This is a genomic window from Beijerinckia mobilis (assembly GCF_000745425.1).
Classification (GTDB): domain Bacteria; phylum Pseudomonadota; class Alphaproteobacteria; order Rhizobiales; family Beijerinckiaceae; genus Beijerinckia; species Beijerinckia mobilis.
This window is the reverse complement of record NZ_JQJH01000002.1, coordinates 346,029-403,699: the sequence shown is the minus strand read 5'-3', so window position 1 is coordinate 403,699 and position 57,671 is coordinate 346,029. Positions and strand designations below refer to the sequence as shown.

Annotated in this window: 44 protein-coding genes and 1 tRNA gene (2 of these 45 cut by a window edge); 13 read left to right on the top strand and 32 right to left on the bottom strand. The window is 58.8% G+C overall.

Annotated features, from left to right (window positions below):
* On the bottom strand, positions 1-773 hold the 5' portion of the coding sequence (gene dnaJ / locus DL88_RS04000) for a molecular chaperone DnaJ (RefSeq protein ID WP_034991893.1). Its footprint begins 346 nt before the window's first position; only the first 773 of its 1,119 coding nucleotides appear in the window; the start codon lies at positions 771-773; its stop codon lies off the left edge, out of view.
* A 486-nt stretch (positions 774-1,259) separates the two neighbouring features.
* Entirely contained in the window at positions 1,260-3,158 is a 1,899-nt protein-coding gene (gene dnaK, locus DL88_RS03995; RefSeq protein WP_034992361.1) for a molecular chaperone DnaK, read from the bottom strand.
* Between the two features lie 403 nt (positions 3,159-3,561).
* Between dnaK and DL88_RS19200 the strand changes: the two genes are divergently transcribed.
* Together DL88_RS19200 and DL88_RS03985 are read left to right on the top strand one after the other, a co-directional pair.
* Entirely contained in the window at positions 3,562-4,842 is a 1,281-nt protein-coding gene (locus tag DL88_RS19200) for a hypothetical protein (RefSeq protein WP_156970919.1), read from the top strand.
* 301 nt (positions 4,843-5,143) lie between these two features.
* On the top strand, positions 5,144-5,854 hold the full coding sequence (locus tag DL88_RS03985) for a DUF4142 domain-containing protein (RefSeq protein ID WP_034991891.1): 711 nt from the start codon (positions 5,144-5,146) through the stop codon (positions 5,852-5,854).
* A 132-nt stretch (positions 5,855-5,986) separates the two neighbouring features.
* Here DL88_RS03985 and thiD read toward each other — a convergent pair whose 3' ends face one another.
* The 8 genes from thiD to DL88_RS03945 all read right to left on the bottom strand — a co-directional run bounded on the left by thiD (position 5,987) and on the right by DL88_RS03945 (position 17,571).
* On the bottom strand, positions 5,987-6,835 hold the full coding sequence (thiD, locus tag DL88_RS03980; protein ID WP_051955553.1) for a bifunctional hydroxymethylpyrimidine kinase/phosphomethylpyrimidine kinase: 849 nt from the start codon (positions 6,833-6,835) through the stop codon (positions 5,987-5,989).
* On the bottom strand, positions 6,832-7,212 hold the full coding sequence (locus DL88_RS03975; RefSeq protein WP_034991889.1) for a hypothetical protein: 381 nt from the start codon (positions 7,210-7,212) through the stop codon (positions 6,832-6,834). The genes thiD and DL88_RS03975 overlap by 4 nt, the downstream gene beginning before the upstream one ends.
* Positions 7,213-8,362: 1,150 nt before the next feature.
* Positions 8,363-9,922 (bottom strand): efflux transporter outer membrane subunit, encoded by a 1,560-nt coding sequence (locus DL88_RS03970; RefSeq protein WP_034991888.1) that lies wholly within the window; start codon positions 9,920-9,922, stop codon positions 8,363-8,365.
* Positions 9,919-11,172 (bottom strand): efflux RND transporter periplasmic adaptor subunit, encoded by a 1,254-nt coding sequence (locus tag DL88_RS03965; RefSeq protein ID WP_034991887.1) that lies wholly within the window; start codon positions 11,170-11,172, stop codon positions 9,919-9,921. Before DL88_RS03965 ends, DL88_RS03970 begins: the two co-directional genes overlap by 4 nt.
* Positions 11,172-14,648 (bottom strand): efflux RND transporter permease subunit, encoded by a 3,477-nt coding sequence (locus DL88_RS03960; protein WP_034991886.1) that lies wholly within the window; start codon positions 14,646-14,648, stop codon positions 11,172-11,174. Before DL88_RS03960 ends, DL88_RS03965 begins: the two co-directional genes overlap by 1 nt.
* A 732-nt stretch (positions 14,649-15,380) precedes the next feature.
* Positions 15,381-15,854 carry a DsrE family protein gene (locus DL88_RS03955; RefSeq protein WP_034991883.1) on the bottom strand — a complete coding sequence of 158 codons (474 nt, stop codon included), beginning with the start codon at positions 15,852-15,854 and terminating at the stop codon, positions 15,381-15,383.
* A 186-nt stretch (positions 15,855-16,040) separates the two neighbouring features.
* Entirely contained in the window at positions 16,041-16,670 is a 630-nt protein-coding gene (locus tag DL88_RS03950; RefSeq protein ID WP_034991880.1) for a DsbA family protein, read from the bottom strand.
* Positions 16,671-16,989: 319 nt separating this feature from the next.
* The gene (locus tag DL88_RS03945) at positions 16,990-17,571 is read right to left on the bottom strand and encodes a hypothetical protein (protein WP_034991877.1); all 582 of its coding nucleotides are present in this window, start codon (positions 17,569-17,571) and stop codon (positions 16,990-16,992) included.
* 610 nt (positions 17,572-18,181) lie between these two features.
* On the opposite strand from DL88_RS03945, the gene DL88_RS03940 reads away from it, so the two are divergent.
* From DL88_RS03940 to DL88_RS03915, 6 genes are all read left to right on the top strand, one after another.
* Positions 18,182-19,147, top strand: coding sequence for a thiamine pyrophosphate-dependent dehydrogenase E1 component subunit alpha (locus tag DL88_RS03940; protein WP_034991873.1), 966 nt, complete (start codon positions 18,182-18,184; stop codon positions 19,145-19,147).
* Between the two features lie 11 nt (positions 19,148-19,158).
* On the top strand, positions 19,159-20,184 hold the full coding sequence (locus tag DL88_RS03935; RefSeq protein ID WP_034991870.1) for an alpha-ketoacid dehydrogenase subunit beta: 1,026 nt from the start codon (positions 19,159-19,161) through the stop codon (positions 20,182-20,184).
* Positions 20,181-21,314 (top strand): acetoin dehydrogenase dihydrolipoyllysine-residue acetyltransferase subunit, encoded by a 1,134-nt coding sequence (locus DL88_RS03930; RefSeq protein ID WP_156970918.1) that lies wholly within the window; start codon positions 20,181-20,183, stop codon positions 21,312-21,314. Before DL88_RS03935 ends, DL88_RS03930 begins: the two co-directional genes overlap by 4 nt.
* 338 nt (positions 21,315-21,652) lie before the next feature.
* Positions 21,653-23,158, top strand: a complete 1,506-nt coding sequence (locus DL88_RS03925) for a hypothetical protein (protein WP_034991867.1) — start codon at positions 21,653-21,655, stop codon at positions 23,156-23,158.
* Between the two features lie 130 nt (positions 23,159-23,288).
* The gene (locus DL88_RS03920) at positions 23,289-24,068 is read left to right on the top strand and encodes an acetoin reductase (RefSeq protein ID WP_034991864.1); all 780 of its coding nucleotides are present in this window, start codon (positions 23,289-23,291) and stop codon (positions 24,066-24,068) included.
* Positions 24,069-24,198: 130 nt separating this feature from the next.
* Entirely contained in the window at positions 24,199-25,269 is a 1,071-nt protein-coding gene (locus DL88_RS03915; protein WP_034991862.1) for a 2,3-butanediol dehydrogenase, read from the top strand.
* Positions 25,270-25,456: 187 nt separating this feature from the next.
* Here DL88_RS03915 and DL88_RS03910 read toward each other — a convergent pair whose 3' ends face one another.
* Entirely contained in the window at positions 25,457-26,899 is a 1,443-nt protein-coding gene (locus DL88_RS03910) for an aspartate aminotransferase family protein (RefSeq protein ID WP_051955552.1), read from the bottom strand.
* 608 nt (positions 26,900-27,507) lie between these two features.
* Here DL88_RS03910 and DL88_RS03900 point away from each other — a divergent pair.
* Positions 27,508-28,551 carry an acyltransferase family protein gene (locus tag DL88_RS03900; protein ID WP_034991857.1) on the top strand — a complete coding sequence of 348 codons (1,044 nt, stop codon included), beginning with the start codon at positions 27,508-27,510 and terminating at the stop codon, positions 28,549-28,551.
* A gap of 142 nt (positions 28,552-28,693) precedes the next feature.
* Here DL88_RS03900 and DL88_RS03895 read toward each other — a convergent pair.
* The 10 genes from DL88_RS03895 to DL88_RS03850 form a co-directional block, all read right to left on the bottom strand.
* A tRNA-Val gene (locus DL88_RS03895) sits at positions 28,694-28,768 on the bottom strand.
* Between the two features lie 302 nt (positions 28,769-29,070).
* The gene (locus tag DL88_RS03890; protein ID WP_034992346.1) at positions 29,071-29,862 is read right to left on the bottom strand and encodes an inositol monophosphatase family protein; all 792 of its coding nucleotides are present in this window, start codon (positions 29,860-29,862) and stop codon (positions 29,071-29,073) included.
* Positions 29,863-30,113: 251 nt separating this feature from the next.
* Positions 30,114-31,223, bottom strand: coding sequence for a hypothetical protein (locus tag DL88_RS03885; RefSeq protein ID WP_034991853.1), 1,110 nt, complete (start codon positions 31,221-31,223; stop codon positions 30,114-30,116).
* Between the two features lie 94 nt (positions 31,224-31,317).
* Positions 31,318-31,887, bottom strand: a complete 570-nt coding sequence (gene efp, locus DL88_RS03880) for an elongation factor P (protein ID WP_034991849.1) — start codon at positions 31,885-31,887, stop codon at positions 31,318-31,320.
* Between the two features lie 206 nt (positions 31,888-32,093).
* Positions 32,094-32,528, bottom strand: coding sequence for an EVE domain-containing protein (locus tag DL88_RS03875; RefSeq protein ID WP_034991846.1), 435 nt, complete (start codon positions 32,526-32,528; stop codon positions 32,094-32,096).
* Between the two features lie 146 nt (positions 32,529-32,674).
* Positions 32,675-33,676, bottom strand: coding sequence for an NAD(P)H-dependent glycerol-3-phosphate dehydrogenase (locus tag DL88_RS03870; protein ID WP_034991844.1), 1,002 nt, complete (start codon positions 33,674-33,676; stop codon positions 32,675-32,677).
* Positions 33,677-33,966: 290 nt separating this feature from the next.
* Positions 33,967-34,692 carry a glutamine amidotransferase gene (locus tag DL88_RS03865; RefSeq protein WP_034991841.1) on the bottom strand — a complete coding sequence of 242 codons (726 nt, stop codon included), beginning with the start codon at positions 34,690-34,692 and terminating at the stop codon, positions 33,967-33,969.
* A 239-nt stretch (positions 34,693-34,931) separates the two neighbouring features.
* Positions 34,932-35,720: an SDR family NAD(P)-dependent oxidoreductase gene (locus DL88_RS03860; RefSeq protein WP_034991838.1), complete on the bottom strand. Its 789-nt coding sequence runs from the start codon at positions 35,718-35,720 to the stop codon at positions 34,932-34,934.
* A 77-nt stretch (positions 35,721-35,797) separates the two neighbouring features.
* Positions 35,798-36,268, bottom strand: coding sequence for a tellurite resistance TerB family protein (locus tag DL88_RS03855; RefSeq protein ID WP_034991832.1), 471 nt, complete (start codon positions 36,266-36,268; stop codon positions 35,798-35,800).
* Positions 36,269-36,637: 369 nt separating this feature from the next.
* Positions 36,638-37,045, bottom strand: coding sequence for a hypothetical protein (locus DL88_RS03850; RefSeq protein ID WP_034991827.1), 408 nt, complete (start codon positions 37,043-37,045; stop codon positions 36,638-36,640).
* 352 nt (positions 37,046-37,397) lie between these two features.
* On the opposite strand from DL88_RS03850, the gene pheT reads away from it, so the two are divergent.
* Positions 37,398-39,848, top strand: coding sequence for a phenylalanine--tRNA ligase subunit beta (gene pheT / locus DL88_RS03845; RefSeq protein WP_034991824.1), 2,451 nt, complete (start codon positions 37,398-37,400; stop codon positions 39,846-39,848).
* A gap of 229 nt (positions 39,849-40,077) precedes the next feature.
* Here the strand turns inward: pheT and DL88_RS03840 are convergent, their stop codons facing one another.
* From DL88_RS03840 to DL88_RS03815, 6 genes are all read right to left on the bottom strand, one after another.
* Entirely contained in the window at positions 40,078-41,115 is a 1,038-nt protein-coding gene (locus DL88_RS03840) for a zinc-dependent alcohol dehydrogenase family protein (protein WP_034991822.1), read from the bottom strand.
* A 287-nt stretch (positions 41,116-41,402) separates the two neighbouring features.
* Positions 41,403-42,419, bottom strand: coding sequence for an AraC family transcriptional regulator (locus DL88_RS03835; RefSeq protein WP_034991819.1), 1,017 nt, complete (start codon positions 42,417-42,419; stop codon positions 41,403-41,405).
* A gap of 379 nt (positions 42,420-42,798) precedes the next feature.
* Positions 42,799-43,140, bottom strand: a complete 342-nt coding sequence (locus tag DL88_RS03830; RefSeq protein ID WP_034991815.1) for an HdeA/HdeB family chaperone — start codon at positions 43,138-43,140, stop codon at positions 42,799-42,801.
* Positions 43,141-43,806: 666 nt separating this feature from the next.
* Positions 43,807-45,084, bottom strand: coding sequence for a BaiN/RdsA family NAD(P)/FAD-dependent oxidoreductase (locus DL88_RS03825; protein WP_245270606.1), 1,278 nt, complete (start codon positions 45,082-45,084; stop codon positions 43,807-43,809).
* Positions 45,081-45,632: a protease adaptor protein RcdA gene (gene rcdA, locus DL88_RS03820; protein WP_034991812.1), complete on the bottom strand. Its 552-nt coding sequence runs from the start codon at positions 45,630-45,632 to the stop codon at positions 45,081-45,083. Before rcdA ends, DL88_RS03825 begins: the two co-directional genes overlap by 4 nt.
* A gap of 221 nt (positions 45,633-45,853) precedes the next feature.
* Entirely contained in the window at positions 45,854-46,873 is a 1,020-nt protein-coding gene (locus DL88_RS03815; RefSeq protein WP_084704885.1) for a YihY/virulence factor BrkB family protein, read from the bottom strand.
* Positions 46,874-47,331: 458 nt separating this feature from the next.
* Between DL88_RS03815 and DL88_RS03805 the strand changes: the two genes are divergently transcribed.
* Positions 47,332-48,570, top strand: coding sequence for a DNA recombination protein RmuC (locus DL88_RS03805; protein ID WP_084704883.1), 1,239 nt, complete (start codon positions 47,332-47,334; stop codon positions 48,568-48,570).
* A 43-nt stretch (positions 48,571-48,613) separates the two neighbouring features.
* On the opposite strand, the gene secA is transcribed toward DL88_RS03805, so the two are convergent.
* Positions 48,614-51,520: a preprotein translocase subunit SecA gene (gene secA / locus DL88_RS03800; RefSeq protein WP_034991805.1), complete on the bottom strand. Its 2,907-nt coding sequence runs from the start codon at positions 51,518-51,520 to the stop codon at positions 48,614-48,616.
* Positions 51,521-52,185: 665 nt separating this feature from the next.
* On the opposite strand from secA, the gene DL88_RS03790 reads away from it, so the two are divergent.
* Complete coding sequence (locus tag DL88_RS03790) at positions 52,186-53,157, top strand: peptidylprolyl isomerase (RefSeq protein WP_084704881.1); 972 nt, start codon at positions 52,186-52,188, stop codon at positions 53,155-53,157.
* A gap of 97 nt (positions 53,158-53,254) precedes the next feature.
* Here DL88_RS03790 and fumC read toward each other — a convergent pair whose 3' ends face one another.
* The 3 genes from fumC to DL88_RS03775 all read right to left on the bottom strand — a co-directional run bounded on the left by fumC (position 53,255) and on the right by DL88_RS03775 (position 55,894).
* Complete coding sequence (gene fumC, locus DL88_RS03785) at positions 53,255-54,652, bottom strand: class II fumarate hydratase (RefSeq protein ID WP_034991797.1); 1,398 nt, start codon at positions 54,650-54,652, stop codon at positions 53,255-53,257.
* Between the two features lie 226 nt (positions 54,653-54,878).
* Positions 54,879-55,436, bottom strand: a complete 558-nt coding sequence (locus DL88_RS03780) for a sigma-70 family RNA polymerase sigma factor (protein ID WP_034992320.1) — start codon at positions 55,434-55,436, stop codon at positions 54,879-54,881.
* A gap of 122 nt (positions 55,437-55,558) precedes the next feature.
* Positions 55,559-55,894: a NepR family anti-sigma factor gene (locus DL88_RS03775; RefSeq protein WP_034991794.1), complete on the bottom strand. Its 336-nt coding sequence runs from the start codon at positions 55,892-55,894 to the stop codon at positions 55,559-55,561.
* Between the two features lie 515 nt (positions 55,895-56,409).
* Between DL88_RS03775 and DL88_RS03770 the strand changes: the two genes are divergently transcribed.
* Positions 56,410-57,261: a response regulator gene (locus DL88_RS03770; RefSeq protein ID WP_034991791.1), complete on the top strand. Its 852-nt coding sequence runs from the start codon at positions 56,410-56,412 to the stop codon at positions 57,259-57,261.
* 179 nt (positions 57,262-57,440) lie between these two features.
* Here the strand turns inward: DL88_RS03770 and DL88_RS03765 are convergent, their stop codons facing one another.
* Positions 57,441-57,671 carry the 3' portion of a hypothetical protein gene (locus DL88_RS03765; protein WP_034991787.1) on the bottom strand. The gene runs 324 nt beyond the window's last position, so only the last 231 of its 555 coding nucleotides appear in the window; its start codon lies beyond the right edge, outside the window; it ends in the stop codon at positions 57,441-57,443.

Sequence of the window (57,671 nt, the reverse complement as noted above, 5' to 3'; positions counted from 1 at the left end):
CCATCCCGCTGGAAGAAGGGATGCGGTTTCGTCGAGACGAAAATATAGAGATCGCCTGCGGGACCACCACGGCTGCCCGCCTCGCCCTCGCCGGAAAGCCGGATGCGGGTTCCATCCTCGACACCGGCCGGAATATTGACGGAAAGCGTCCGCTCCTTCGTGACGCGGCCGCTGCCTCCGCAGGCCTGGCAGGGATCATCGATCATCTCGCCGCGCCCGTGACATTGCGGGCAGGTCCGCTCGATGGCGAAAAAGCCCTGCTGCGCGCGGACCCGTCCATGACCGCCACAGGTCGGGCAGACGCGCGGCTTGGCCCCCGATTTGGCACCCGTGCCGTCGCAGGCCTCGCAGGTCACAGACGCCGGCAGCGTCAGGCTGGCGAGCTTGCCCGTAAAGGCTTCCTCGAGCGAAATTTCCATATTGTAGCGGAGATCCGAGCCCCGCGCCGGCCCATTGCGATTGCCACGGCGGCCCATCACGTCGCCGAACAGATCGTCGAATATATCCGCCATGGAGGAAGCGAAACCATCGTTGCCACCGCCGCCCTGTTCGAAGGCGGCATGGCCATAACGGTCATAGGCCGCGCGTTTCTGGCCGTCGGACAATGTCTGATAGGCTTCGTTGATTTCCTTGAACTGGACTTCCGCTTCCATATTGCCAGGATTGCGGTCCGGATGCCATTGCATCGCGGCTTTACGGAACGCCACCTTCATTTCGGCTTCCGTACAGGTTTTGGAAACGCCCAGCACTTCGTAAAAATCGCGTTTCGCCATGTCGTTCGCGTTCCAAATCCTCAAGCCCCGTACGGGCTCGTTCAATACATCGAAAATCAGGGTTTACAAAATCGGCGCCCGTGAAACCTCCCCGCGGCAGGGAGAATGAACAGGGCGTCCGGAAACCGGAGCCTGGAGCATTTCGGATAGAGCCAGAAACTCTCTACTAATAAATTGGAGCATTTTCAAAACGATGGCATCGCGAAGCGATTCAACATTCTTGAAAATGGCTCCAAAGCCAAGGTCATGGCCGGCATAAAGAGCGCAAGACGAACCTGAAATCGAAGCTCCAGCTCTCTTTTCGCACGCGCATCGCCAAGCCAGAAGCAAGCAAGAAATAAACCGCGCCTGCCGACTTCCTGCAGGAACCGGGGAGACCCGCTCGCGCAAAGCCCGGCTGTTCCGAAGAACCGCCGGGCCTAGCTCATTCAGGACGTACCATCCATCGCCGCCCCACCGCCACCATGGGATCCGACGCGGGAAGGATCAGGCCGATTTCTTGTGATCGTCAGGGCCGACTTCCTTGAAATCGGCGTCGATCACGTCATCCTTCGGCGCCTCGCCACTCTCACCACCCTCGGCACCCGCCTTATACATGGCTTCGCCGAGCTTCATCGACGCCTGGACGAGGGCATCGGTCTTGGTCTTGATGGCATCGAGATCCTCGCCACCGAGCTCGGTGCGCAGTTCGGCGATCGCCGTCTCGATCGTGCTCTTGTCGGAATCCGCGACCTTGGCCCCGAATTCGGCGAGGGATTTTTCGGTCGAATGGATGATCGCCTCGCCATGGTTCTTGGCATCGACGAGTTCACGCCGTTTCTTGTCCTCGGCAGCATGCTGCTCGGCGTCCTTGACCATCTTGTCAATATCGGCCTCGCTCAGGCCGCCGGAGGCCTGAATGCGGATCTGCTGTTCCTTGTTGGTCGCCTTATCCTTGGCGGTCACGTTGACGATGCCGTTGGCGTCGATGTCGAAAGTGACTTCGATCTGCGGCACGCCGCGCGGCGCGCTGGGAATACCCACAAGGTCGAATTGACCGAGCAGCTTGTTATCCGCCGCCATCTCGCGTTCGCCCTGGAAGACGCGGATGGTAACCGCCGTCTGGCTATCCTCGGCCGTCGAGAAGACCTGGCTCTTCTTGGTCGGGATCGTCGTGTTGCGGTCGATGAGGCGGGTGAAGACGCCGCCGAGCGTCTCGATGCCGAGCGACAGCGGGGTGACGTCGAGCAGCAGCACGTCCTTGACGTCGCCCTGGAGCACGCCAGCCTGGACCGCCGCGCCAATCGCCACCACTTCATCCGGGTTGACGCCCTTATGCGGCTCCTTGCCGAAGAACTGCTTGACGATTTCCTGGACCTTCGGCATGCGGGTCATGCCGCCGACGAGCACGACTTCATCGACCTCGCCCGCCGAGAGACCGGCATCCTTAAGCGCCTTGCGGCAAGGCTCGACGGTCTTCTGGATCAGATCATCGACCAGCGCCTCGAATTTCGCGCGCGTCAGCTTCAGGGCAAGATGTTTCGGGCCCGTCGCATCGGCGGTGATATAGGGCAGATTGATTTCCGTCTGAGTGGCGGAAGACAGTTCGATCTTGGCCTTTTCGGCGGCCTCCTTCAGACGCTGGAGAGCCAGCTTGTCTTTCTTGAGATCGATGCCGTTTTCCTTCTTGAACTCATCGGCGAGATATTCGACGAGACGGGTGTCGAAATCCTCACCGCCGAGGAAGGTGTCGCCATTGGTCGATTTCACCTCGAAGACGCCATCGCCGATCTCGAGGATCGAGACGTCGAACGTGCCACCGCCGAGGTCATAAACGGCGATCGTGCCGGACCCCTTCTTGTCGAGACCATAGGCAAGAGCCGCCGCCGTCGGCTCGTTGATGATGCGCAGGACTTCGAGACCGGCAATCTTGCCGGCATCCTTGGTGGCCTGGCGCTGGGCATCATTGAAATAGGCGGGAACGGTAATGACCGCCTGGCTGACCGGCTGGCCGAGATAGGATTCAGCGGTTTCCTTCATCTTCTGCAGGATGAAGGCGGAAATCTGCGAAGGGGAATATTGCTTGCCGTCGGCCTCGACCCAGGCGTCGCCATTGGCCGCCTTGACGATCTTATAAGGCACAAGGCCGATATCCTTCTTGGTCATCGGATCGTCGTAGGTCCGGCCAATCAGGCGCTTGATGGCAAAGAAGGTGCGTTCCGGATTGGTGACGCCCTGACGCTTGGCCGGCTGGCCGACGAGACGCTCGCCATCATCCGTAAAAGCGACGATGGAAGGCGTGGTGCGCGCGCCTTCAGCGTTTTCGATGACTTTCGGCGTCGTCCCTTCCATCACAGCCACGCAGGAATTGGTGGTGCCGAGGTCGATTCCGATTACCTTACCCATGAGTGTGCTTCCTTTCGATTCGCAAGACCACCAGACCCCGAAGCGATCCGGTTTCTGGGCGGACGGAGGAGCCGCCCGGTCCCCGATGGTGCTGAAAATATTATCGCCGCGCAGCAACGCAAGATGAGCCGTATATAATCCGACCTTCGGACCGTGCAAGACGCCGGGGACCGCCAAGCGCTGCCATTCACGCGCAAAATGGCAAAATCTTTCGGCGGGTGCCAGCCAGCCGCAATCGCCGCCTCCGCGAACAACCAAAGCGCGACAATTTTAGCGGAACAATCTACTTAAGCGCGTATAAATCAACCAAAAGAAGCACTCATCAAGTGCCACGGGCTTGGCGCCGCTTTTACTTTCTTTCCGGCTGCGGCATGAATATGCTTACGCGGTCGGCGATCATTGTTTGACGGAATTTCCCGGGAAGATTTTGCCGTTCAACAAGCTCTTCCAACAGAGCATTGCGACCCTGATCGTGAAACGCGAGCGCATCGATTTCAAAGTGGCATTCATGTCCGGACTAAAAGAGCCTGCAAAGCGGAGCCCCATCGCCTCTTCCCCCGGCAGGCCGGACCGGAATCAAGGGGGTACCGCCGCTGGGCGCGGAATTCCGGCGCTCTCCGGCAAGAATGCTGGCTTCAGTATTATGGGCTTCAAGAATGAGGGTAAGGGCGCCGCCGCCATCATTCGGTGCCTTTCCGCCCTATTGGCATTGGCTTCATCACCCACGGCTTTTGTGTCGCCAGCCAGCGCGCAGCTCATGCTGCCCGGAGCCTTGCATGCCGCGCCGCCTGCGGAAAGTAAAAAGAGCGCCTCGGTCAATCCCTCGGCCAACCCCATGCCAGGGCGCACGAAATTCAAGCCGCGCCCGCTTGGTCTCAAGGCTCCTTCCGACGAAAGCCTCCTCGACCGCGATCTCACCCGCTATGGCGGCAGCGGCCATCTCTCCTTCAAGCTCGGACCCGACAAGACGCTCGAAATCACGACGCTCATTCTCGAAGGGGAACAGATTTCCGAAACCCGCGAGCCCTGCCGCGTTTCGGTAATCGCCAATGAACCGATGCTTCTCCACACCGACGGTCGGCCACTGGGACTCACACGCTATCAAGCGGATATTGCCGCCTGCCCGTTTCATTTCGACGTTCTGAACGGCGCGGTTCTCATCTCGCGCGAGCCAGCCACTTGCGATTTTGCCGCGGCGGATTGTCGAATCGACCCCACTGGCCTCTGGGGCCCGGCAGCAAGCACGATCAGTGAAAAAGAGGCCCGTTCCTGGGAACATATCCGCGGACGGACCGAATCCAATATGCGCGCCAATTTCCGCGCCCTGCTTTCAACTGCCGGCAAGAATAAAACCGCCATCAAGGACATTGCCGGTGATCAGGCGGGATTCTCCTCCCGCCGTGAAATGGTCTGCCGGAACTATGCCCAGGAAGAGGTACATGGTTTCTGCGCACTGCGGATGACCGAGGCGCGCGCCATGCTGCTCCAGACGCAATGGGCCGAAAGAGTCGAATCAGACCCCGAATTGAAAAAGCAGATCGAAAAGGAAGACGCCGAGCGACGCCGAGCCGCCGCCGCACAGGCGGCTGCCAAAGCCGCCAAGGCCGCCGCCATGCCTGGCGCTTCCATTCCCGGCGCTCCTGAATCCGGCGCCGCCGTGCCATCGCCGAGTGCCGCAAACTGAAGACTCTGCCGGTTCCCGCACACATGTCGTGAAATACGCTCCCGCCGTATGGCCCTCCTAACGGAGGAGGAACCAAAGCGGCACTCTTCCGTTCGCCGTCAGTCTTCTGGCGTGGCCTGGAAAAACACCTGAAATTTCCATCTGTTGCTTCCCGTCACGAAAGCGAGGGAGTGAGCGGGCAGTGAGGCCGGCCCCGGTGGCCCGCGTATTTTTCCGAAGAGAAAAACGCGCGAACCTGCCGCGATCGGCGGCAGGATATGATCCATAAAGTGGATAAAGCAAAAGCACAGGGGAGGTCATCATGCGGAATCCTTCGACCCGGCATGCAACTCTTGCCGCCAGCATCACCGCAAGTCTTCTGCTCGTCGGACTTCCGGCTGCAGCACAGACAATCGCCATGCCCGCATCCGCCTATTACGACCTGGGCAATCTATCTCCTCAGACCGCGCAATTCATCAATACGGCTTTGCCGACCGCGCAATTCCTCGATGAGGCCAGCCGAATGGCCTTGCGGAAATCGCACAATCGCAATCTGCGGCAGGCAGCACATACGATAGCCATGCGGCAGATGATAGCCGCCAATTCAATGACGGCCTTCCTCAATGCAGGTACGCCGACCGCAGGGCTGATGACTGGACGTTCGGTGGCCGCGCCACAGCCGGCCAATCCGCTCGCCCCTGTCGGCAATATGGTCATGGTGCCGATCGATGCCGCAGGCAATATCGTCGGCAATGTGTTGACCGGCGGCGCACCCGGCGCCCAACCCATGGCCCGATATCCGACCGCTATAGCGCTGCTGCCGAATCAGATCGAAGATCTCAAACGCCTCGCGGCCCGGCGCGGGACAGCCTTTGACCGTCTCTATGTGGCGACCCAACTCGACGCCATGGCACAGCTTCTCACCATCTATCGCGATTATGAACAGAATGGCGACAACGACGCCTTACGCCGCGTCACCCAGCATGAAATTCCCCTGTTAGAACAGGACATAGGGCGCTTGAGGCGCCTCTGACTTGTCGCCTGGCAAGAACGGGACGAGCCGCAATGAGCAGTTCACTTCGGGTCGACCGGACGGTCCGGATTCGTCGCCTCGCCCCGGTCTGACCAGCCAAGCAAGACCTTGGTGGGGACGAAATGCCCCTCTTCATGGTCGTCGCGGCCAGAAAGCTTGAAAATGATGGAGGGGGCCATGACCATGACCGACGTCAAGATGGTCCGCCGCCATCAACGCATTTGTCAAATAGGCTTTTGCGCTGGCGATCGCCTCCCTCAGCGTAAGACCATGCGCCAGATAAGCGGCGATCGCCGAGGCAAGGGTGCATCCCGTTCCATGAGTGTTGCGCGTGGCGATTCTCGGGGCAGAGAAAATCTCTTTCCCTGTCGGGGTGCAAAGCAGATCCTGCGCGACAGGTCCCTCGCAATGTCCTCCCTTGATCAGAACCGCACGGGCCCCTTCTGCCAGAAGCGCTTCACCTAATGCCTGCATCTCCTGCTGATTCGTAGCGACCGGCCGCCCCGTGAGATGAGCCGCCTCAGCGAGGTTGGGTGTGACCAAGGTGGCAATCGGCAGGAGATCAGCCTTGATCGCCGCGATCAGATCGGGCGTCGACAGCGAATCCCCGCTCGTCGCCGCCAGAACCGGATCGAGAATGATGAAGGGTGGCGCATGCCGGGCGAGACAATCGGCGACGGTGCGCGCGATCTCGGCCGTCGCCAGCATGCCGATTTTGACCGCTGCGACGCGGCTATCATCGAAGATTGCCTCGATCTGCGCGGCTACGAAATCAGGCGGCGGCACATGAAAACCGCGCACACCTTGCGTATTCTGGACGGTGAGGGCGGTCAGGACCGCCATCCCATGGCATCCAAGCGCCCCAAAGGTTTTGAGATCGGCCTGGATTCCAGCGCCTCCGCTCGGGTCCGAACCCGCTATGCTTAGAACATTGGGGATGGCGCCGCTTCGCAACGACTCGAAAGGGGAAGAAATACTCATATCCCGCGCCGCAGCATCGCCATCAAGAATCCACCACCCATTTGCTGCACCGCAATCAGCGCATGCCCCCCACGGACCTGCCTCTCCAAAATAGGCAGAAACCACCGTCTTCCAACCGGCTTGAGCGCTTGCTTACCGAGAAAAATGCGTCCGAATGAGCGTGAAATGCCAAACACACCCGTAACGCCTCCATATAACCCGGATCCCTTCCTGCCTGCCGCAGGACTCCAAGGAGGAGCCATTTTCAAAAGCTTGGCGCACCGTACCCCAAATGGGATATGCACAAATTCCGAATATAGGCTAATATTGGGAAAATCGCGCAATGCATAAATGACTGACATGAAAATGAAAACATTTTCTATTTCAGTAAAGTTCAAAAGAGCCTTTCAAGGCGAGGATCTACACTGTCGATTTTGAAGCTAAATCACATTCTCTAAATTTAATTCTGTTGGTGAAAGTTTTTTTCGTAAGAGGGGGATCTTTTCGGGAAAGGGGAACCAATTGTTGAGCTTCCGGTTGCAGCTCTATTGGCAATTACGCCAGCGAATATAGAGAGGGACCGTCGCCACACATTTTTGCGGCACAACGGAACCTGCAGCATATCGAAGCGTTTGGTTCAATATTACGTGAGATGCTGCGATGCGAAAGCGGACGGTAGCTCCCGTGCCAACCGCATCCTTGGGGAGAGGAATGGTTTTCAGGTTCCGGTCGCCTCAAGGGTGGAGAAAGATATTGCTACTGGGAACTCAACGATGAGGTCTAACGACCTTTCCGGAGATACGGTCTTTTTGAACGCACGCATGATCCTAGTGTTTCTGTAAGGTCTTCCTGCCCGCGAACAATGGTGGAAAGGTCCTGAAAATATTATGGTTTCATTGTTCCAGCGACGATCGCCCGTTTTCGGCGAGAGGCAAGGCTGGGACAAGCAAGAGATTATAAAAAGGGATTGTCCGGAGAGCTTGCGCCCCAAACTCGCTGGACTCAGGATTTCATGACGTAGCCCTTTTTAGACGGTAGGAGTCGGACTCGTTCGAACCCTGTCCTTTTGATGAAACCTCGTGTTTCATCCATTCATTGCTGGCTATGCAGGGTGCATGGCAAACTTCTAGCGGCCCCGAAAGGGGCCGCTTTTTTATTTCATGCGGTGATAGAACCAGACCCGCCAAGGCAACAACGCCGATGTCTGACGCCATACCAAACGGACGATATCACCTGACCTCCAAGACCCGGGGATAGGATTCGGCTGATCGTCCTTCATGAGACGAAATGTATCGGAGCCCTTTGTTCGATCTGGCAGCAGCTTCGACGAAGGCCATTATCTGTTCGATGGGAGCCTTTCAACGGCAGCACGTCGCGCTCGATGAATGGCCGCCCATGCTCCCTGTTTTGGAGCGCCCCTCTCAGAAATGTTTCGGATCTATCCGGAAACGCCTCACTCAGAAAAAATCAAACTCTTTTCACAGCAATCGAATCGCAATGCGTCGACCTGAAAAGGGCAACCCTTTTCAGTTCGACGTTCTTGTCTCTCTATTGCTTGATTGGATGTGTCAGATCGCTATTGGCCTGGACATCCGTTTTGACGTCTATGCCTCCGGCTGGCGGTGGCTTGTCGAGATTTTCGACCTGAAACAGACCGAAGGCCTGCATTTCCCGCTCGGTGGGCATGCTCTTGCGGTCCCAGCCGCCACCGAGAGCGCGGATCAGTTCCGTCGACGCTTGCACCAACCGCATCTGGATCTGGACTTCCCGAATACGGGCCGTCAGCGTATTCACCTGCGCAGTAATGACATCAAGGCTGGTGTTCAGACCGCCCTTGTAAAGATCCATCGTCATGGTCTGGGTTTGCGCCGCGGCGCCGACGGCGGCGTGCTGGCGCTTCACCTCCGCGCTCATGCGATTGGTCCGGCTCAATCCGTCTTCAACTTCACGGAAGGCATTGAGCACCGTCGAGCGATAAGTATCGGTGGTCTCGCGATAGGTCGACAGCGCCTGCTGCAGATCGGCACGGCGCAGGCCACCGTCAAAGATCGGCAGGGTCACATCCGCGCCATAAGCCCAGAGGCTGTTGGCAACCTTGAAGAGATTAAGTCCATTATCCGTGAAGCCACCATCGACTCGGATGGAAACATTCGGATAAAAGGCGGCTCGCGCCACGCCGATGATGCGGTTAGCCCGTGCCATCTTACGTTCCGCGGCTGCAATATCGGGCCGGCGTTGCAACAATTCGGAGGGAACGCTCGTCGGAATTTTGGGGATTGACGAACTCAAAGAATTGGCCGGCGCGATATGGAATGCAGAGGGCGCCGTATTGGCGAGAATGGCAATGGCATGTTCCATCACCTGCCGTTGCGCCTGAATGTCGAGTTCCTCGGCCTGGGTAGCGTAGAGCAGATTCTCGGCACGCGCGACATCGAGCTTCGGCGAAACGAGACCTTCGAGCCGTTCCTTGATGATCTTGAGTGATTGCTCATAATAGGCGATCGATTGCTTATAGATCGCATCCTGTGCGTCGAGGCCGCGCAGGGCGAAATAATCCCAGGCGATCTGTGCCTGGAGGCTCAGCTGCGCCGAAGCATATTCAGCCGCCCGCTGTTCGGCGAAATTGAGTTCCGCCCGCGTCGTATTGCGGATGGCCGACCAGATGTCCGGCTCCCAGGACACAAGACCGGCGAAGGTCTGGTCGGAATCGTGCACCGGGTCTGTCGGCGCATTGAACAGGCGATGGATTGACCTTTTGTTATTGGAAGCGCCGAAACCGAGCCCGACTTGCGGGAACAATTGCGATTGCGCCCCCATCATCATGGCGCGCGCCTGAACGAAGCGTTCCGCAGCTGCCTGAAGATCGGCATTGCTGGCGGTCGCCTGCTCTTCGATCTGGTTGAGAACCGGATCGTGATAAAGTTTCCACCAGCCCGGACGCAAAGCCGTATCGGACGGTCGGGCCTCCTTGAAGGGGCCCTTGCCTTCCCATTTTTCGGGTAATGTCAGGTCTGGGGGCTGATAGGCGGGTGCGAGATCGCAGGCGGAGAGGGAGAGAAGAAGCAGAAGACCGCCAGAGCGGGCGCCTGCAGAAAGAAGACAGTTCATTTCTTCGTCTCGTGTCCCGCAGCATGTTCCTCCGCCATTCCAACCTTCTCCTGAGGTGCTTCGGACTGCGCCGTCTCACCGTTCGGCACAGGCGTATTATAGCCAGGGGTTGCCGGAACGATCTTGATCTCCTGCCCTTCCATGAGGGCGGCGGGCGGATTATCCACGATCCGATCTTCCTTCGTAAGGCCGAGTGTGATCTGAACCTGTTCACCCAGGATCTTGCCGGATGTCACCGGCTTGAAATGGATGTGATTGTCAGACGTTACGGTGGCAACCTGCAAGCCTTCCTCCTCGAACACGAGAGAGCTCGTCGGCACGGTCAGGATATGAGGATCCGCCGGAGCCGTCAACTTGACTGTTGCATAAGAACCTGGCCAGAGAGCCGCATCGTCATTGTCAATGATGAATTCCGTGACGACCGTACGCGTATTCGTGTCGAACCCTTTGGCGGTCGTGAGATATTTAGCAGTAAAATGGCGTTCGGGATATTGCGGCACCACGACATCCGCGACCAATTCCGGTTTGAGGATGCTGGCGAATACTTCTGGGACGGAAACGAAAAGACGCATGGCATGTGTATCGGCAACGGAGAACAATTCCGTCGCATTGCCGGACGCTCCCATATTGCCGTGTCCCTGATCCACATAATCGCCGACATTGATCGAACGCGCGGTAATCACTCCATCGAAGGGAGCGACGATTTTCTTGAATTTCTGCAGCGCCTCGAAACGCGCGACATTCTGTTTCGCGGCATCGACCAGAGCAGCTTCGGATTTTTCATTGGCCTCCTGCACCGAAATCGACTGTTCCGAAACGGCTTGCGACTTGCGCAAAGCGCGCCAGCGGTCGGCGGTGACGACTGCGAGATTATATTTCGCCTCGGCCGAACGCAGATTGGCCTGCGCCTCGGAATATTGCGCATCGAGCGTCGGCGTGTTGATTTCCGCGAGGAGGTCACCCTCCTTCACACGGGCGCCATAATCCTTGTACCACATTTTGACGTAGCCGGAGACCTGCGCATAGATCGGTGCCTGATACCAGGCATCGGCCGTACCTGGCAGGGTCAACGTCTCTTCCTTCGGCCCCGGCTGCGGATTGACCACTGAAACGCGCATGATCGCGCCTTCGGCGGTCTCCTCGGCCACTTCCTTCGCCGTATTGATGCGGGTGTAAACCTGGTAGCCGACAAATCCACCGAGGATGAGAATGACAATGAATGCGCGTCCCGCGCCTTTACCCTTGCGCATCACGCGCCCTCCTTCTTGCGGCTGGCCCGGCCGTAAATCAAAGCATAGACACAGGGAACGAAGAGCAGCGTCGCGAAAGTCGCCACCGTCAGACCGCCAATCACCGCGCGGCCGAGAGGAGCGTTCTGCGAATTGCTCATGGACATGGGTAACATGCCGATAATCATGGCGGAAGCCGTCATGATAACAGGGCGGATACGGCCATAGCCTGCCTCGATCGCGGCCCTGATGCCATCGCCATGCACTTCATAGCGTTCGCGCGCGAAGGAGACGACCAGGATCGAATTGGCCGTCGCCGTGCCCATGCACATGATGGCGCCCGTCAAAGCAGGAATGGACAGATTGGTCCCCGTGAGGAACAGGCCCCAGGCAATGCCGGCCAAGGCGCCGGGAAGCGCCGTAATGATGATGAACGGATCAACCCAGGACTGGAAGTTCACCACGATCAGCAGATAGACGAGCGCGACGGAAAGGACGAGGCCGCCGACGAGCTGCACATAAGAGCTATGCATCGTCTCAGCCTGGCCACGCACGTCGACGGCGGCGCCACGCGGCAACTCATCTTCCATGGAAGCGATGACCTTGTTGACATCCTCAAGAACACCACCAAGATCACGCCCCTCGTTGGCGACATAGACATCGAAGAGCGGGATGAGATTATAGTGTGCGACCTGTCCCGGCGTTCCCTTCGGCTCCAGCGAACTCATGCTGCCCAGAAACTGCGGTGGCTTTCCATCCGGATTGCCATCCCCCTTGCCGACGGGAATGGTCAGGAGATCGTTGACGCTCGTCATCTGCTCCTGTGGCGTATAGATGTTGATCGGATAGGAAAGACCGTTTTCCGGGTTGAGCCAATAGGCCTGGTGAACCTGCTGGCTGCCGGAGAGGGTGATCAACTCGTTATTGGCCAGATCCTCCTCGGTCATACCGGTGCCGAGACCGAAGGTGCGGTTGCCGCTGACGAGAATGGTCGGCGTCCGCATCGTCTGCTGGATCGTGACATCGGCGGCGCCGGGAATGGTGCGCAGCCGGTCGGCGAGCTTGCGGGCGAATTCATAATTCTTCGTCGCCTCAAGACCGGAGATCTGGACATCGATCGGCGAGGGCGAGCCGAAGTTCAGGATCTTGGCCGTCAGATCGGCCGGCTGGAAGGTGAAGATCGTACCGGGGAAACGCTCCGACAGACCCTTGCGCAGAGTGCGCCGGTAATCCCAGACGGGAGATTCTTCGTTCTTCAGCGAGATCGTCAGGTCGCAATCCTGCGTGCCGATCGTCGGCGTCGGAATGAAGGCGAGATTATGCGGTCCGACCGGCAGGCCGCAATTGTTCACGATATTCTCGACCTGCCCCGGCAGCAGCCGTTCGATCTCCTCATTGACGAGCGAGACGATGCGGCCGGTGACCTCGATACGCGTGCCGAGCGGGGCGCGCATATGCATTTGCAAAGTGCCTGATTTGATCTCGGGGAAGAAGTCGCGTCCGCTGAAGTAGAACAGGCTCAGCGAAGCAAGTGCCACGATGAGAAAGACCGTGATGAAACTGCCACGATGCGCGACCGACCTTTCCAGCAGGCTCCGGTAGTTTTCCCGGAAGCTCGAAAAGCCTTTTTCGAACCCTTTCTGGAAACGGCTGAAAAAGCCCGGCTGCTTGCCTTCGTGGGCGGCAGCGGCATGAGCGCCGGGCATACCCGCCGCCGCATCGTGCTGCGCCTGCCGGTGCACGGCCTCGTCATAGGCTATTTCCTGCTGCGCGTCCCTGAGCGCCATGGCATGGGCATGTTCCTCGACTGCCTCTTCTTCCCGCGCAACGGCAGGGCTCTGGTCCAAAGGCTCGCCATAGACCCGCTCGCGATTTACCAGAGCCTGAGCCTGAGCCACCGGGTCCTCATCGGCCGATGCACCGAGCCCGGACGCCACGGCATGATGAGCGTCGTCCTCGTGATGAGCGCCGTCATGAGAATCTCCATGAGACTCCCCGTGAGCCCCTCCATGGGCATGACCGGCGAGCAGATATTTCGCCATGGTCGGCACCAGGGTACGCGACAGGATGAAAGAAGCGATCATGGCGAAAGTGATGGCTTCGGCCATGGGCATGAACAGCCAGCCGGAAACACCCGACAGGGTGAACAAGGGGAACCAGACGATACAGATACACAAAGTCGCGACGAAGGTCGGCACCACGATCTGGTTGGCGGCATCGATAATCGCCGTCTCGATATCCTTGCCCATTTCGAGATGGGTATCGATATTCTCGATCATCACCGTCGCGTCATCGACGAGAATACCGACGGCGAGCGCGAGACCGCCGAGCGTCATGACGTTGATGGTCTGCCCCGCCCAGCCGAGCCCGATGATCGCGCAGAGAATGGCGAGCGGGATCGAGGTCGCGATAATGACCGTAGCGCGCCAGGAACCGAGGAACAGCAGAACGACAATGCCGGTGAGCGCCGCGGCGGTCGCCATTTCGCGGACCACGTCCTTGATCGAATCCTTCACGAAGATAGACGCATCGTTCAGAAGCCGGACATGCACATCCGGTGGCAGCAATTTCTGCAGGCGCGGCATCAGATCCTTGACACCCTGCACCACGTCGAGCGTCGAAGCCTCGCCGCTCTTCATCACGACGACGAGAACCGCCTGATTGCCCTTCACGAGAACCGAATTGGTCTGCGGCGGTCCGGACAGGGAGACATCAGCAATGTCGCGCAGATGAATGTAGGCATTACCCACTTTCTTGATCGGCAGATCCTCGAACCGTTCGACCGACATGGGAATGGCGTTGGTCTGCACCATCCAGTCCTTGCGGCCGATCTTCTGGTCGCCCGCGGGCAGGACGATACTCTGTTTCTCGAAAGCCTTTTCGACATCCATGCTGGAGAGATTATGCGCCAGCAATTGGTCCTGCTTGAGATTGACGAGCAGGAACGGCGGCTTGCCGCCATAGGGATGCGGAATGATCGCCCCCGGCACCGTAACGACGAAGGGACGGATACGGGCAAAGGCGAGATTGTAGAGATCGGCCGGCGTCCTTTTGTCGGAAGTGACCTGCATGGTGACGACCGGCACCGAGGACGCCTCGAGGCGCATGATCATCGGCGGCGAAATGCCTGGCGGCAATTGCGGGATGACCGTCTGCGAAATGGCGACCACGTCGGCTTCCGCCGGGCCGAGATCCGTGCCTGGCTGGAAATAGATATTAACGATGGCGCTGCCGTAATAAGAAATACTTTCGATGTGCTCGATGCCTTCGACGGTCGAAGTCACCGCCTGTTCATAATAGCGCGTGATACGGCCGCCGACATCTTCCGGCATGAGACCAGCATAGGTCCAAACGACGGAGACGACGGGAATCTTGATGTTGGGAAAGACGTCGGTCGGCGTCTTGAAGACCGACATGACGCCGAACATGAGAATGAGCAGGGACAGAACAACGAATGTATAGGGCCGCCGCAACGCGGTAACGACGATGGCATTCATGAGCGGGCCCCTTCAGACATCGGGCAAAACATCGGAGAAGTGACAGGAAAAGATCTTGTGAAATCAGACCATATAAAAGCGTGACGGCGACGGTTCCGTCTGCGCAGGCCAGAATTGGGTAATGCCGAGTATATGGTCAATGATCGGTCTCTTCCCTTACGAACAAGCAGCACCCTCCGACAAGTCTCATCGATCACGACCGACGTGGTCAATAAGATTTGGCGGAAAGCCATTGCCCCTCCCCGCGCGGCCAGATTCTCTAAGAGAAAGAATTCTCTTAGAGAGATCATCCCACTGCCTCATGCGCATCAGGATTTGCAATTTGAGGGGCAGCGCGGAACCTACAGGCATTCGCCGCAGGATACGAAGTAAAAACCAATTTAAGATCAGTATCATAGAACATAAATATATGAAATTATTTTTTATATTCCCATTTCACATGACTAATTTTTAAAAATCCGTCTCAATAAATTAAATTCTTTCCATTCTACCATAATGCGGCAGAAATCCTCATGCACGGAAGGTTGAAAGCGCTCGAAATTGGCAGGCGGGTGGATGAATTGCCTTCGGCGGCTGCCAGATCACCAGAACCGGCTCAATCGCTCCGCTTTGGGCGGGCGGCGGCGAGAACGCTTCTCAAAGTGCTGATTCCACGATTGATCATGGAATTGAGTCAGCGTTTTCTCAACCTATCGGGATCAGTGAAGCCCGGAGGGAAAGCCGCCGCAATGCTCATAAATGGATATAAGCAAAGCCCATACCCTGAAGGCGGGCAAGTTCCGCGACGCCACTCGGCACGATATCGTCCTCCTGCACGCCGTAAAGGGTCTTCCAATCGATGTTCCGTTCCCGCAACGTGTTGCCACAGATCAGAAACCGCACTTTTTTCGCGCGCAGCCCGTCGAGAAATGTCGCCAGTTCCTTGTTAGTATTTGCGAATTGAAACAGCTCGACGCCATTTGCATGGCTGACGACGCGTATCTCGACATGATCCTGTCCGACCGCCGCGATGTGGTTATTGATACTGTTTAGCATACGCTTGAAGTAAGCGGCGGCATCTCCCGCATTGCCATCATTATGATAGACGACTTTCTGATCGGTGTAATATCCTGCGGGAGCATCCATCATAGCGGCACCGGTGAAAGTGAAATGACCAGAAAATACCAGTAGCGCTGCGGCAATGACGATCCGGTAGAATATTGACATCCTCATCTTCCCCCTGAAAAACCATCAAGCCGTGAAACCTATCCAGATGGTTCCTGACCAATCCGCCTTGATGGATCAGGATATTTCGACGAGCCTGAGCATGCGGCGCAACGCTCCATCCGGTAACGCTTTTCAAGGCTCGAACCCGGGCTCCCCGCCCGCCGTTGGGTATCGCGCCCCGCAATATCATTGGCCGGCTTGCTTCTTTCGTGCATCGGCGACGGCCTGTTTGAACCCTTCATAGTCGAGCGTCGAGGTTCTGAACGGACCGACGAGATAGACGGGCGTTCCTTCAAGACCGAGTGCATTCGCCTGATCAAGATTGCGCCGCAGCAAAGCCGTGATGGCATCGGCATGGGTCGCGGCATCGGCTTGCAACCGGCCCATATCGACACCCGTCGCCTTGACGGCGGCCAGCATCGCATCCTCCTTGATGCGACGGCCGGGAAGATCCATCAAAGCCTTGTGGACCGTTTCATATTGGCCCTGATAAGCCGCCGCGAGTGCCAGTTTCGCGCCATAGACGGAAGCGGCGGAAAGGATCGGCCAATCCTTGTAGACAAGGCGAATATGACCATCGGTCTTGACGATTTTCTCGAGTTCCGGCGCCGATTTCTTGCAATAGGGGCAATTGTAATCAAGAAAGGCGACAATCGTGACGTCGCCCTTCGGATTGCCACCCGCAGGCGCATCGGGATCATGCAGAATTGCATCGACATCCAGTGTCTGCGCCTGGACGGGGAGATTGCCCATGAGCGCCGCGGAGAGCAAACAGATCGAAAGGAACAAGCTGGAGACAAAGGCTCTGCGCTGCATATCCAAACCCGCTCCATTCCCTGATGGTCTATAGAGACACGATCAGTATCTTATATCAGCCTGAAAGCGAAGCTTTCATTGAAGGACAATGCTGCAGGGGCAATCGTTCACACCTTGGATTGACCTTCCATTGCCGAGGCAGAAATCTGCCGGTCCAGGCCCGGCCTTTTGTTCGCGAGCGCGAGCATTTCTTCAGAAATTGATATCGTCTGGCCGATTTCATGCGGTCAAGCAGGCTGGATAGACCGCCATAGAGTGTTGCCGCACCAACAGCGCGCTTTCAGGGACCATAGAAAAATGGTGGCGGCGGCGCCTCTCTTCAGGAAGAGGGTCGCGGGTCCTTCAGCACTTCCGGCATCTCCTTCCCGTTAATAGTCGTCGATGTCGGCTGCGCCTGCGGAAAGATACCGTGAGAAAAGAAGACCCTGTCGGATGGAGACCAATAGTCCCTGGTGGACGGTGCCATAGCGGTCGAGGTCGACTGTGCCTGCGGCACCATGCCATGGGCATAAAATTGAAGATCGTCACGCGAGGGCGGCAGAAGGGTGAAATACCCATCCCTGACAGCCTGGACCGTCGCAGGGCTGGAGCCGAACGGTCCTATCGTCTCCTGGCTTCTCTTCGACAAGCTCTTGGACAAGCTCTTGGACAAATGGCTTCGCTTGGGCGAAGGCTGGCTCATGCGCGTGGCATTGCGCTTGGGCGCCGGCCTCTTCATTGGTTCACCGATCGGTTCGCCCATCTGTTCGGCATTGTAGAACACGCCAGCGCCTTGGCTATTCCGGGCCATCGTCGCGGCAGGCCGGGTTTGCTGCCCGGCAAACGCAAAGGACGCGCCGAAAAGGATGCAGGAGGCGAAGACGGCGGCGCGCTGTTCCAGCGTGCACCTGGAAAAAGCCATTGAACTGCCTCGCATTCTTTCTCGCGAAATAGCCAAGGAAACGGCCTGATCCGCGAACCGACCGCTTAGTCAGGAAAGGCCACGGCGCTCATTCAACGGCGAAACGTCACAAAAGTTTCGCTAAACTTTCACAAATGGAAGACACAAACAGAACAATCGGTCACTCGCTTCCAATCTTTGGGGATCAACCTCCCGATCATAATGGTCCTTCGGCTCGATGATCCGGCTAACCCGCATTTGATGCGGGCAATGTGTGCCCGCCTTGCCGAGAGAGACAATCCATTCAACGGCTACGCCAACCCGAGGCGCACGAGAGCAATTCCGCCGACATCGTCTGCGACGCCGTCAACACCTTGATCTTCACTCAGAGCTTACAGAATCGAACCGGCGAGCAGCGCCTGATCTCATACGATAGCCTCCTCTGTCTCACTCATGCGACGCCGTCTCAAATTTGAGACGGTGGAAATCTGCCGTCTCAACCTTCGGCGGGATATCGGTTCGCAGGGTGATCTCTTATCTTGGTTCCGTCGATGCGGGATGACGGTGAAGCCACACTTCACCGCACACAAATTGACATACAAGAAGATACATCCTGTCCTTGGGAGGAGACATGCAGCTCAGTCGCGAAGACCTGCTTACCGCCTATCGCACCATGCGGACGATCCGTGACTTCGAGGAACGTCTGCACATCGAATTCGCAACCGGCGAAATTCCTGGCTTCGTCCATCTCTATTCTGGTGAAGAAGCCTCGGCTGCCGGCATCTGCATGCATCTCACCGAACGTGACCACATTGCCTCGACCCATCGCGGCCATGGCCATTGCATTGCCAAGGGCGTCGACGTCATGGCGATGATGAGCGAGATCTACGGCCGCAAGGATGGCGTATGCGGTGGCAAGGGCGGCTCGATGCACATAGCCGAGATCGCCAAGGGCATGCTCGGCGCCAATGGCATCGTCGGCGGTGGCCCGCCGCTCATCTGCGGCGCGGCGCTCACCGCCAAGACCTTGAAGACCGGCGGTGTCGCGATCGCCTTCTATGGCGATGGCGCCTCGAACCAGGGCACCACCCTCGAAAGCCTCAATCTCGCCAAAATCTGGAACCTGCCGGTCATCTTCGTTTGCGAAGACAATGGCTATGCCGAAGCAACCTCGTCCTCCTATTCCGTCGGCGGCACGCAGACCAAGCGGGCGGAAGGTTTCGGCATTCCCTCAGTGGAAGTGGACGGCCATGATTTCTTTGCCGTCTATGACGCAGCGCGTGAGGCCATTCAAAGGGCACGTGCGGGCGGCGGCCCCAGCATGCTGCACGTCAAGACCTATCGCTATTACGGCCATTTCGAAGGCGACGCGACGACCTATCGCGAGCCGGGTGAAGCCGAAAAGGTCCGCAAGGAACGTGATTGCCTGGTGGGCTTCCGCGGCAAGGTGACGGAAGCTGCGCTGCTCGAAAACAAGGATCTCGACGCGGTGGATGCCGAAATCGCTGATCTGATCGAGCGGGCGGTGAAACATGCCAAAGCGGCGCCGCTACCGACCGAGGAAGACCTCCTCACCGACGTCTACGTTTCCTACTGAGGGCCGCGATCATGAGCAAGAAAAGCTATCGGCAGGCGATCAATGAAGCCATCGCCAGCGAAATGCGCCGCGATCCGACTGTCATCGTCATGGGCGAGGATGTCGCCGGCGGCGCCGGCACCAAAGGTCAGCAGGACGCCTGGGGCGGCGTGCTCGGCGTCACCAAGGGGCTGATCACCGAATTCGGTCCCGAACGTGTGCTCGACACGCCGTTGAGCGAGGCAGGCTATATAGGAGCTGCGGCCGGTGCCGCCGCCACCGGCCTCCGGCCTGTCGCCGAACTGATGTTCATCGATTTCATGGGCGTCTGTTTCGATCAGATTTTCAATCAGGCGGCAAAGTTCCGTTACATGTTCGGCGGCAAGGCGGTGACACCGCTCGTCATTCGCGCCATGTATGGCGCGGGCTTCCGCGCGGCGAGCCAGCACAGCCAATGCCTGTATCCGCTGTTCACCCATATTCCTGGCCTCAAGGTGGTCATTCCCTCATCACCCTATGAGGTCAAGGGCCTGCTGATCCAGTCGATCCGCGACAACGATCCGGTCATCTTCTTCGAAAACAAGGTCATGTATGACGATATCGAGGAAGTGCCGGACGAGCCCTATACGATCCCCTTCGGCGAGGCGAATCTGACGCGCGAAGGCGATGACGTCACCATTGTCGCCATCGGCCGCATGGTGAAAATGGCCAATGAAGCCGCCGACCGCCTCGAGAAACAGGGCATCACCTGCAACGTCATCGATCCGCGGACGACATCGCCGATGGATTTCGATACGATCCTCGATTGCGTCGCCGATACCGGCAGGCTGGTCATCGTCGACGAGGCGAGCCCCCGCTGCAACATGGCGACGGACATCTCCGCAGTCGTCGCGCAGGAAGCCTTCGGCGCGCTGAAAGCGCCCATCAAGATGGTCTGCCCGCCGCATACGCCGGTGCCATTCGCGCCCAATCTCGAAGATCTGTTCGTACCCAATGCCGACCGGATCGAGAAAGCCGCCAAGGCTTTGATGAATTACCAGATCAAGGAGCCCGCATGATCACCGGAGAGATCAAGGCCATCACCATGCCAAAATTCGGTCTCGCAATGACCGAAGGCAAAGTGGCTGCCTGGATGAAGTCGGTCGGTGCCGAAATCAATGTCGGCGATGACATCGCCGACATTGAGACGACCAAGATCACCAATGCCTATGAAAGCCCCGTCAAAGGCGTTTTGCGCCGGCAGGTCGCGCAGGAACAGGAAGAACTTCCCGTCGGCGCACTCATCGCGGTCGTCGCCGACAAGGAGACGACCGACGCTGAAATCGACCAGTTCATCGAACGCTTTCAGGCCGAATTCTCGAGCGATCAGGCCGCGGGCGAGACAATCGCCGCACCGGAGCCCAAAGCGATCGATGTCGGCGGCCGCAAGATCCGCATTCTCGACACCGGCGAAGGCGAGGGCGCACCGATCGTCTTCGTGCATGGCTTCGGCGGCGATCTCAACAATTGGATGTTCAACCAGCCTCCGCTCGCCGAAAAACGCAGGACGATTGCCATCGATCTGCCGGGCCACGGCGGTTCCGCGAAGGAAACCTCGGGCGACCTTACGTCCCTCGCCGCGACCGTGGTGGAAACACTGGAGACTTTGGGCATCGGCCAAGCGCATTTCATCGGCCATTCGCTCGGCGGTGCGATCGTTCTCGCGCTGGCGCTCGAAAAGCCGGCCCTTGCGGCCTCGCTCACCCTGCTCGCTCCCGCTGGTCTCGGCGATACGGTCAACCGGAACTATACGGAAGGCTTCATCGCCGCCGACCGCCGCAAGACGCTGAAGCCAGTGCTGGAACTGCTTTTCGCCGACCCGTCCCTCGTCAGCAATGACATGATCGACGATCTCATCAAGTTCAAAAGGCTCGATGGCGCGATCAATGCCATGCAGGCTATCGAGCAGGCCAATTTCAAGGAAGGCAAACAAAGCACCAATTTTGCCTCCCGCATCGGCGAAATCAAAGCGCCGATCACGATCATCTGGGGGCGGCAGGATCAGGTCGTCCCGATGACGGATCCAGCACAATTGCCGCAAACACTGGCGTTCCATATTCTCGAAAAAAGCGGACATATGCCGCAAATGGAACAATCTGCCGAGGTCAACGGCCTCATCGACACTTTCATCGCGAAGGTGAACGGCTAGAGTGTTTCGGATAGTTCCGAAACACTCCCCACAAAACAGTCAGGGCATTTTCTCAACAAGAGACGAAGCGTTTCAAGCTAATTGGAAAATGCTCTAGGGAGAGTTTTAGGACGGGTTATCCCCTTCCCATCCGTCTTGACTCTCCTTGAGTGACCAGGCCCGACCCAACCGGGCCTGGTCACCGTAAAACATACCGGTCCGACATCAGCAGTCGTATCGATGAAGACAAGGAAACGCATTCAAAACAAAAACGGCGGTCCTTGCGAAAGATCAGCGTGCGAGATCAGCATATAAGATCAGCACTTCAAAACAAAAACAAACCATCTCGGGAGGATGGCATGACCAAGAAGACCCGCGCGCGGGGGCGCGGATCCTGTGTATTTGCGTTCTGCATCGGTCTCATGAGTCTGGGGGACGCCGGTTTCCAAACCGGTTTCATCACCAAAGCCAAAGCCGATACGACCGATCAATTGCTCGATCAGCTACGCGCCAAGGGCATTCTCACCAAGACCGAATATCACACCCTGAAAGACCGCCACATACGCGAAAAGCAGGAAAGGGCGAAGGCGACAACCGTCCCCTCGCGCCGTGTCGTGACGAAGGATGGCGCGCCGGGCATTCCCAGCGATCGCTACGTCACCCGCCTCAAGGATGGAATCGGGGTGCGGATCGGCGAGGTCGATCTCAGGCTGACGGGCGTTTTGAGTTTCTTCGCCACACAGGGTTTCAAGACAAGCGGCAATGCAACCGTCGCCGGTGGCCTTCTCGCCCCCAATGTGACGAATAATTCCAGTGCGATACGCGCCGGCTATCTGCCAAGCAATCTCGTGACCAATCTCACAACGCGCCAGGAAGGTCTCGATCTCAGCTTCACGCTCGGCCTCTATACCGGCGGCAACAATGTCTCGGTCGGCAAATTCAACGCCAACAACGGCGGCACCGCGACAGCGCTCGGCACGCCGGGCATCGATCTGAGACAGGTGTTCGGCACCATCGGCACGCCCGAATTCGGCGTCGTGAAGATCGGCCGCGATCTCGGCCTCTTCGCCGCCGACGGCGTTCTGAACGATGCTACCATTCCCGGCGCCGGTTTCTTCTCCGGCAATGCTGCGCCGGGCGATGCGACGCTGGGGCGTGTGGGCTTTGGCTATTTCTACATGGATTGGCTGCCGCAGATCACCTATACGACGCCGGATCTCGACGGTTTTCTCTTTTCCGTCGGCGTCTTCTCGCCGCTGCAGCAATTCGATTATTCGGGCTTTTCCGGCGACATGACGGGGCATGACCAGCCGGGTCTCCAATGGCGACTGAAATATGTCAAGGCTTTCAGCGACGACACGAAATTCATGGCCTGGAGCTCAGGCATGACGCAACAGCATCGCGCGGAACTCAATGACAATGTCGTCACGAGCGGAGGGGTGGCGCCAGGCGCCAAGGTGCGCTCCACCGCCATCGATATCGGGGCTCGCCTCGATACAGGCCCCGTCAGCCTTCTCGCCTATGGCTATTATGGTCAAGGCATGGGCTCGACCTTCCTGTTCTTCGATGGCGTCACCCGCACCGGGCAAACACGCAATTCCTACGGCGGCTATGCACAGGCGAGCTACACTTTCGCAAATCGTTTTTCTGTCGGCGGTTCATGGGGCATCAGCCTGCTCAATGCCGATTATGGCGATCCAACCACTCTGCTCCGCTCGAATTCGTCGACCATCGGCTTTGCCCGCTACAAACTGACCGATTGGGTCAGCCTCCAGGGCGAATTCATTCATGTGATCTCCCGCAATCAGGCGGGAGGAACAGTCAGCGGTAATGGTTTCGTGCTCGGCACATTCATGTCGTTCTGATTGAATCGAAGACCCATATCGGCATCCCTGATCTTGGCAGGTTTTCCGCGTCGAACCGACAAGCGGATACGCCATTGCGGCAACGCGCATGAACATTAATTGATAAACAATATCGAACGGGAGGATCTGCATGAAGCTCGAAGGCAAAGTGGCACTGGTGACGGGCGCCGGTCAGGGTATCGGCCGCGGCATTGCTTTGCGGCTCGCCCAAGATGGCGCGTCAATCGCGATCGCCGATGTGAAAAAGGACAAGGCCGCGGCCGTCGCAAAGGAGATCGAGGCGCTCGGGCGCAAGGCGACGATCTTCATCGCCGATATCAGTGACAGGGCGCAGATCCATGCGGCTGTCGAACATACAGAATCCACATTGGGCGGTTTCGACATTATCGTGAACAATGCGGGCATCGCTCAGGTCCAGCCGATTCTCGATGTCACGCAGGAAGAAGTCGACCGCATTCTCAAGATCAATCTCGAGGGCGTGCTCTGGGGCATTCAGGCCGCCGCCGCGAAATTCAAGGCGACAGGACGCAAGGGCAAGATCATCAATGCTTCTTCCATCGCCGGTCATGATGGCTTCGCCCTGCTCGGCGTCTATTCCGCCACCAAATTTGGCGTGCGCGCTCTGACGCAGGCCGCCGCCAAGGAGCTCGCGCCTTTCGGTATCACCGTCAATGCCTATTGTCCCGGCATTGTCGGCACGGATATGTGGGTAGAGATCGACCGGCGCATGGCAGAAGTCACCGGCGCCGAAATCGGCGCAACCTATCAGAAATATGTCGGCAGCATCGCTCTCGGCCGCGCAGAAACGCCGGATGATGTCGCGGCTCTCGTCGCCTTCCTCGCAGGACCTGATTCCGACTACATCACCGGCCAGGCCATCATCACCGATGGCGGCATCGTCTATCGCTGATACATCACGATCATACTATCCGACTGCGGGGTTGCGGTAATCCGCCGACCGTCATGGATCAAGGCAAGGCGGATCCATGAACCTTATTATGAGACCGCCCGATAGACGGCGGTATAGGGGAGGATAAATCATGCAGGCATTGCGTTTTCATGCAGCGAAGGATCTGCGGATCGAGGAGATCGACGGGCCACCGGAAAAGCTTCTCCCCGGCGAGGTTCTCGTCCGCAATCGTTTCGTCGGCATTTGTGGAACGGATCTCCACGAATATTCCTACGGTCCCATTTTCATTCCGAAAGACCCGCATCCTTTCACCAGGGCGCATGGGCCACAGATCCTCGGCCATGAATTCGGCGCCGTCGTCGAGGCCGTGGGCGAGGGTGTCACCAACGTAAAGCCCGGCGATCGTGTCTCCATACAGCCTTTGATCATGCCACGTTCGGGCGATTATTATGCCGACCGCGGCCTGTATCATTTGAGCTCCGATCTCGCTCTCGTGGGCCTCAGCTGGGCCTGGGGCGGCATGGGTCAGAAGGCCGTATTGCATGATTATAATGTCGTAAAAATTCCCGATGCCATGAGCGATGAGGAGGCGGCCCTCGTCGAGCCGAGCGCCGTCGGCGTTTATTCCTGCGACCGTGGCGGCGTCAAGGCTGGCGACAGTGTTCTCGTGACGGGCGCCGGCCCCATCGGGCTCCTCACGCTCCTCGCGGCCCGCGCGGCGGGAGCCTCGCAGCTCTTCATATCCGATCTCAACGACGCGCGGCTCGCCTTTGCGCGCGATCTTTTGCCGGATGTCATTACCATCAATCCGAAACAGGATCATGTGGGAGAAAAAGTGCGTTCAGCAACCGAAGGCAAGGTCGGCTGCGATGTCGCTATTGAATGCGTCGGCAATGAACATGCGCTCAAGGCCTGTGTCGATGCGGTACGCAAACAGGGTGTCATCGTCCAGACGGGGCTGCATCCCCATCCCAATCCGATCGACTGGTTTCAGGTCACCTACAAGGATATCGATATAAGAGGCGCCTGGGCCTATCCGACCCATCTCTGGCCGCGCGTGATCCGCCTCATCAGTTCGGGACAATTACCGGCGAAAAAAGTGGTCACGCGCAAGATCAGGCTGAACGACGCGGTCAGCGGCTTCGACGCCCTCCTCGATCCCGCGGGCGAGCAGATCAAGATTCTGATCGACGTCCAATAATATCACGTCTCAATGAGCCACTGTCATTGAGACGTGCCCCCGCGACGGCGAGGCGGCGGCTTTCCGCCGAACCTTATAAATCCCAACGGATTGGGATTTATAAGGCTTCGTATGGGATACTCTCTCACAAACGAAACGCCGATGGTTATCCCATCGGCGTTCTTCCTATCCTCTCACTCTTATTTACTCATTTCGCCATGCGCGCCTTCATGGCGTGGTCGGCAAGCGTCTTGCCGAGAGACCAGACGGCTCCCGGCACCTTGTGGCTATCCGCGATCACCGTCTCGAAGGCACGTTCGATCCAGTCGCAATCGCCATCATCGATGACGAGCGGCGGCAACAATTTCACCGTATGACTCGCATGGCCGGCGACCTGGACGAGGATCTTGTGCTCCTTGAACAGCGGGATGGTGATTAGCTGGCAGAATAATCCCGCATTGACCGTCTCGAGCAGGGTCCAAGAGGCTTTCAGCTTGAGCGAACGCGGCGCGCCGAATTCAATGCCGATCATCAGACCCTTGCCGCGCACCGCATGCATCAGTTCGTAGCGGTCGAGCAGACCCTGGAAGAAGGTCAGCAGCCTCTCGCCATGCCGCGCGGTTTTCTCGACGAGATTTTCCCGCTCGATGACCTCAAGCGTCGCTAGCCCCGCCGCCATTGCGAGATCATTCTTGGCGAAAGTGGAGCCATGGACCACCGCGCGGTCCATGCGGGAGAAAGTCTTTTCGAAAACGCCCTTACGGGCAAGGACGGCGCCGACCGGCACATGGCCGCCGGACAAAGCCTTGGCGATCAACACCATGTCGGGCTCGACGCCCCAATGGTCGATGGCGAGGAATTTCCCGGTGCGGCCGAGCCCGGTCTGGATTTCATCCGCGACGAACAGAGTGCCATATTTGCGGCAGAGCGCCTGGACACCGGCCAGATAGCCATCGTCTGGAATATGCACGCCCTTGCCCTGGATCGGCTCCACGATGAAGGCGGCGACATCCTGTTTCGCCAGCGCCTTTTCGAGCGCGCCAAGGTCGTTGAAAGGCACGGCACGGCAGCCGGGTAAGGTTTCGCCGAATCCTTCCCGGAAAATGGCGTCGCCGTTGAGCGACAAGGCTCCATAGCTCAATCCATGGAAAGCGTGTTCGCAATAGACGATGCCGGAACGGCCGGTCGCCCGGCGGGCGAATTTGATCGCCGCTTCCACCGCTTCCGTACCGGAATTGCAGAAGAACACCTTATCGAGGAAAGGTGTGTAAGTGAGCAGCCGCTCGGCGAGCACGCCCGCCAGAACCGAGACATCCATCTGGACGAGATTGGGGAGATCGGCGGCCAGGACGCTTGTGAGGGCCTCGCGCAGGAGCGGGTGATTGCGGCCGATCGCAAAGACCCCCCAACCACTCAACAGGTCGAGATAGCGCGCATCATTGCGGTCATAGAGATAGGAACCGTGACCGCTTTTGAACCCGACATCATAGCCGATGGTCTGCAGAACCTTGACCATCATCTCGTTGAGATGCGTCAGATGCAGGCCGTAGCGATCGGACTCGCGCGCGGCGATAAGCGCCGGGATATCGTAGGAGCCGTGAGCACCGGCAGATCCCAAAGCGTTCAAGTCTCGCGCCGGAAGTGTGTTCATTCCCGCCTCATCGATCGAATTATGAATGGAGTGACCGTTTCAAGATTCCCGGACCATCCGGCCATTGCGCAAAAGCTGCCCGCCCGCGCGGCCGTGTGATTCGTATCCCATGCCGCTGGAACGTTTCGGTGGCCGAAATCGCTCCGCTCTAAAATTCAAGGCATTTTCAAAACAATAAAATCGCGAAGCGATTCAACATTGGCGGAAAATGCCCAAGAGCACCAGTCGCGGAATCACCATTATTCCGCCGGTCTCTTCGATTTTGTAGCCGCAACGGATGGTTCAGAACAGGAATATCCTCGTTGCGGTTCGCTTCCCAAGCTGATTACCGCGAGAATCGCCTGCCAAGCAGCCTCTTTTCGCGACGCCCCGCCGGATTCGCCGCAAGCCGCCATCAGCAAGACCCGAATTCCACAGGAATGAGCTCCGGGTCCCATTCTTGCGAATTATTCCAATGATTTACCAGCGTGCACGCCTTATTCCTACGGGAATGGTGGTATATAACGAGCTTAGCAGCCTTGCGCCATCCGCAACGCTTCAAGGATTCGCCGCCACGAGGCAGCCCCTCAAGGAAACCGCATAAAATTCTCGGGAGGATCTCGAAGTCGATGGTCAAAGCCGAACGTATCAAATGGATGGATACAGCAAGAGGCATCGGTATCCTCCTTGTCGTCATGGGCCATGTCGAACGCGGGATCGTGAACGCGGGAATCGCCACTGAGACCTATTGGCTCAATCTCGATTACACGCTCTACATCTTTCACATGCCATTGTTTTTCTTTTTGTCAGGTATCAACGCACCGCATGGCTTGAAGACCGGCGTGAGACCCTTTCTGCAAAACAAGCTGCAGACGATCCTCTACCCCTATTTCCTCTGGTCGATCATTCAGGGCGCGATCCTCATTTCCCTCTCTTCGGTAACGAATGGAAGCACCCACCTGAGCGACCTTCTGGAAATCGGCTGGGCGCCGATGGGTCAATTCTGGTTTCTTTATGTTTTGATGCTCTGCCAGATCCTCGTCTGTATCGTCTACCGGTCTCGATTTCTCGTCATAGCCACCGCGCTCATCATGCTGGCGCTCAGCTATATCGTGCCGCCCCTGGATAGCGGCGTTCCGCACCAATTGCTGCATTCGGCGCCCTTCTTCCTGGCGGGTTTCGCCTTGTGCGACCCATTGCACCAATCCTCGCCCGAGGGACGATTCGCGCCCTTTCTCACCCTTGCGTCAGGCCCGGCCTTCATCGCGCTCACCATTTCGGCAAGCCTCATCGCCTATCACCTGCCGGATGCCCCGATCGCCCTTCCCGCCACGATCGCCGGGATCACGCTCGTCATCAGCATGTCCATGATGATGACGGGTCCCGTTCAGGATATTCTCGGCGCTCTCGGCGTGACTTCGATGACGATTTTCGTTCTCCACATCCTGGCCGCCGCCGGATTGCGCATTCTCTTGATGAAAACACGCCTCATTCACGCGGCACCGGTCTATTTCATTCTCTGCAGCTTTGCGGGCGTCGCATTCCCCTATGCGATCCATCTTTTCCTGGAGAGGAAAGGATGGCTACCACTGTTCGGCTTGGCGAAATGGCCTCGGTCCACGCCCTTGCAGGCACCATTCGATAAAGGCAAATTTAAAAGGGCTGGCCAATGAGGCGTCAAACCGGCCGCCTGGAGCGTTTCCGGAGAGATCCAAACGCTCCAATCGGAGATGTTTCAATGCCGATGCAAGACGTGGATTGGATCAATGATCCATCGCGGCCTCTCTGGGGGAGGCTCCGGAGGGGACCATATAATGGTGGGCGCGACAGGGATCGAACCTGTGACCCCTACCATGTCAAGGTAGTGCTCTCCCGCTGAGCTACGCGCCCGAGCTTTGCAACACCGGCACCTGGAATGATCCGGCGGAGGCTGCTCGTTAGTGGGGTTCCTATATCGGGTTGCCCGAGCCGAGGCAAGCGGCAATCGGCGCTATTTTACGTTTTGACGAATTTCACCCCAGGCTAGGCATCAACGTCCCATACCAAGTCTCCTTGATCGCAACCTGTTGCGATCAAGGAGACTTGGCGGAAAGCCGCCGCCCCGCATCGCAGGGCCAAGTCTCTATGAGTCATGCTCATTGAGACTTGGTATCAGATCAGTCCCCGGTGCATATAATTCGTCAGAACGGGCCTCAAACAGCGCGGAGCAGCGCCAGCAATTGGCCGTGGATCGCCTCGTTACCCGCGCAGATCGAGCCCTTGGTCAGCATATCCCCTCCGCCTTCCGCGTCAGTGACGAAACCACCCGCCTCGCGGATCATGAGAATGCCGGCCGCCATGTCCCAGGATTGCAGGCCACGTTCCCAGAAACCATCATAGCTGCCGGAGGCGACATAACAGAGGTCGAGCGCCGCCGCGCCCAGACGCCGGACATTGCCCACCCGCGCCATGACATGGCCCAGTTCAGCCTTGAATCGCGGATGATCCTTGGCCTTGCCAAGATGCGGCACGCCGCAGCCGATCAGCGTATCGGCGAGTTCCCGCCGCTGCGCGACGCGCAACCGACGATTGTTGAGGAAAGCGCCCTGGCCCTTTTCCGCGACGAACATATCTTCAGTCACCGGATTATAGACGAGGCCAGCGACGATCTGCCCCTCGCGTGCAAGGCCGATCGAAATGGCGAAGATGGGCAGGCCGTGCAGGAAGTTGGTGGTGCCATCGAGCGGATCGATATACCAGGTATGGGTCTTGTCGCTGCCCTCGTGAATGCCGCTCTCCTCCATCACGAAGCTATAGCCGGGGCGCGCCCGCGCCAGTTCCTCGTACAGGGTTTTTTCGGATTTCTTGTCGGCCATCGAAACGAAATCACCCGGTCCCTTGACGGAGACCTGCAGATTTTCGACCTCGCCGAAATCGCGCTTGAGGCCGCGTCCGGCCTTTGTCGCCGCGGCGGTCATGACATTCATCAGGGCGGATCGGATCATGGCCTCTACCTTTCGTGCCAAATCCTGCCCCTCACGGCTGCGCGGGCCAGCGCGGCCATGAGGAAAAAGCTTTGGTCTGTCTTTTCGGAAAAATGTCGCTCGCATATAGAGCATGAAAACGGAAAGGGGAATCCCGCGCGCCGTTTCGCGGTCAGGAGCATTTTTCGAGAATATTGAATCGCTTTGCGATTCCAGGGCTTGAAAATGCTCCAATTTTTTAGGAGAGCGTTTCTGGATATATCCGAAACGCTCTATGATTTTCGCGGCCAGGGTCCCGGCACCAAAACCGGGGAAGAAGTCGCTGGCACAGTCCTGTCGGCAATCGCTGGAAGTGTGGGAAGAGAGGCAAACCGTCGATCCTGAGCGAGGGCGATTCGCGTCAGCAGAGTCACCGGCATGCTCAGGAGAAGGGCGGTATTGGTGCTGTGGTGACTGAAGATCACCATATCCGGCAGATGGCCCCAGGAATTCAGCCATCCCAATCCATCGAAAACGCCGAGAAACTGATGGTAGCCCGCAGCCTTGCGATCCTCGGCGATGGGGCAACCAAAGGTGATGATCCGCAATGGCTCCATCTTTTCGGGCGCAAGATCGGCAAGCGCGTGGCTGACCGCCAAGGCCCCCTTGCTGTGACCGAAGAGAAAGGCGATGCCACGCCCCCGGGCGTTTTCAAGAATATGATGGAGGACCTCCGGCGCGTCACCGGAATAGCGAAACAGGAAGGCTCCGGGGAACGCCCAGGCGCGCTCGGGCAATTGCGCCAGGGCTTTATGACCGATCGCGGCAAATTGCGGCGCCACCAGAGCAAGAACGGACTGGACGAAGGAACCGATCCAGTCCGTATGTTTGCCATAGCCGAAACAGGTTTCGCAGATCTGATGAGCGACATCGGCAAGTCCATAGCCCGGCACAATAGCCGCGACCGGCTCCCCGAGCGCCACCGACACATTCCAGGCGAAACTGACGGATCCAAACGCCGAACTGCCGGCCCCGGTAATGGAGACCGCGCGGACTGCCGCCGCATCCGCCCAGTTCAGAAAATCCGCAACCTTCTCAAACCGGACGATATAGGGCGGCCGCCCGGCGTCGACGACGATGATCGAGCCTTCGGGATTCGACAAAGCACCGAGATCGAGGGTGCTGAAGGCCCGCGTCATTTCCGCAAGGCTCGCCGAGACGAGATCCTCACGGCCACCGACGACAATCGCGCCACGCCAGAACAATTCCCAGGCAACGACCTGGACATCGTAATAGAGCGCGTCGAGCATCGTATTGGCGAGCTTCATGGCGCGCAGCATGGGCTCGATGAGAGGTCTCGACGCCTCAAGCCAGAAAGGTGTCCCGCCTCGCGCTACCTGCATCCGATTCTCCATCGCTCAAGATCGCTGTACCCAGGTTCGCCCCATTTCGACGACGCGGCCGCACGATGAAAATGCAGAGTGCGATCAGACGGATTTAATCATCGGCGCGTCGCATGTATGTGACTTCATTGGTATCGACGACGATGCGCTCGCCCTTTTCAATGAAAGGCGGCACGAGCACACGCAAACCGTTTTCAAGAATCGCCGGCTTGTAGGTCGATGTCGCCGTCTGGCCGCGCACCACCGGATCAGCTTCGGCGATTTCCAAAGTGACATAGGCCGGCAGTTTGATGCTGATCGGCCGCGCCTCGTGCATGCGCAAGGTGATTTTCATACCGTCCTGCAGGAAGGCGGCGCGTTCCCCGACCCAATCGGCGGCGAGTTCGATCTGTTCGTAGCTTTCGAGATCCATGAAGACCAGAGAATCGCCCTGCGCGTAGAGAAAGCTGAAATCCTTCAGTTCGAGCTCGACTTCCTCGACCGTGGCATCGGCACGGAAACGCTCGTTGAGCTTGCGCCCATCAATGAGATTTTTGAGTTCGACCTGGTTGAAGGCGCCGCCCTTGCCGGGCTTGACGGTCGTCGATTTGACGGCGGCCCAGAGGCCCCCGTCATGTTCGATGACCGTTCCGGGCGTAATCTGGTTTCCGTTGATCTTCGGCATGGGTTTCCTGCAATCCGCTCCCGATCCGCGTCAGGGCCGGCTTTCGAGCCCGGCGCGTTTCATTTCAGCGTTCCATCGTGGCCTTTCCATCACGACAAGGCCTCTTGCTTTCAGACCTTCATTGCCCTTCCACCGCATGGGCGTCAACCGGTGGCCCCATTTGCATCAAAGCCAAAGCGGACAGGTAAAGATGGCACTGGCGCGTCTCAGGCGAAAGGATAAACCTTGCCCGGGTCACCGAGAGCACAGATCACGTTCCATTCATCCTCGCTGACCGGCTGCACGGACAGGCGGGAATTATTGACGAGAACCATTTGCTCGAGGCGCGGATCGGTTTTGATCTGATCGAGCGGAACCGGCTTCGTCAGCGGTTGATAGGCGCGGACGTCGACCATGCCAAATTTGCCGCTTTCATCCGAAGGATCGGGATAATAGGGCTTGATGACCTCGACGATGCCGACGACGGCCTTGCCGATATTCGAATGATAGAAAAATGCCTTTTCGCCGACCTGCATGGCCATGAGATGTTTTTTGGCGAGATGGTTGCGCACGCCGTTCCAGAACGTGCCATCACGCCCGGCTGCGATCTGATCGTCCCACGACCATTTGTTCGGCTCGCTCTTGATCAGCCAATGTGCCATCTCCTCCCCCAAACCTCACACGGGATTATACCAACGGTCATAAGAGATGACCGTTGGACCGTTCTAGAATTTTCGCCATCGCTTTGAAAAAAGCGAAAATTCAAGAAAGGAACCGAAAGCCGTTCTTTACGACCTCCGGTATGACTTCAAGCAAGTTCCGGCCGTGCCGGCCGCGCGAGCAGCGCCGCTATGGCCGCATCGACATCCATCCGTTCACCGAGGACGGCATCGACCGCCGCCGCGATCGGCATGTCGATGTTTTTGGCGCGGGCAATATCGTTCAGAATCCCGCAGGTAAAATAGCCCTCGACGAGACCGATCGCCGAACGCGCCTGCGCGATGGAAGCGCCCTGCCCCAAAGCGAAACCGAAGGAATAATTGCGCGATTGCGCCGAGCCGCAGGTGAGAACCAGATCACCGAGCCCGGAAAGACCAGCGAGCGTTCCCATTTCGACCCCGAAAGCGCGGCCGAAACGGCAAAGCTCGGCAAAACCGCGCGCGATCAGGGCTGCCCCGGCGCTCGCGCCAAGATCACGGCCCGCTGCAATGCCATTAGCTATGGCGAGCACATTCTTTGCCGCTCCGCCGAGTTCGACACCGCGCACATCATGGGACGAATAGAGCCGGAACCAGGGCGCGGCGAGCGCCTCGACCAGAGCATCGGCAAGAGCGGGATCATAGGCGGCAAGCGTCACCGCCGTCGGTTTTCCGCGCGCCACATCGACCGCGAAACTCGGCCCGGAAAGGACGGCGACCGGCTGATCGGCCAGAACGTCAGCGACGACTTCGCTCATGAACAGACCGGTCTCGTGTTCAATCCCCTTGCAGCAAAGGACGATCGGCGTACCGGCCGGCAGGTTCGGCGCTGCGGCTTCGAGGACGCCACGCAGGGCCTGTGCAGGGACAGCCGCAATAATCAGATCCGCATTCGCGACGACGCCGAGGTCATTGGTTGCATGAAGGGAAGAATGCAGCGGAATTCCAGGCAGATGCCGCGCATTGACGCCTGTCGCCACCATTTCGGCGACATGGGCCGGGTCACGTGTCCATAAAGCGACAGTTTCAGCGCCCGCCCGCGCGGCCAGATTGGCGAGCGCGGTGCCCCAGGCTCCGCCACCGAGAGTCGCGATCCGCCGCCAGCGCGTCATCTTCAGCCTCTCTCCAGACCCCGGCCAATACCCGCCCCACCCTCACGGGATAGACCCGCCACGCCGCAAGCGGGGAGCCGTATCTTCCGGCCTCATGCTCATCGAGAGATGGGCTCGGGATTAGCCCGCGTCGCAGGCATAATCTGTCGAGCGGAACCATGCAATGGTTTGACGAGATCCAGGATTTGACGAGAGCCGGCGAAATTGCGCGATGGCAGGATGCAACAAGGGCGGCAAAGCCGCCCTCAAGAGTCTCCTGCGAGAAGCAGAAGCAATTGCTTTAACGCCCTTTAAGCGGCGAGAGTGCCGCCACCGACGAAGCTGCGGACGAAGGCATCGGACCAGCGGGCGATCCGCCGGTCATGCCAGCACCAGCTCTGGATATGGCGATGCGCCGGCTGGGCATTCGGCTGACGCAGACGGAGGTTGGCGCGGGCAAGCCAGCGGCACATGATCGCGATCGTCACTTCCGGATGGAACTGCAGCCCAAAGGCGTGTTTTCCATAGCGAAAGGCCTGCGCCTCGAAATCCTGCCCCTTGGCGAGCAGGGTCGCGCCCCGCGGCAGGCAGAAGCCCTCACGGTGCCACTGATAAACCATATCCGGGAAACGCTGCGCGCAAATCCTGTGGCCCTGCTCCGTCGGATGGATCCGGTAATAACCAGCCTCCACCTTGCCCTGCGGATGCGGCGAGACCGTCTGGCCGAGATGGCGGGCAAGCATCTGCGCGCCAAGGCAAATGCCGAGGAAGGGTTTTTCCTCCTTGAGCGGCACGCCGATCCAGTCGATCTCGCGCCGGATCCAGTCTTCGCCGTCATTGGCGCTCATCGGGCCACCGAAAATAATGGCGGCCGCATAATCACCCATGGAACACGGCAGAGGATCGCCGAAACGCGGACGCCGCATGTCAAGCTGATAGCCCTGCGTTTCCAGAAGCCGGCCGATACGGCCGGGCGTCGAATGTTCCTGGTGAAGAACAACCAGAATTTTGTTGGGGACGTCTTGGATCGCTTCCATAATCCACAAATTTACTAGAAAAATGGAATAATGTCGAGGGAATCACATGCCGTGCGACAGGAAACTTGCGGTTCTGCTCGAACCTCCTCGTGCCGTCCGGAATAGAACGCCGAGCATCTGCCCGTATCCTCACAAAGAGGACAACACACAAAATTTACCATTTTCTTTCGTTTCTGGACATACCCGGAAAATGAACGATCCCCCAGAAGGATCAGCGCAGGATCAGCGGGATGGTTTATTCACCGTTTCCCTTGGACGCTGCCGATCACGCGCAGCAAAAGGCCATCCGGGATCAGAGGCACGCACCATTCTGTCAGCTTGTTCAGCAGGCCCGGGGTAATGACGCCGCGGCCCGCCATGAGACCGGCATAACCAGCCTCAGCCACTTTTGTGGCACTCGCCTCCGGCATTCTGTTTAAAGCAAGACTTGTTCCAAACCCCGCGACTTCCTGGAATTCCGTCCGCGTAACGCCGGGGCACAGGACGCTTACATTGATGCCTTCGGAGCGCAATTCTTCCCGCAAGGCACGGCTGAACGAGAGAACGAAGGCTTTCGAGGCGTAATAGACGGCAAGACGCGGACCGCCGGGCAGAAAGGCGGCCACGGAGGCCACATTCAGGATCTTGCCGCGCACAGACCGGATCTGCGGCAGGAAATGCGCCGTCAGCGCGACAAGCGCCCGGATATTGACATCGATCATCGCCAATTGATCGGCAGTCTCGCGCTCATCCACCGCACCGAGCAGTCCGAAACCCGCATTGTTGACCAGGATGGCCGGAACGGCGCCCGCCGCCACCAAGGCCTCCGAAAGCCGTTCGGCGGCATCGGCTTGCGCAAGATCGCAGGGAAAAACCAGAGGACGCCGTCCGCCACGCAGGGTAATTTCCTCAGCCAAAGCCTCGAGCCTTTCGGCGCGCCGCGCGACAAGACCCACGTCATGACCTTCGCGTGCGAAGATACGCGCGAGCTCGGCGCCAATTCCGCTGGAAGCGCCTGTAATCAGAACGATTTGCCGTTTCCCGTTCATCTTTCGCCTCGAAACTCACCGCGCAACGCATCGGGGCCGGCGGCCTATCGTCATGGGAGCGATCCTTACGGAAGCGATCATTCCGCCAGAACGTCGGTGCCGTCGGGCGGCAGATCCATCGCCCGCCGCCGGGCTTGAGGCGACACATCGAGAAGTTCCGTGATCCTTTTGATCATATTCTCCTCGAATTCATGGATCCGGCCGTCGGCTTCAGCAATATCCCACATCATCATGACGACGCGGGCACGGGCCTCCTCATCGAGATGACGCTTCAGAACATCGGTGAATTCGGAAAAATCGGCGGTCACTCTGTCGCTCGCCTCGGCCTGCCGCAGCAAGGCGCGGCTCGCCTTGCGGTCGAGGCCGAAACGCTCTTCGACAAGGCTTTGTAGCTTGTCGCGCTCGGCAGCGACAGTCTCGCCATCGACATGGGCGACATGCACCATGAGCGCGACGGCGGCGAGACGGAAATCATCCTCGGAAAAAACCGGATCGGGTTCAGGCAGATCCGCCAATCGATCGATGAATCGCTTCAGGGCGTCGAACATGCCGGTCGGTTCCAAAAGGGAAAGGGATCAAACACAATCGAAAAGAAACGCGCGAAAAGGAACACAGGCCATCCGGAGCGGATCGGCAAGGCCCCAAAGAAAATGCAAAGGGATTGCGTTCAGGCTGCAAGGCCCGCAACAGATGGAATTTTCTTTAAAGCATTTTCTGAGTGAAGCGTTTCTGGATCTAGAGCATTTCCAAGTGGAGCCGTTCGAAAACATCCGAACATGCTCTAGCCGAAACACTCTAGCCCGCCGCCCTGACCGCATAATGACACTCAGCCGGACGGCAGCTTAAACCAAGCGCGGCGCCCCTGAACCCGATCCCATGACGGCATCCATGAGCGCACCCGCAGATCAGCCATAAGGTCAACGCAGGACAAGGCAGGTCCAGTACCCTTCCGGCCGATGATACGAATGCCGCATCTTGGTCATATAGGCGTCGCAACTTTTTTTGGAAGGGAAACACAAATGCTCGTCGCGCCAGTCGATGACCTCGCGACCGATGACATCCTGCACACCGCTCGGACGGCCACCGGAGAAATGCCCATACCAGACATCATCCCAAGGGAGCATCGAGGCATTGGTCTCGGTCAGTGAGAAGCCCTTGAGGGCACAGGGCACGCCGTCCTCCGGGGTCGTGTCGGGCACATCCGATAAGGAGGCGACATCGGCGGCATGGCCCGGCACGCTGCCCATAATGGCTCCCGGCAAACCGGCGAAAAGGGTGAGGACCACGGCCAAAAGACCGGCGAATGAAGCTCTGGATGCGGCCATGGAGTCCTCGCTAGATGAAACTTGGCTAGATGAAACTCGGCAAGATGGAACTTGGCAGGCTGAAACTTTAGGATTCGGGAAAATGCCTACTGGTTTTAGTCTGCGGAAAAGGCCAAGCTCTTTCAATCGTGAAATCGCGCGCGCCGCAAGCCCCTCCCCGCTTCGCAAGCGGGTGATGCCGGGAAATTCCGCAAAATTTTCCGGCACTGTTGCGCAAAGGCGGAATATTTCGCAAATCGCAGTGCCACTTTCATCGCCGATGCACTAGAAACCCCTTTCAGTGCATCAGACCATCGGCTCTTTGCCAAGGCTCTTTAGTCAAGCAGCAAGGCCAAGCTCAAGCAGAACGTCCATGAAATTCACGCTGTCCTGGTTGAAGGATCATCTCGATACAGAGGCTTCTCTCGACACGATCGTCGAAACGCTGACGAATATCGGCCTGGAGGTCGAGGCCGTCGAGGATCCGGCCAAGGATTTGCGCGATTTCATCATCGCCGCCGTGATCGAGGCCGAGCCACATCCCAATGCCGACCGCCTGCGTGTCTGCAAGGTTGATATCGGCACGGGCCAGCTGGTGCAGGTCGTCTGCGGCGCACCCAATGCACGCGCCGGCATGAAAACCGTCTTCTCACCGCCCGGCACCTATATTCCCGGCAAGAAGATCACCCTCGGCAAGGGCGTCATCCGCGGCGTCGAATCAGACGGAATGCTCTGTTCCGGCGCCGAACTCGGCCTTTCCGACGATCATGACGGCATTCTCGATCTGCCGGCCGATGCTCCTGTCGGCGCACCCTATGCCGTCTATGCCGGGCTCGACGATCCGATGATCGACATCAACCTGCTGCCAAACCGGCCCGACGCAATGGGTGTCGCGGGCATCGCGCGCGATCTCGCCGCCGCCGGTCTTGGCATCGTTAAGACGCGCGACATTGCGCCCATCGCCGGCGCTTTCGCCGCCCCCGTCGAAGCCCGCATCGAGCTGCCGGAAGGCTCCGAGGCTCTCTGCCCCGTCTTCGCCCTGCATTTGGTGCGTGGCGTTCGCAACGGGCCAAGCCCGGACTGGCTGCAGAAACGGCTCAAGGCGATCGGCCTGCGGCCGATCAACGCCCTCGTGGACATCACCAATTATCTCGCCTTCGATCGCGCCCGCCCGCTGCACGTCTTCGATGCCGACAAGATCAAGGGCGCCGTCACCGTTCGCCTTGCGCGCTCTGGCGAAACGCTCACCGCGCTCGACGGCAAGACCTATTCATTGACGGAGACCATGGTCGTCGTCGCCGATGAGGACGGCGTCGAATCTCTGGCCGGTGTCATGGGCGGCGCGGCGACCGGCTGCGACGAGACGACCACCAATGTGCTGATCGAATCGGCCCTTTGGGATCCGGTCAATATCGCCCGCACCGGGCGCGCGCTCGGCATTAATTCCGATGCACGCTATCGTTTCGAGCGTGGTATCGACCCCGCCTTCACCATGCCCGGCCTCGATCTCGCGACAGCTCTCGTGCAGGAATTCTGCGGCGGCGAGCCTTCGGAGGTGGTCGTCGCCGGCGCGGTACCGCAACCGGAAACGAGGATCGAATTTCCCTGGAGTGAGGTGAATCGCCTGACCGGCGTCGATCTCGATCCCTCGGTCATGGCCGGCATTCTGGAAAATCTCGGCTTCCAGCTGATGAACCTGCCCGGCAACAGCAATCTCGTCCTCGTCCGGGCACCGAGCTCCCGGCCGGATATCGAAGGCAAGGCCGATATCGTCGAGGAAATCATCCGCATCGCCGGTCTGGCGAAAGTCGCCTCGCAGCCGCTGCCACGCGAAGGCGCCCCGCTCGTCTCGCCGGTCCTGACCCTGGCGCAAAGGCGCACCCGTGTCGCCAAGCGGGCGCTCGCAGCCAATGGCCTTGTCGAGGCGGTGACCTGGTCCTTCATCGACAAGAAGGAGGCAGCCCTGTTCGGCGGGGCCACGGCCGCGACGCTGCTCGCCAATCCGATCAGCGCCGAGCTTTCGGCCATGCGGCCGAGCCTCCTGCCCGGCCTGCTCGCCGCCGCCAAGCGCAATGCGGCACGCGGCTTCAAGGATGTCGCTCTGTTCGAAGTCGGCCAGATTTTTCAGGGTGATGGCGAAGCCGACCAGAAGACCGCCGCCGCCGGGCTCCGGCAGGGATATGTCCAGGACAAACATTGGTCCGGCCCGGCGAAACCTGCCGATGCCTATCACGCGAAAGCCGATGTGCTGGATCTCCTGAACACGCTCGGCGTCTCACTCGGCGGCTTGCAGATCGTGCCCGGCGACGGCAGCAAGGGTGGCAAGGATACGACCCGTTCCGATGTCTGGCACCCCGGCCGCTCGGCAAATCTGCAATTCGGACCCAAAAATGTCATCGGCACCTTCGGTGAACTCAATCCGCGCCTGCTCGGTGCGCTCGACATGGAAGGCCCCGTCGCCGGTTTTGAAATCCGACTCGACGCTCTGCCGTTGCCCAAAGCCAAACCGACAAAAGCGCGTCCAAAGCTCGATCTGTCCGATTTCATGCCTCTGCGGCGCGATTTCGCCTTCCTCGTCGATCGTTCAGTCGCGGCTGCCGATCTCATCAAGGCGGTCCAGGGCGCCGAGCGCGCGCTGCTCGCCGGCGTCGATGTCTTCGACGTCTATGAGGGCAAGGGTGTTCCGGAAGGCAAAAAATCGGTCGGCATCGCCATCACGCTGCAGCCACGCGACAAGACCCTGACGGAAGCCGAGATCGAAACGATCGCGACGAAAATCGTGGCAGAGGCCGGAAAGAAGACCGGCGCGGTGTTGCGGGGGTGATGAAAGGCATCTCGAGCATTTTCGCTTCGGATTGAATCGCTACGCGAGTCAAATGAGTTGAAAATGCTCTAATTTTCCTCGGGGGAGCAGTTCGGAAACATCCGAACATGCTCTAGCCTGCACGTTTCATAAACCGGCGAAAGCGAAAGTATGACGCCCATGTCTCGGGGAACCGCCAGGACATGGGTGAATACATGCCCCGGCGGCCCAATCGTCGTCAGAACGTGCTTCAGGCTGTCAGAACAACCTTCAGCGCCTTCTCGCGCGCGGCATTGCCAAAAACCTCGTAAGCATCGAGAATTTCATCGAGCTTGAAACGGTGGGTGATCAGCTTGCTGGGATCGACCTTGCCCGCCTGCACGGTCTTGAGCAGCATCGGTGTCGTGCTGGTGCAGACAAGTCCCATCGAAATATTGATGTTCTTGATCCAGAGTTCCTCGATATGCAGGGTCACTGGCGCACCATGGACACCGACATTGGAGATGTTCCCGCCGGGCGAGATGATCTTCTGGCAGATATCGAATGTTGCCGGGATGCCCACCGCCTCGATTGCAACATCGACGCCCAGGCCGCCGGTCATGGCCATGACGGCTGTCACCACATCCTCGGCGCCCACCTGGACCGTATCAGTCGCGCCGAACTGCCGGGAAAGGGCAAGGCGAGCCGGATCCATATCGATCATGACGATACGAGCGGGCGCGTAGAACTGCGCGGTCAGCAAAGCTGACATGCCGACAGGACCGGCGCCAATGATGGCAATTGTGTCACCGGGCTTCACGCCGCCGGCCTGCACACCGATCTCGAGCCCGGTCGGCAGAATATCCGAGAGCATCACCAGGGCCTCTTCGTCGACGCCCGCCGGGAGCGGATAAAGCGAATTGTCGCCATGCGGGATACGGACATATTCGGCCTGTGTGCCGTCTTGCCGGTGGCCAAGGATCCAGCCGCCGTCAGAGCAATGAGCGTAAAGCTGGCGTTTGCAATTCGGGCAGGCCCCGCAGGATGTGATGCAGGAGATCAGCACCGCATCGCCTTTCTTGAAGTTGCGCACTGCGGGGCCGACTTCGTCGACGACACCGACCCCTTCATGGCCGAGCGTGCGCCCCTCATCGACCGTGGGCACATCTCCTTTCAAAATGTGCAGATCGGTGCCACAGATCGTCGTCTTGGTCACTTTGACGATGACGTCGGTCGCCTTCTGGATCGAGGGTTTTTCCTTCTCGATCCAGGCTTTCTTGCCCGGCCCCTGATAGACGAGAGCTTTCACTGCGTTTCTCCTCCTGGTCGCAAATTTTCTGTTCGCTGGCTGGTCAGGCCGCAGGAGCTGGTTCCCTGCATGCCAAAAGCCTCTCAGCGAGACGGCAGTCTATGCATCCGGATCAGGAAGAGTAGACCGCCGTGAAGCGTGAAACGTCCCAGATCGGAAATTCACATTCGGAATGGGAAGGAAAACGTGCGCCATCAACCGAACCCGGCGCTCCTGGGTCGAATCGATGAAAGATATGTTACATTATAACAATTTGCCCGGACTTTCCTCGGCTCTGAAACGACCCTTCAGCCGTGAGCTGACCGGTTGCGGAGGGTTTGCACCGGGCTTTCACCAAAACGTTTGCGGTAGCTCGCCGCCATTGCGCCGAGATTGACATAGCCGCGGGCCATGGCAACGGAAGTGATAGTCTCGCCCCGGCCAGCCGTTTGCAGGGCCTTGTGCAAGCTGTCCAACCTCTGTGCTGTGAGAAAATCATGGGGCGTGATGCCACGGAACCGGCGGAACCCTTCCGAGAGGCTGCGGGCCGTTATGCCGAGCCGTGTGGCGATCTCGGCTATGGTCGGCGCCTCCGCCGCGCGTTCTATCATCAGCCTCTCGGCCTCCCGCACGTAATGCGGTGCCGCGGAACGGGCGCCGGTATCCAGGTCGAGACCGGCGCAATCCGCCCAATTGCGCAGAAGCTCGAGGCAGATGGTCTCTTCGATCCGCCGCTCGATCAGAGGGTCGGCTATGGAGTCATGACGCGCATCCACCGATCGCGTCGCATAGTCCAGCAAAGACAACCAGGCGGATTGGCCGCCGCCGAAGACCATCCTTTTCTTCCATAGATCGTCACCAGGAACAAAACCGTACCAGCGCGCGGCGGTCTCCTCCATCAATGCATGCGGGATGGTCAGATTCAACTGGAGGTCATGCCCATCCGCGATGTTCCAATACGCGGTACGGCTGCAATCGACGACATAGCTGTTGCCGGGCCGGGTATCGACAGTGTCTTTGCCGCCAAGCGGGTGCCGCACGCTGCCACGCAACGTGTTCACGACAATAATCTTCCCGGAACCGGGATCGAAATCATCCGCGCGTGTAGGTGTGCCGAAGCAGAAGCGGCTGAAGGTGATCCGACCGATCTTCAGCGTACGGATGGTGGCATTGGGATCAAGCCCTCGCGTCAGCGGCCGCGCCGAAAGCGGCATATAGGTCTGATGACAAAAATCGTTCACAACGGACCATTCGCGCGAGTCGTTGCGCTTATCGCGCAGCAGGGGATTGCCATTTCCATCCTGCACCAGTGCCGTTTCCAACATCGCCGGAACCTCCCAATCCCGTCAGATGGTCTGCCCGCCCACCGGGGCAAATTATTGCCCGGACAGCCACATGTCATTTTCACCATATTGAGGGAGTCTGTTTGCCACGGCAACATCAATGAAATCGGTTGCAATGGACCCAAAAGGCGATCACGACGAAAATGAGGGAGGAGCGAGGGTAAGGCGCGACGGCGCCGCTGTGAGAATGCGCGGATTCATGTCCAACGCCGGCGAGGCGGAACAGATGCGATTGGCTCGCATCTGCCCGGCGGGTTATTTACAATCTGAAGCGAAAGAGAGAGCCTTTTAGCCCAGGCGATTTCCGCTTTCCGGCAAAATGGCATTCCTGCAGCGCGGTGCGATCAGCCGGCCAACGGCCTCATTCGCCCTTGCGCTCTTTTTCCTTTTCCAGAATGGTGCCAATCGCTTCGATGATCTTCTTGTCCTGATGGGCCTTGCAATACACGATCACTTCGTGAACGCCTTCCTTGACCCGCGGAATATTGATGGAGGATTTCTTGGCGAGGCCGTTGTACCAGCCGCTGTACCAGACTCCCAGGAAGTTCGCATCTTCCTGAAATGTATGCGCGAGTTGAGCGCAGGTGAGCTCGTTCATGTTCACGTAACCGTTCTTATCGGCATAGGCCGAAAGCTCAGTCTGCGCGCGAGCCGGCGCAACAAAGGCCATCGCTACTGCAAACATCGTCACGAATTTGAGCATATTCCCCTCACTGGTTCCGGCAGGGCCAAACACTATCGAAATTGCTTTCTGGAATCGCTTTCAACGCGATATGTCATCGATATGACAGTTGGAATCCTTCGATAGATTCTATGACATCTCATCAAGAAGCATGTATTTTCAAAAGCTTCTGATCATTAACAATGTCAGCGAAATCGAAAAGACTCGAGCGCGGACCGTTTCTGTCAAACCGTTTTGAGAAGGCACTTTCTTGCCACGCTTTATTATCGTCCAATGAGCATATACAAACATCCTATCATGCTCATGGGCAGAAAAGATGATTCGGCGGCCGCTGTCTACCCGTCGAGAGACCATCTGATTTTCGGCCGAGGGCATTTTCCAACCACGACGGCCCGTTTCGCAATGCCATTGCTTTGAAAACACTTTCGTTTTTATAACGAGCGTTTCCGGATACATCCGAACCGGCACGAAGCCATGCGGTGTTTTTCAACCAAAGGAATGACACTTTTTGGCGAGTCTATATCGCTCATCATTAATGAGAGCGCAGGTGGCGGGCGATAAAGTCATGACGTCCAACAAGACAGGTTCAAGCGCTCCGGAAATATCCGAAAACGCTCCAACCAAAATAACCAGTGCATTTTCAGACAGATGAAATCGCAAAGCGATTCAACATCAATACAAAATGCTCTATTGCCCGTGTCCTTCCCGCCCCAACCATTGCACCACGCCCTCGCCAGCGCGCTTGCCGGTCGCGAAACAGGCCTGCAACAGATAACCACCAGTCGGCGCTTCCCAATCGAGCATCTCGCCTGCGACGAACAGGCCGGGCAATTTGCGCAGCATGAAAAACGCGTCCACTTCGTCGAAGGCGATCCCGCCAGCAGTCGAAATGGCATCTGCGATCGAGGCCATGCCGGTAAGCCGCAGAGGCAGATCCTTGATGCGCTCGGCGAGTTCGGCTGGCGCCAGCGTTGCGGACTTTTCTCCCATCTGCAACGAAGCCTCGTTGATGAGGCCGATGGCGGGCGGCGCAAGATGCAGGCTTTTGCGCAGAAAGGTCGAGAGCGATTGTTTCACCGCGCGGGCGGCGATACGCCGCTCGACTTCCTCCCGATCGAGATCCGGACATAAATCAAGACGCAGCCAGGCTTCGCCATTGGCGAGAAGATTTTCCCGCAAGAAACGGCCCAGCGCGTAAAGCCCTCCCCCCTCAAGCCCCTGATGGGTGACCGTCAACTCGCCCGGCGACGAATGAACCGCGCCCGAAAGATCACGGCAGGAGAGGCGCAGATTTTTGAGCGGCGCGCCCTCGCGGGAACGGAGAAAATGTTCCGACCAGGCAAGGGTGAACCCACTATTGGCCGGCAGGAGCGGCGCGACTTCAACGCCCCCCTGTTCCACAAGCGCTTTCCAGCTCCCGTCGGAGCCAAGCCTTGGCCAGCTGGCGCCACCGAGAGCCAGAACGACGGCGTCGGCCTCGATTCTTTGAATCCCGTCCGGTGTGTCGAAGACCAGCGCTTTGGTGCCGTCAAATCCGCGCCATTCATGCCGCAGGGCAAAGCGGACACCCTGCTCGCGCAGCCGCGCGAGCCAGGCGCGCAGCAAGGGGGAGGTCTTGAAACTTTTAGGAAAGATCCGGCCGCTCGATCCAACGAAAGTCTCTTCGCCCAGAGACTCGCACCATTGCCGCAATGCCTGAGGTGGAAAGGCGCGAAGCGCCGCATCGAGCCGCGGGGCGGCAGACCCGTAGCGGCTCAGAAATAGGTCGAAAGCCTCGCTATGGGTCAGGTTGAGGCCACCCCGGCCAGCGAGCAGGAATTTGCGCCCGACAGAAGCCATGCGCTCATAGATGGTCACCCTGGCGCTTACACCAAAGGCCTGCGCGATGATTTCGGCGGCGAAAAGTCCGGCCGGACCGCCGCCGACGACCGCAATTTCCTTCAGTGTTGCGTCGCGCGGCGTCAAGATCCCTCCGCCTCACCGATCTCCCGGGCGAGCGCCGCCTTCAGGGCGTCAAGACATTCGGCAACGGGATTACGCTGTGCGACCGGTTGCGGCACATCGGCTTCCGCGCGCTGCAAAAGATCGTCGAGATGGAGAATCCGGCCCTGCAACCGGATCGAATGATCGATGAGTTCGCACAGACGCAATGGCAGAAGGCCGAATGTTTCCTCATTGGTGGCGACGTCCTGCGGCGAGAGCTGGATCTTGTGCTTGTCGCTGCCGGCATCCTCGGCGCTCAATTCCCCTTCATTAACCGCGCGCTGCAACAACAACCAGGAAGCGAGTTGCAAAAGACGCGTCGTCAGCCGCATGCTTTCGACCGAATAGGCAAGGGCTCCGGCCCGGTTGAGCCGTTTGGAATCATCGCGCCCCTCGCCGTCGAGATAGGCCGCGGCATCGGCCACGAGATCCATGCCTTCCTGAAACAGACTTCTGAACTGCGCCGAACTCATAAGTTTGGCGCCGAAGTAAATCGGCTGCGCGGAGGTCTCGTGTAACAGCGCTTCCATGGGTACTCTCAAAGTCGAATGCATTGGTGCCGCAACAAAGTGAGGCCGTTGTAGAGCATCAATGAAAAAAAGCGACGGAGAATTTCAGTACAATTTTATTGAATTTCAATGCTCTAGAGCCTTTTCAAAGAAAGTGGCTCCACGGGCGACCCGTCATTCTCTTGCTATAGCATGTTCCAGAACGAGCGCATGATTCACCGTTGATCAAGGTTAACTGCCGATCAGGCCTCATTCCGCTCGGACAAAGTCCGTTCAAGAGACGAGTGCCCGATCCGGTCCGCATCTTTGCCCCCCACAACCTTTTCTTCTTCCACAGTAAATGCGTCCTGATGGGTCAGTAAGGCCGGGTGTCCAATCGCCGTGCGCATCATCTGCTTGCGCTGCGAATGGCGCATGATGGCGGCATTCAGTTCCGCGCCATAGATGAAGATGCAGGCGAGCATGTAGAAAAACACCAGAGCGATCATCACTGAAGCGAGACCGGCGTAGGTCGACACATAATTGCGGGCGAATTCGGCAAGATAGGAGCCAAACGCCATACCGCCGGCGATCCACAGGATGAAAGTGAAGACTATGCCGATCAGAATATCGCGCAGGCGCCGCCGCCCCGCTGGCAGAAATTTATGCATGACGATCAAGGCCAGAAGCAGGATCGCCGTCACGATCGAGAAGCGGGCAAGCGTCACGAATTGCTGCAACGGCGCTATGCGCGGGGCGATGCGCAGAACGATTTCCCAGATCAGCGGCGCGAGCACGATGAACAGCGCGAAGCTCAACAGGCAGAAGGCGCCGATGAAGACGTAGCCGATCGATTCAAGACGGAGAAGATACCAGCTTCGCATATCCTTGACGTCATAGGCCCGGTTTAGCGCAATGCGCAGGGCCTCGACTCCGCTCGAGGAAAAATAGATGGCGAGCACCACGCCGACCGTCAGAAGCCCGCCGCGCGCCTGCGTCAATACATTATGAATTTCGGCCGCAAGCGGACGCGCCACTTCCGCAGGCCAGGCGTTGAACAGAAAGGTGACCGCCTCCTCGGGCAAATCCCGCGTGCCGAGAAAAGCCGCCAGAGCAGTGACGAAAATCAGGAACGGAAACATCGAGGTCAGCGCCGACAAGGCGACATGGCTGGCAATCGCCCAGCCATCGTCCTCCACAAAGCGCAGGAAGGCATCGACGATCAGGTCGAGCAGCGGCAGCTTCCGCAGTCTGATGATTTCCTTTGCGAGGCGAAATCCCATGCTTCAAAGCCCCGCGGCAATGGACTGGAGCGCGCGGCACGCTCCGCTTCGTTTTCGGGGAAAGGCACGCGTTTCATCAATCATGAACGCGGTTGTGGACTGTTTCGTCGCCGCGTGTCCGGGTTTACCGGAAACGGTTTCCTTGTGCACTTGCAAAATGAGTGGGCCCTCAAGGGCAGGTCTCCGAGGAAAAATCCCTTGAGCAGGTCTGCCCATATATCTGCCCATATAGAGGTTGCCTTTCATTCAGAGCCGTCTCCGGCACATTCCACCGGGAAATCGGAACGGGAAAACAGCTTGGGAAAAATGGCGCGGCCGGGCTTTCACAAAGCTTTTGTTAAGGAGAAATCACTAAATTTCTCACTCTTCCCCCTTCCCTTTGCCAATTTCCGTCGGCCGAAGCCCGAGGTCTCTGGAACCCGTTTTGTGGCGGTACCGGCAAGGGGAGTGGAATGTGAATGCATGAAAGAATCCTGGGCGGCACTCAAGCAAGCCCCTCCCCAGCCGGACTATCCTCCTCCGCAACCCTCTTCACGGACGCCGATTCTTTTCTCCTGCTGATCGGCGGTGGCGCTCTTTTGCTGCTCGCTCTGGCCCTCATACTCTGGCATGGACGCCGCGATGCGCGGCAGTTTCAGCTTCGCCAGCAGCTCCTTGAAAAGAACCTTCTCGCGCTCAACCGGCAGAATGCGGAACTGACCGGACGGCTGCGCAGCATGGGCGAGATTCTCGGGTCCCGCCAGGCCGATCTCGCCCGCCTGGTTGCGGAAAGGCTCGACCGCGTCGGGGCACGGCTCGACGAGACGCTCGATCATTCGGCGCAGAAGACCGGCGTCTCCCTCACGCGTCTGAACGAAAGGCTTGCCGTCATCGACGCTGCACAGACGCGCCTCGCCGGGCTGACGCAGGAAGTCCTCGGCCTCAAAAATATTCTCGCCAACAAACAGGCGCGCGGCGCTTTTGGCCAGGGCCGGATGGAAGCCATCGTGCGCGACAATCTTCCCGCCCATGCCTATGCTTTTCAACCCACTCTCTCCAACCGCATGCGGCCGGATTGTCTGGTACGGCTCCCCGGCGACGAACGCGGTCTGGTGATCGATGCCAAATTTCCGCTCGAATCCTTCACCTTGCTTCGGCAGGCGGCCGATGACATGGCGCGCAAACAGGCGGCGTCGCGTGTACGCGCGGATGTCGGCAAACATGTCAACGATATTGCCGAGCGTTATTTTCTGCCGGGAGAAACACAGGATATCGCGCTGTTGTTCGTGCCGTCTGAATCCCTGCATGCCGATCTGCATGAATATTTCGAGGATCTCATCCAGAAGGCGCACCGCCAGCGCATCCTCATCGTCTCGCCGTCGCTTCTCGTCATGGCAATCCAGGTGACGCAAGCGATCGTCCGTGACGCCTGTATGCGCGAGCAGGCCCATATCATTCAGGATGAGGTGCGCCTGCTGATGGAGGATGTCGCGCAGCTGCGGCAGAAGGCAGCCAAATTATCGCAGCATTTCAGACTTGCGAGCGAGGATCTCGACCAGTTGCAGGCATCATCGGAAAAGATCAGTCGCCGCGGCACGCGGATCGAACAGATGGATTTTTCCGACGAACGCGAGGCGATACCGCAGACAGCTGGGGCGCCATCGGTCACGCCCAGCATGGCGGACCTGTTTCAGACCAGCGGCAAAGCGGCCGAATGAAGGTTCGCGACCGCAATCGCGAACCGCTACTTTACCGGAATCCTCAGCTCAACTGCCCGTGGCAATGTTTGTATTTCTTGCCTGAGCCGCAGGGACAGGGTTCGTTGCGGCCGACGCGCCCCCAGCTTTCCGGATCATCGCTCTTGCGCTCGCCGCCACCCGCGCCGCGTTCGAGCGTGGCGAGCCCCGGTTCCAGCCCCGGTTCTCCGGCAGCGACCAGAACATCGCGTCCGTTGAAGGCTTCCGCCCCCTGAAGCGGCAGGAAGCTGACTTCCGTCTGACCGGTTTCCGTCGGCCCCTCCATGGCAATCGAGGTGGCGAGCGGCGGCAAGGCGGGAATCGGATCGAAGGGCGCGGCCGCCGGCTCGTCGCCGGGAAAGACGGAGCCTTCCGATGGCGCGAAGGCCACCTCGACGCGGCTCAATTGCGCCGTGGTGGTCTCACGCAGCTGTGTGATGAGCTCATCGAACAGGTCGAAGGCTTCGGATTTATATTCATTCAGCGGATCACGCTGGGCAAGGCCGCGCCAGCCGATGACCTGGCGCAGGTGATCGAGCGTGACGAGATGCTCGCGCCACAGATGATCAAGCACCTGAAGCACCACCTGTTTCTCGATATAACGCATCAGATCCGGGCCATTGCGCCCGACCCGCTCGGCATAGGCCTGATCCGCCGCCTGCTGCAGCCGCTCATGCATCGCCTCGTCGCTGATGCCCTCCTCCTTGGCCCAGTCGGCGAGAGGCAATGCGAGATTGAGAGCGGTTTCGACACCCTGCGCAAGGCCATCAATATCCCATGCCTCGGGATAGGCGTCATGCTGGACATGTTTGGCGATCAGATCGTCGACGACGCCGGTGCGCATCTCATGAATGATCTCCTCGAGCGAATCCTGCCCCATCATCTCGCGGCGCTGCTCAAAGACGACCTTGCGCTGGTCGTTCATGACATTGTCATATTTCAGAATGTTCTTGCGCATCTCGAAATTGCGCGCCTCGACCTTCTGCTGCGCCTTTTCGAGAGCCTTGTTGATCCAGGGATGGACGATCGCCTCATCTTCCTTCAGGCCGAGCTTCAAAAGCATGGATTCCATGCGATCGGATCCGAAGATCCGCATCAGATCGTCCTTAAGCGATAGGAAGAATTTGGAACGGCCAGGATCGCCCTGGCGGCCGGAGCGGCCACGAAGCTGGTTGTCGATGCGGCGGCTCTCGTGCCGCTCGGTGCCGATGATGTAGAGGCCGCCGGCGGTGATCGCCTGTTCCTTGAAACGCTCGACTTCCGCGCGGATCTCCGCTTCCTTCGCCTCACGCTCGGGCCCTTCCGGCAAGGCGCCGCATTCCTGCTCGACCCGCATCTCGACATTGCCGCCGAGTTTGATGTCGGTGCCGCGTCCAGCCATATTGGTGGCGATGGTGATCGCACCGGGTACGCCGGCCTCGGCGACAATATAGGCTTCCTGCTCGTGGAAACGGGCGTTCAGCACGGCGAAGAGCTTTGAAGGCTTGCCGGACCGCGCCGCGGCATAGAGTTTCTGCAGCGCCTTGGGTTCGGAAAAATCGATCTGCTTGTAGCCCTGCTTGAGCATGAAATCGGCGAGCTGTTCCGATTTTTCGATCGAAGTCGTGCCGACTAGCATCGGCTGGAGTGTCTCGCTCGCAGCCGCAATCTCGCGGGTGATCGCCCGCAGCTTTTCCTCGTTGGTGCGGTAGACTTCGTCATCCTCGTCATGACGCCGCACCGGCTTGTTGGTCGGGATCGAGACCACATCAAGCTTGTAGATTTCGGCGAATTCATCAGCCTCGGTTGCCGCCGTTCCTGTCATGCCGGCGAGCTTCTTGTAGAGGCGGAAATAGTTCTGGAAGGTGATCGAGGCGAGCGTCACATTTTCCGGCTGCACCTGCACATGTTCCTTGGCCTCAAGCGCCTGGTGCAGGCCTTCCGAATAGCGCCGTCCCGGCATCATGCGACCGGTGAATTCATCGATGATCACCACCTCGCCGTTGCGCACGATGTAATCCTTGTCACGCTGGAACAATTTGTGCGCGCGCAACGCCTGATTGACATGGTGGACGAGAGTGACATTGGCGGCATCATAAAGGGAGCCGTCCTTGAGAACGCCCGCCTCGCCGAGCAGCGCCTCGATATGTTCGTTACCGGCCTCGGTCAGATGGGTCGTCCGCTGCTTTTCATCGACCTCATAATCCTCGGCGATCAAATGGGGAAGAAAAGTATCGACGAGATTGTAGAGATCGGATTTATCGTCCGAGGGTCCGGAAATGATCAAAGGCGTGCGCGCTTCGTCGACGAGGATCGAATCGACTTCATCAACGATAGCGAAGGAATGGCCGCGCTGGACCATATGGCCCAGCTCATATTTCATATTGTCGCGCAGATAATCGAAACCGAATTCATTATTGGTGCCGTAGGTGATATCGGCGGCATATGCGGCGCGGCGCTCCGCATCATCGAGTCCATGGACGATGATGCCGGTCGACAGCCCGAGGAAATGATAAAGCTGCCCCATCCATTCAGCGTCGCGGCGGGCGAGATAATCATTGACGGTGACGACATGCACGCCCTGGCCGCTGAGCGCATTGAGATAAGTGGCGAGCGTCGCAACGAGCGTCTTGCCCTCGCCGGTACGCATTTCGGCAATGCCACCTTCATGCAGCACCATGCCGCCGATGAGCTGTACGTCGAAATGCCGCTGGCCGAACACACGCCGTCCGGCCTCGCGCACGGTCGCGAAAGCCGGGATCAGGAGATCATCAAGGCTTTTGCCAGCAGCCAATTCCTCACGGAATTGCACGGTTCGCGCAGCGAGCTCGTCATCGGAGAGTTTCTGTATCTCCGGTTCGAGCGCATTGATCGCTGCAACCTTGGGGCGATATCCCTTCAAACGGCGATCGTTCGCCGTGCCGAAAATCTTTTTCGCGAGGGTAGCCCACATTATGAAGAAACCTTTCAGATGAATGCGACTTCGATAAACGCGGCAAGGATGCGGAGAAACGCGCCCCAACCGTGCCGGAACCGCATGCCGGACGCCTGATGCCGGACACCGGAGGACCGGCCAAGAGGCTTTGGCCGATCAGGTTGCGAAACCGATGGCCGGGTTTCCAATGCCCTGCCCCGGCGCATCCTGAATAGAATGCCCGCTATCCCCAGAGCGTGACAACTGGAAGAATGCCGAAAACAGCGCCCGCCCAGCCGATTTCCCGGAAACCCTCCGCAACCCCAGGCAGTCCCTTCGCCAATCCCTCAGCAATCCCTCGGTGCGGCCCTGGCGCATGCGCCCTCTTTCCTTCGTCGGGGAAAGGCTTCCGCGAGAGATAAGATTGGGATAGTGCCTTGTCAAATCCGCGCGAGCATGCACCTTGGCGACTGGGAATTGGAGAAGCGCCGCTTCCCGGGGCGAAAGCACAGGGTCCGATCCCTTCCAGGGGACCTTTCTTGGACGTTTTTCACGTTTCTCCTTATTTCTGACCGGAGCGGAGTCGAAATTCCTTGCATCCGCCCTGTTCCCCATGAAGAGCAGACAGGTCCTCTTCTGCTTTCTCAAACCGATTCGGCGTGAAGGACCGCGCCGAGTGACGTTTTCTCCGCCGGAGCCCATGAATGCCGATGACGAATTCTTCTCGCCCCGCCATGCTGGGGTTCGCCTCGTCCCGCAGCACCGCGACCCGCGGCAGCTCCCTGCCGCTCTCTTTGGCCCTTTCTCTGGCCCTGGGTCTCGGTCTGGGATTCGGCTCGCCGCTCACGGCACTCACCGCCACGGCCGCCACGGCCAAGGTCCTCGCCAAGGTCAACGGCAAGGATATCACCGACGAGGATCTCAAATTCGCCACGGAAGATCTGGGGTCGAGCCTGCCGCCGCAACTGCAGGGCAAGCAGCGCGAAAATTATCTGCTTGATTATCTGATCGATGCCGAACTCGTCGCACAGAAGGCGCAGGCCGACAAGCTCGACAAGACCCAGGATTTCGCCGCCCGCCTCGCCTATTTCCGCGAAAAGCTCCTGATGGAGGTTCTCCTCACGCAGATCGCGAAAAGCGCGGTGACCGACGAAGCGCTGAAGGCTGCCTATGACGAGGCGGCCAAGGCGCAGAAGCCGGAGCAGGAAGTCCATGCCCGCCACATTCTCGTCGCTACCGACGACGATGCCAAGGCCGTCATCAAAAGGCTGAAGGCCGGCGAGGATTTCGCCAAAGTGGCGAAGGAAGTCTCGAAGGATCCGAGCTCCGATGGCGGCGATCTCGGCTGGTTCACCAAGGACCGCATGGTGCCGGAATTCGCCGATGCCGCCTTCAAGCTGGAAAAGGGACAGCTCTCCGAGCCGGTCAAGAGCCAGTTCGGCTGGCACGTCATCGAGGTCATCGACAAGCGCGAGAAAGTGTTCCCGCCCTATGACCAGGTGAAGGATCAGGTCGCCCGCTTCGTCATCCAGAAAGCGCAGGGCGAACTCGTCGCGCAATTGCGCAAGAATGCCAAGATCGAAAAGATGGAGAGCGATGAGGCTGCCCCCGCCGGAGAACCGGCCAAGGCGCCCGCCAAATCCGCACCCGCCGCCAAGCCGGCCGGAAAGAAATAAGCAGCGAGGACACCTTCCCGCTGCTCGGATGGGGAGGAAGCGCGTAGCCCTCGCGCTTCCTTCCATTCTTTCCATTCTTCGCTGGCTCCGCCTGCCTTCAAGCTTCCGGCGCAAGCATGGCTTCGGGGCGCACGAGCGCGTCGAAATCCTCCGACGTCACATAGCCAAGGCGCACGGCTTCCTCGCGCAAGGTGGTACCGTTCTTATGCGCGGTCTTGGCGATGGTCGCCGCTTTGTCATAGCCGATCTTGGGGCTCAGCGCCGTCACCAGCATGAGCGAATTATTCAAAAGCTCCTTGATGCGCGCTTCATTCGCCGCCAGATCGTCGATGCAATAATGCTGGAAGCTCTGCATCGCATCGGCAAGCAGCCGGATGCTTTCCAGACAGGCGAAGGCAATCACCGGCTTGAACACATTGAGCTCGAACTGCCCCTGTGAACCGGCGACAGTGACCGTCGTCTGATTGCCGAACACACGTGCCGCCACCATGGTCAGTGCCTCGACCTGCGTCGGATTGACCTTGCCGGGCATGATCGAGGAACCTGGTTCGTTTTCCGGCAAATGCAATTCGCCGAGCCCGGAACGCGGGCCACTGCCTGCAAGCCGGATGTCGTTGCCGATCTTGAACAGGCTCGCCGCCAGAGTGTTCAGCGCCCCGTGCATGAAGACGAGCGCATCATGCGTGGCAAGCGCCTCGAATTTATTGGGTGCGGTGACGAAAGGCTGACCTGTCAGCGTGGCGATCTCCCACGCGAAAGCCTCCGAAAAACCCTTCCTGCTGTTCAGCCCTGTACCGACAGCAGTGCCACCCTGCGCCAGACGGTAGAGGCCCGGCAAGGTTGCCTCGATCCGGTCCCGGTCATAATCGAGGGCCGCCGCATAACCGGAAAACTCCTGGCCCAGCGAAACCGGCGTCGCATCCTGGAGATGGGTGCGGCCGATCTTGATGATGCCGGAAAAAGCCTGGGACCGCCGGTCCAAAGCATCGCGCAACGCACTGAGCGCCGGCAGGAGCTTCTGCTTCAGGGCGAGCACAACCGCGATATGCATGGCGGTCGGAAAGGCATCGTTCGAGGATTGGCTCAGATTGACATGATCATTCGGGTGAACCGGCTGTTTCGATCCCGGAGCCTCGCCAAGCAACACATTGGCGCGATTGGCGATCACCTCATTGACATTCATATTGCTCTGCGTCCCCGAGCCGGTCTGATAGACGAGCAAAGGGAAATGATCATCCCACTGGCCAGCCTCGATTTCCTGGGCAGCGGCGATGATCGGTGTTGCAAGCCATTCCGGCAGCAGACCCTGCTGCTGGTTGACACTCGCGGCGGCGCGTTTAACGAGCGCCAGGGCATGGACCAATTCCAGCGGCATTTTCGTGTCGCCGATCCGGAAATGGATCAAAGACCGTTCCGTCTGAGCACCCCAATACCGGTTGGCCGGGACCTCGATCGGCCCGAAGGAATCCGTTTCGGTGCGTGTCTCTTCCTGCATCCATCCCTCCCGCACCCTTCCCGACTGTCCACACATCGCCTCAACAGATGCGACGGTCGCATACCGTCCGGCCAGAGAGGGTCACGCACTCAACCGGAACCGGCCGCGACAATTTTCGCTCTCTGAAAATGTATCGGATCCTCTCGAAAGAGACCCTCTCCGTTTGGTTTGACGGTGCCGCTTCACCGGATGTCGCGCCCTGCCCGATGGAGCGAGGGGATCCGCGTCAATCATTGCCGGCGCGAGAATAATGCTGCCCCATGAGGCTGGGATCAGTGCCCTGCCAATCGCCTTCGGAGCCGAATTCGGCGGCGGAGGAAATCGAAAGGAGATCAGCGAGCCGGCCACGGGCCCGGTTCACCCGGCTTTTCATCGTGCCGACGGCACAGCCACAGATGCTCGCCGCCTCCTCATAAGACAGGCCGGAAGCACCGATGAGGATCAAAGCCTCACGCTGATCATGCGGCAATTGCTGCAGGGCTTCACGAAAATCGAGCAGATCCATATGCCCGTTCTGCGCCGGCGCCGAAGCCAGTTTGGCGGCAATGGCGCCATCCGAATCGGCCACCTCGCGGCGCCTTTTTCGATATTCGGAATAATAGATGTTGCGCAGGATGGTGAAGAGCCAGGCGCGCAGATTGGTGCCCTCGACGAAGGAGTCGAGATTACTCCAGGCCTTGACCAGCGTCTCCTGGACAAGGTCGTCGGCACGGTCGAGATTGCCGCATAAGGAGACGGCGAAAGCGCGCAGATTGGGAATGACAGCGATAAGATCGGCCGTCATCTGACGGCTGGCTGCGGGCGGACTCGCGGCGGATGGATTGGCGGCCAAGGGATCCGCAGGATGCGGGGCCGTGGCGGCCGGCACTTCGGAAGCGAGGCCGTCGTCGGGATCGTTCGGATCGGTCACGAGCCCTCCTTCCCCGGTTTGCCCGGCGAAAGCGTCTTGTCTTCCAGTTCCTTCAACAGATCGAGGAACCGATCGGGCACCGGCTGCGCCACAATATCATCATAGACCATCCGCAGGCTTTTCCCGATCTCATCCGTCAGCGTCCGGTTCGGCGGCCTGCGAAGCGGCAAATCCCGATAATCGGAACCAGCGGATTCGGATCCGGCAGCATCCGATGCGGCCGGCTCGGACCCGCCTCGCGAAGCCCCGCTGCCCCGCCGCAGCGGAACCAGCTTGGCACCTTCGTCAATGCCTTCCGTTTCCTCTTCATTCTCCGGCTCGATCGAGGACATGCCTAAATTTCTGGACTGATTCACGTGCTTACCCTAGATATTGCCAGAAGCGCTTCTTCGTCACACAATGAAAATGCCTTCGATGTCAGGGCGAAGATCACGGCGGGAGAGACGCCAGAAATCTGCCATATATCAAACGCATCGAGAGACCCGGCTAACAGCTCCGGACAGGATGAACACGGGATGGAGCGAATGAAACGTCCGTCGGGTCCGAGTTGACACTGGCACCTCGCTGCGTCTTGCAATCGCCATTTCATGATCATCCCCCGTCTTAGCGAGCGCGAGGTTTCCCTGCCCCAAGACGGCGCAATCATTCTGTAACAGCGCTGCCGTTAAACGTCATGTCGCCCTCAAAGTTCCATGGACAGGAACCTTTTTGCCCGTATCGCATTGAGCAGCCAAGCTGTATTCTTCAGCGCGGGCGGGCGGCGGCCTCCATCCCGCCCGACGTGGACGCATCGATCGATTGCGGATCGGACCCATTGGGTCGGCTGTCGGAGGTCAGGGGTAGTTTCATGTCGATATCGCAAGCCGTTTCCACCTATATTCCCTATTTGCGCCGATTTTCACGCGCTCTGAGCGGGAATCAGGCCGGAGGCGACGCATACGTTCTGGCGACGCTGGAGACGATCGTCGCGGATCCCTCGCTTTTGAACGTGAACATGCAAAGCGGCGAGCCCGCCGCCCCCCATGACCTACGCGCCGCCCTCTATCGCGTATTCCTGAAAGTCTGGAGTTCGATGCCGGTCAATGATCACGTCGATCCGGTCGATCTCACCAGCGACGAATATGGCGCAAGGCGCAATCTCGACGCGATCACCTTGCGCCCGCGCATCGCCTTCCTTCTGAGTGCGCTCGAAGGTTTCGAAACCGAGGAAGTCGGCCGCACGCTCGAATGTTCCAGCTCGGAGGCCGCACGGCTCATTGACGCGGCAAGCAAGGAAATTACCCAGCAGATTCGCACCAATGTGCTGATCATCGAAGACGAGCCTTTCATCGCACTCGATATCCAGACCCTCGTCGAGGATCTCGGACATCGCGTCATCGGCGTCGCGCGGACGCATCGCGAAGCCGTCGAACTCGTGGCACGCGAACGTCCGGGTCTCATTCTCGCCGACATTCAGCTCGCTGATGGAAGCTCAGGGCTCGAAGCCGTCAATCAGATCCTCTCCTCCTTCTCGGTGCCGGTCATATTCATCACCGCCTATCCGGAACGGTTCCTGACCGGTACGCCGCCGGAACCGGCCTTCCTCATCACCAAGCCATTCAGCATCGAAAGCCTGAAAGCGGTCATAAGCCAAGCGCTGTTCTTCGATCGCCGGTCGCATACGAAGGACAAACCGCGGGAGAGCCTGACGCTCGGCTAGACAGCGCGATATGAGCATCCATGTGAGCACCGCTTGTGAGCATCACTCGCGAGCGTGGCTCCCCAGGGGATGCTTTATCAGCAGAAGAATTTTCCCCGAGAACGCCCGGAGAATGATCGTGTATAGACCGCGCTGGGATAGCCAAATCTTCCCGGCGACCTTGAATCGCTATTCGCAAATTACGGCTGATTGTCAGGCTTTCGCAAAAAGAAGCGGCCAGCAAAAAAGCCGGCAATCATCCCCGCAGCGATCAGCGTGTATCCGTGCAATTGCTTGGCGATGGATGCGCCAGCAAGGACAGCCAGCCTCTCCCGTTCCAGCCCTGAATCCTGCAGGAAACTCAGCAAAGGCACGACGAGTTCGTCGATCTCCGCGGCTGTACGGGCCGCTTGTTCCCGCTCGGCCTCGGT

Excerpts from the sequence above, each read along its gene's own strand:
- dnaK (WP_034992361.1), bottom strand. The coding sequence starts at position 3,158 with ATGGGTAAGGTAATCGGAATCGACCTCGGCACCACCAATTCCTGCGTG.
- DL88_RS03985 (WP_034991891.1), top strand. The coding sequence starts at position 5,144 with ATGCGGAATCCTTCGACCCGGCATGCAACTCTTGCCGCCAGCATCACC.
- thiD (WP_051955553.1), bottom strand. The coding sequence starts at position 6,835 with ATGAGTATTTCTTCCCCTTTCGAGTCGTTGCGAAGCGGCGCCATCCCC.
- DL88_RS03970 (WP_034991888.1), bottom strand. The coding sequence starts at position 9,922 with ATGAACTGTCTTCTTTCTGCAGGCGCCCGCTCTGGCGGTCTTCTGCTT.
- DL88_RS03965 (WP_034991887.1), bottom strand. The coding sequence starts at position 11,172 with ATGCGCAAGGGTAAAGGCGCGGGACGCGCATTCATTGTCATTCTCATC.
- DL88_RS03960 (WP_034991886.1), bottom strand. The coding sequence starts at position 14,648 with ATGAATGCCATCGTCGTTACCGCGTTGCGGCGGCCCTATACATTCGTT.
- DL88_RS03955 (WP_034991883.1), bottom strand. The coding sequence starts at position 15,854 with ATGTCAATATTCTACCGGATCGTCATTGCCGCAGCGCTACTGGTATTT.
- DL88_RS03950 (WP_034991880.1), bottom strand. The coding sequence starts at position 16,670 with ATGCAGCGCAGAGCCTTTGTCTCCAGCTTGTTCCTTTCGATCTGTTTG.
- DL88_RS03945 (WP_034991877.1), bottom strand. The coding sequence starts at position 17,571 with ATGGCTTTTTCCAGGTGCACGCTGGAACAGCGCGCCGCCGTCTTCGCC.
- DL88_RS03940 (WP_034991873.1), top strand. The coding sequence starts at position 18,182 with ATGCAGCTCAGTCGCGAAGACCTGCTTACCGCCTATCGCACCATGCGG.
- DL88_RS03935 (WP_034991870.1), top strand. The coding sequence starts at position 19,159 with ATGAGCAAGAAAAGCTATCGGCAGGCGATCAATGAAGCCATCGCCAGC.
- DL88_RS03930 (WP_156970918.1), top strand. The coding sequence starts at position 20,181 with ATGATCACCGGAGAGATCAAGGCCATCACCATGCCAAAATTCGGTCTC.
- DL88_RS03925 (WP_034991867.1), top strand. The coding sequence starts at position 21,653 with ATGACCAAGAAGACCCGCGCGCGGGGGCGCGGATCCTGTGTATTTGCG.
- DL88_RS03920 (WP_034991864.1), top strand. The coding sequence starts at position 23,289 with ATGAAGCTCGAAGGCAAAGTGGCACTGGTGACGGGCGCCGGTCAGGGT.
- DL88_RS03915 (WP_034991862.1), top strand. The coding sequence starts at position 24,199 with ATGCAGGCATTGCGTTTTCATGCAGCGAAGGATCTGCGGATCGAGGAG.
- DL88_RS03910 (WP_051955552.1), bottom strand. The coding sequence starts at position 26,899 with ATGAACACACTTCCGGCGCGAGACTTGAACGCTTTGGGATCTGCCGGT.
- DL88_RS03900 (WP_034991857.1), top strand. The coding sequence starts at position 27,508 with ATGGTCAAAGCCGAACGTATCAAATGGATGGATACAGCAAGAGGCATC.
- DL88_RS03890 (WP_034992346.1), bottom strand. The coding sequence starts at position 29,862 with ATGATCCGATCCGCCCTGATGAATGTCATGACCGCCGCGGCGACAAAG.
- DL88_RS03885 (WP_034991853.1), bottom strand. The coding sequence starts at position 31,223 with ATGCAGGTAGCGCGAGGCGGGACACCTTTCTGGCTTGAGGCGTCGAGA.
- efp (WP_034991849.1), bottom strand. The coding sequence starts at position 31,887 with ATGCCGAAGATCAACGGAAACCAGATTACGCCCGGAACGGTCATCGAA.
- DL88_RS03875 (WP_034991846.1), bottom strand. The coding sequence starts at position 32,528 with ATGGCACATTGGCTGATCAAGAGCGAGCCGAACAAATGGTCGTGGGAC.
- DL88_RS03870 (WP_034991844.1), bottom strand. The coding sequence starts at position 33,676 with ATGACGCGCTGGCGGCGGATCGCGACTCTCGGTGGCGGAGCCTGGGGC.
- DL88_RS03865 (WP_034991841.1), bottom strand. The coding sequence starts at position 34,692 with ATGGAAGCGATCCAAGACGTCCCCAACAAAATTCTGGTTGTTCTTCAC.
- DL88_RS03860 (WP_034991838.1), bottom strand. The coding sequence starts at position 35,720 with ATGAACGGGAAACGGCAAATCGTTCTGATTACAGGCGCTTCCAGCGGA.
- DL88_RS03855 (WP_034991832.1), bottom strand. The coding sequence starts at position 36,268 with ATGTTCGACGCCCTGAAGCGATTCATCGATCGATTGGCGGATCTGCCT.
- DL88_RS03850 (WP_034991827.1), bottom strand. The coding sequence starts at position 37,045 with ATGGCCGCATCCAGAGCTTCATTCGCCGGTCTTTTGGCCGTGGTCCTC.
- pheT (WP_034991824.1), top strand. The coding sequence starts at position 37,398 with ATGAAATTCACGCTGTCCTGGTTGAAGGATCATCTCGATACAGAGGCT.
- DL88_RS03835 (WP_034991819.1), bottom strand. The coding sequence starts at position 42,419 with ATGTTGGAAACGGCACTGGTGCAGGATGGAAATGGCAATCCCCTGCTG.
- DL88_RS03830 (WP_034991815.1), bottom strand. The coding sequence starts at position 43,140 with ATGCTCAAATTCGTGACGATGTTTGCAGTAGCGATGGCCTTTGTTGCG.
- rcdA (WP_034991812.1), bottom strand. The coding sequence starts at position 45,632 with ATGGAAGCGCTGTTACACGAGACCTCCGCGCAGCCGATTTACTTCGGC.
- DL88_RS03815 (WP_084704885.1), bottom strand. The coding sequence starts at position 46,873 with ATGGGATTTCGCCTCGCAAAGGAAATCATCAGACTGCGGAAGCTGCCG.
- DL88_RS03805 (WP_084704883.1), top strand. The coding sequence starts at position 47,332 with ATGCATGAAAGAATCCTGGGCGGCACTCAAGCAAGCCCCTCCCCAGCC.
- secA (WP_034991805.1), bottom strand. The coding sequence starts at position 51,520 with ATGTGGGCTACCCTCGCGAAAAAGATTTTCGGCACGGCGAACGATCGC.
- DL88_RS03790 (WP_084704881.1), top strand. The coding sequence starts at position 52,186 with ATGCCGATGACGAATTCTTCTCGCCCCGCCATGCTGGGGTTCGCCTCG.
- fumC (WP_034991797.1), bottom strand. The coding sequence starts at position 54,652 with ATGCAGGAAGAGACACGCACCGAAACGGATTCCTTCGGGCCGATCGAG.
- DL88_RS03780 (WP_034992320.1), bottom strand. The coding sequence starts at position 55,436 with ATGACGGCCGATCTTATCGCTGTCATTCCCAATCTGCGCGCTTTCGCC.
- DL88_RS03775 (WP_034991794.1), bottom strand. The coding sequence starts at position 55,894 with ATGTCCTCGATCGAGCCGGAGAATGAAGAGGAAACGGAAGGCATTGAC.
- DL88_RS03770 (WP_034991791.1), top strand. The coding sequence starts at position 56,410 with ATGTCGATATCGCAAGCCGTTTCCACCTATATTCCCTATTTGCGCCGA.